Genomic DNA, 56,702 nt, shown 5'->3' with positions numbered 1-56,702 from the left:
CGGCAGGATCCTGCCGGGCGCTCGACATCACACACCAGCGGTAGCATCGAGATGTGAATAGGGCAGCTGCAGCAGGTATTTCAGATCCCAAGTGGGACCGCGTCATCGAACGATTCTGTGCGATCGGGCGAGCGTCGGTCGAGCGCGGGCTGGTGGTGGGCAGCGCCGGGAACCTCTCGGCGCGCGACCCCGAGACCGGCGAGATCATCGTGACCGCCACGGGCACCTTCTTCGACGCGCTCACCCGCGACACCTTCGCGCTGCTCTCGGCGAGCGGCGAGCATCTGGACGGCCCCAAGCCCTCGAGCGAGTGGCGCCTGCACCACGGCGTGTACGCGGTGCGCCCTGACGCGACCGTCGTGATGCACCTGCACCCCGAGTACTCGGTCATGCTCGACGAGCTCGGGCTCCCCATCCGCCAGCACATCCTCGACCACGTCGCCTACGTGCCGAAGATCGGGCGGATCCCGTTCTTCCCGAACGGATCCGAGGCGCTCGCCGAGGCCGCGTCCGAGGCGATGCGCGGCTGCGACGCCATCGTGCTCGGCAACCACGGCTGCTCGGTGCTCAGCACCGACCCCGACGACGCGTTCCGCAAGGCACAGAATCTCGAGCAGGCGGCGCGCATGACCTACCGCATGGCGCTCTTGGGCGATCGCACCACTGAGTTCCCGCAGGAGCTGCGCGCCACCGCGATGCACGCGTAGGGTTCAGCGGGCAGTCAGCAAGGCGGAATGCTCGGCGCTACAATTGATGCTGCCGGGCCACGGTAACCCCGGGCTCCAATTTTCGCCGCTGCGAGCGGCCTTCCGCCGAGAGGCGTTTCCGTGGCCTGGCCCTCTTCGTTCCCGCGCGTCTGGCGGGTCCTGTGCCGCAGCCGGCGGATTCTGACGTCGTGTCTGTGGCAGGTCCTGCCGTGGCGCAGCCCGGCCTTGTGAATCAAGTCGGAAATGGCAATCATGCTGCACCGCCTCGGGCGAGGGTCTCCGACACGTTTCGCGTTTCCGACATGATTTACGCGCCGCGCCAGGCCGCGCCGCGCCGCACCGCGCCGCGCGCCCCTCCCAACGCAAACGGCCAGCCGCCCGTAAGGACGCGCTGGCCGTTTGCTGCAGAACTGTCTAGCCGAAGCGGCCCGACACGTAGTCCTCGGTCGACTGCACTGAGGGCGTCGAGAAGATCTTCGTCGTATCGTCGTACTCGATGAGCTTGCCGGGCTTGCCGGTGCCTGCGATGTTGAAGAACGCAGTCCGGTCTGAGACGCGCGATGCCTGCTGCATGTTGTGCGTCACGATGACGATCGTGTATTCCTTCTTGAGATCGTCGATCAGGTCCTCGATCGCGAGGGTCGAGATCGGGTCGAGGGCCGAGCAGGGCTCGTCCATCAGCAGTACATCGGGGGAGACCGCGATGGCGCGGGCGATGCAGAGGCGCTGCTGCTGGCCGCCGGAGAGGCCCGAGCCGGGCTTGTCGAGCCGATCCTTGACCTCGTTCCAGAGGTTCGCGCCCGAGAGGGACTTCTCGACGAGGTCGTCGGCGTCGCTCTTCGAGATGCGCGAGTTGTTCAGGCGCACCCCTGCCAGCACATTCTCGCGAATCGACATGGTCGGGAACGGGTTTGGGCGCTGGAATACCATGCCGACCTGGCGGCGCACGAGCACGGGGTCGACCCCGGGACCGTACAGATCGTCGCCGTCGAGCAGCACCTCACCCTGCACGCGGGCTCCGGGGATGACCTCGTGCATGCGGTTCAGCGTGCGCAGGAAGGTCGACTTGCCGCAGCCCGAGGGGCCGATGAAGGCGGTGACCGAGCGCGGCTCGATCGCGAGAGAGACATCCTCGACAGCCAGGAACTTGCTGTAGTAGACGTTGAGATCTTTGACCTCGATGCGCTTCGACATGTGTGATCCTTTGCTTGAAGTGGTGGGCTAGCGCCCGGTCTTGGGGGCGAATACCTTCGCCACGAGGCGCGCAATCAGGTTGAGCGCCATCACGATGAGAATGAGCACGAGGGCCGCGGCCCAGGCGCGGTCGAGGAAGGCGAACGCCGGGTTTCCCTGGTTCGCATACTGCGTGTAGACGTAGACCGGCAGCGACTGCATGCGGTCGGCGAACAGGTTGTAGTTCATGCTCGCGGTGAAGCCGGCGGCGATCAAGAGCGGGGCAGTCTCGCCGATCACACGGGCGATGGCGAGCATGACGCCCGTCGTAATGCCGGCGATCGCGGTCGGCAGCACGACCTTGACGATCGTGAGCCACTTGGGCACGCCGAGCGCGTAGGCGGCCTCGCGCAGCTCGTTCGGGACGAGCCGCAGCATCTCCTCGCTCGAGCGCACGACGACCGGGGTCATCAGCACCGCGAGCGCGACGGCACCGGCGATGCCGAGCCGAGCACCCGGGCCGAGGAAGATCGCGAACGCGGCATAGGCGAAGAGGCCGGCGACGATGGATGGAATACCCGTCATGACGTCGACGAGGAAGGTGATGAGCTTGGCGAGCCGGCCGCGGCCGTACTCGACGAGGTAGATCGAGGTCATGAGGCCGACAGGCACCGAGATGACGGTTGCCGCGAGCGTGATCAGCAGCGTGCCGACCATGGCGTGCAGCGCGCCGCCGCCCTCGCCGGTGACATTGCGCATCGACGAGTTGAAGAACTCGGGGTCCATGCGGTTCACGCCGTTACTGACCACCGTGATGGCGACCGACACGAGCGGCACCATGGCAAGCACGAACGCTGAGGTTACAAGCCCGGTGACCAGGCGGTCGACCGCCTGACGGCGCCCCTCGACGAGGCCTGAGATGAGGGTGAGCGAGGCGAGGTACAGCAGCACGCCGACGACCGAGGCGCCCGGCACGCTGAGCGCCGATCCGTTCGCGGCGGCGAGCAGGCCGAACAGGGCGAACGAGACGGCGAGGGCGATGGCGAGTACGACCCAGGCGGTGCCGCGGGGCAGACGGTTGCTGGCGAGCAGCGAGCCGCCTGAGGTGCGCGAGGAGTTGTCGCGAGTGAGCGTATCGAATGAGGTCATCAGTTAGCTCCCGAGAACTCTTTGCGGCGGTTCACGATCGCGCGGGCGCCCGCGTTCACGAGGAAGGTGACAACGAACAAGATGAGGCCCGTCGCGATCAATACGTTCACGTTCTCGCCGTACGCCTCGGGGAAGGTGAGCGCGATGTTGGCGGCGATCGTCGAGGGGTTCTGCGAGGTGAGCAGGGCGAGTGACACGGTGCCGGTCGCGGAGAGCACCATGGCCACGGCCATCGTCTCGCCGAGCGCGCGGCCGAGGCCGAGCATGGCGGCCGACACGATGCCGGCGCGGCCGAACGGCAGGACGGCGAGGCGGATCATCTCCCAGCGGGTGGCGCCGAGCGCGAGCGCGGCCTCCTCGTGCAGCACGGGGGCCTGCAGGAAGATCTCGCGGCAGATAGCGGTCATGATGGGCAGGATCATGACGGCGAGCACGACGGACGCCGTGAGGATGGTGCGGCCGGTGCCCGAGACGGGGCCGGCGAAGAGCGGGAACCACCCCATGTTCTCTACGAGCCAGGAGTAGATGGGCTGCACGGCCGGTGCCAGCACGCCGATGCCCCACAGGCCAAAGACGACGGAGGGGACGGCGGCCAGCAGGTCGACAATGTAGCCGAGCGCCTGCGCGAGGCGGCGAGGCGCGTAGTGCGAGATGAAGAGGGCGATGCCGATGGCAAGCGGCAGCGAGATCGCGAGGGCGAGGACCGCGGCCCAGACAGTGCCGAAGACGAGCGGCCCGACGTAGGACCAGAAGTTGCTGGTGAGCACGGAGGCGGTTTCACCGGTGGCGAAGAAGGCCGGGACGCTCTGCACGATGAGGAAGAGCGCGACCGCGGCGAGCGTGACGAGGATCATGCTCCCCGCAAACACCGCCGAACGCGAGAAAACGCGATCGCCGAGGCGGCCAGTGGCCGATCGTTTCGCGGGCAAGACGGTCATCGAGTGGTGATCCTTCTCTCGGACGGTAGGGCGGTGGGCCAGGGGAAAGCGAGGTGCGGTGCAGGATCCGGGGGCGGGGCGCGAACGCCCCGCCCCCGAGTCGACTACTTGATCGCCGCGATGGCGGGCTCGACCTTGCTGCGCAGGTCGGCCGAGATCGGCGCGCTGCCGGCGGCATCAGCGGCGACCTTCTGGCCGTCCTCGCTCGTCACGTAGGTGAAGTACTCGCGCACCAGCTCGGCGTTGCCGGCCGTCGCGTACTCCTCGCACCCGATGAGGTAGCTCACGAGGACGATCGGGTAGACGCCTGCCTCGGTCGAGGTGCGGTCGATCGCGATCGCGAGGTCGTTCGCGGTGCGGCCCTCCTCGATCGGAGAAACGTCGACGATCGAGGCTGCTGCCTCGGGCGAGTACGCGATGAACTCGTCGCCGACCTTGATCTTCACGGTGCCGAGTTCACCGGCGCGCGATGCGTCGGCATAGCCGATGGTGCCCACGCCGTTCGTGACGGCGTCAACGACACCCGAGGTGCCCTGGGCAGCCTCGCCGCTCGCGAGCGGCCACTCCTCGACCGATCCGTCGGTCCACGCCTCGGGGGCCGCGGCCGACAGGTAGTCGGTGAAGTTGCCGGTCGTGCCCGACTTGTCCGAGCGGTGCACAGCGGTGATCGCCAGGTCGGGCAGCGTTGCGTCGGCGTTCTGCGCGGCGATCGCCGGGTCGTTCCAGTTGGTGATCTTGCCGGTGAAGATGTTGGCGACGGTGGCCGCGTCCAAGTTCAGCGAGTCCACGCCGTCGAGGTTGAAGATCACTGCGATGGGGGAGATGTAGGCGGGGATCTCGACGATGCCCGAGCCTGCGGCGCACCCCTGGAAGGGGCCGGCGGTGATCTCGTCGGTCTTGAACGCGCGATCCGAGCCGGCGAACGCGCTGGCGCCCTGCTGGAAGGTCTCGCGGCCGGCGCCCGAGCCGGACGGGTCGTAGTTGACGGTGACCTTCTCGTGCGCGGTCTGGAAGCCCGCGATCCATGCCTGCTGTGCGGCATCCTGCGACGATGCACCGGCGCCGACGAGCTCGCCGGAGAGGGTCGAGGCCGCGGCCGACGAGTCGGGGGTGGCCGACTCGTTCGCGGCGCACGAGGAGAGCGCCAGGGCGGCCAGGCCGCCGATTGCAACAGCCTTAAGAACGGGAGAAATCTTCACGGAAGAGGTGTCCATTTCGATTGCGTGTGGGGAGAGGCGGAACTGCCTCGGTTGAAACGCTAAGCATCCGACATGACGAGTGTCTCGCCTGGAGGTAAACGGAGGGTGAACGAACGGCGCCGAAATGGTGCAGTGGACCGCGACCGCGCGGATCCTGCGCACAGATAGCATGGGGAAATGCGCATTCGGAAGACCCTCGCGGCCCTCGCCGCCGTCACCCTGTTGTTCGGGCTGTCGGCCTGCCAGGCCGAGCCCGATCCGGCTCCGAAGCCCCAGCCGACAGCGGCCCCCACCCCGCCACCCGCCCCCGAGCCGGAGCCGCAGCCGGGCGCAGGCCCCGCCTGCCCGACGGATCACTGCACGACGCTGACGATCACAGGTGACATGCTGTTCCACCCGGGCCTCTGGCGCCCGTTTGCGATCCCGACGACGGCTGAGGGGCGAAACTACGACCTGTTCCCGCTGCTCGAGGGGCAGAAGCCGTACCTCGACCGCAGCGACGTGTCAGTCTGCCAGCAGGAGACCCCGCTCGGTGCCCTCGGTGGCGTCTTCACGGGCTACCCGATCTTCAATACTCCCCCCGAGCTCGCGGTTGCCGCCGCCCAGCTCGGCTACGACGTGTGCACGACCGCCAGCAACCACACGATCGACATGGGAACGGAAGGCCTGAACCGCACACTCGACACGCTCGATGCGAACGGCATCAAGCACACCGGCTCCTATCGTTCCGAAGCCGAGGCCAACGAGATCCTGATCGTTGAGGCGAACGGCGCGAAGATCGCGTTCATCACCTCCACCTTCTCGCTCAACGGCTTCGAGCCCGAGGCGGCCTGGCAGGTCGACTACCCGCTCGCGCCCGAGCGCTCGATCGAGAAGGCGCAGCGCGCACGCGATCTCGGCGCCGACCTCGTGATCGGTGTGCAGCACGCGGGTACCGAGTACTCGACCGTTCCCGACGTACAGCAGACCGGTAACGCGCACGCGCTCATGGACAGCGGCCTGTTCGACTTCGTCTACAACCACCACACCCACTCGATCCAGCCAATCGAGCCCTACAACGGCAAGTTCATCGCGTACGGCACCGGCAACGGCATCAGCGAGTCCGCGCCCTACGAGAACCGGGTGAACAATGAGTTCCTGCTGCTGCGCATCCAGTTCGCGAAGCAGGCGGACGGCACCTGGACGACGAACGACCTCGCGTGGGCGCCGGCGACCAACCTGCAAAACGGCGGGTACAAGTGGTGCTCAGTCGCGAGTGACGCCCCGCAGGGGGTCTGCCAGTCGCCCGACTTCGACGCGGATGTGCGCGAGCGCACGCGCGCGACGGTGAATGCGATGGGCGCGGAAGGCGCGGGCGTGCACGAGTTGCTGCTCTCGCAGGATCCGCCCCTCCCCGCGGTTGCCCCGGCCGAGTCGGCGGGGTAGCTCTGCCGCGCCTCGCGCTGCCACCCACTTCTCTGACGAAACGGTCGGGCTCACCCGATACGGTGAAGACGCACGCAGTGTCGCTTTCTGGCGCTCCTTCGGTGCCACCGGCAGTGCATGCGTCCTGAGGAGGAATCATGAAGGCTGTGCGTTTCACTGCGTGGAAGACGTTTCCCTCAATCGAAGAGGTTGAGCGGCCGACTCCCGGCCCCGGCGAGGTTCTTTTGAAGATCGCCGGCGCGGGTGCCTGTCACTCGGATGTCGCGATTTTTGAACAGTTCGACGAGAGCATGGGCACGCAGTTGGCCCCGAGCTACACGCTGGGCCACGAGAACGCCGGCTGGGTCGAAGAGCTGGGTGAGGGCGTCACCGGCATCACGCAGGGCGAGGCCTACCTCGTTTACGGTCCCATCGGGTGCGGTGCCTGCCCGGCCTGTTCGCGCGGTCAAGACACCTATTGCCACAATGCGGCGACGCAACCCTATCTCGCGACGGGGCTCGGTCGTGACGGCGGGATGGCCGAGTACATGACGGTGCCCGCGCGCAACCTCGTGCCACTGGGGGACGCTGATCCGGTCGATGCCGCGCCGCTCGCTGACGCGGGCCTGACGCCGTATCACGCGATCAAACTGTCCCTGCCGAAGCTGGCGGGTGGCGGGAAAACCGCCTTGGTGATCGGACTCGGCGGCCTCGGTCAGATCGCGGTGCAGATCTTGAAGGCGCTCACGGGTGCGACGGTCATCGCGACCGATGTGAAGCCTGAGGCGATGGCCGAGGCCGAGGCAAACGGCGCGGTGACGGTGCCGGGAGGCGCCGACCAGGCCGAGCGGATTCGCGCGCTCACCGGGGGCCAGGGCGTCGACGCGGTGTTCGACTTCGTCGGCATCACGGCCACCATCAAGGTGGCGCAGCAGGTCGTCCGCCGTCAGGGACGCATCACAGTCGTCGGCGTCGCAGGGGGCCCCACCACCTGGGACTTCTACTCGAACCCCTACGAGGCCGAGCTCACGAACACCTACTGGGGCACGATCGAAGAGCTCTACGAGGTCGCCGCGTTGTACCGCGCGGGGCAAATCACGCCCAGCGTGAAGCGCTATCCCATGGATCAGGCGCTCCAGGCGTACCACGACCTGCACGACGGCAAGCTGTCGGGCCGGGCAGTGGTGATGCCGAACGCCTAGGTGTACTGCGTCATGACGTTGGTGACACTCGGCTGATGGGTGTTGCTCCGATGCCGGTGTGGATGCGTTTAGTGTTGTAGAAGTCCAACCAGGGCGCAAGAGCGGCCGATCGTTCGTCATTGCTGGTGAAGACCTGCCTATAGGCCCACTCGGTTTGCAGGGTGCGGTTGAGGCGTTCAACTTTGCCGTTCGTCCAGGGGCAATGGGGCTTGATGAAACGTTGAACTGCGCCAAGCTCGGCGACGGCGTCCTTGAACGCGGCCGATTTCCGGTAGGCGAACGCGTTGTCCGAAAGGACCCGCTTGATCGCGGGGATACCGCATGCCGCGAAGAACGCTGCAGCTCGCAGCAATACGCCGGCAGCGGTGACGCCTTTCTCGTCGGAATGGATCTCGGCGTAAGCGAGGCGACTGTGGTCATCGATCACGGCGTGGACATAGTCGAACCCGACCCCCTGGTGGCCGGTGACGTGATTGCGGCGGGTTTGGGTCAGGTCGGCTCGCCAGCCACCACCGTCGGGGATGCGGCCGAGTTTCTTCACATCAACATGGACCATCTCGCCAGGCCGCTCATACTCGTAACGGTTCTCCGTGGCGCGAGAGGCCCGAATGAGTTCGCCGGTCATCGGATCACACCAGCTCAGCGGCGGGACGTGGTGGCGTGCTAACACGCGTGACACGGTTCGGGCAGGAACACCGGTGTCTGCAGCGATGCGCAACGGGCCTGCGCGAAGTCGAGAGCGGGACTCGAGCACGACCTGTTCACGATCCGGACTCGTCCGGGTCGGCGAACACCGTGGCCGAGACGAGCGATCCAGCAGTCCCGCAGGGCCCTCGTCTTTGTATCTGCGAACCCAGCGATGCGCGCATTGCCGGGAAATGCCGAGTTCTTTGGCGACATGAGCGACGGGACGATGGGAACCAATGACGCGTTCAATGAGCAACGCTCTGCCGCGAACAGTCAGTCGGGCATTAACGTAAGACAAGAGAACCTCCTGGCTATGCGGATGACTTCAACATCTCCACTAAGCCAGGAGGTTCTCCCTTTTCACAAGACCTAAAGTGTCACCAACGTCATGGCCGGGTACACCTAGGCCCAGACCGTGAGGGCCCCGACGGCGACACGAATGTCGAAGGGGCCCTCGCCCACGAGCTCGCCGTCGGCGTAGCCGATCTCGCCGGGCGACGCGAGCGTGACCGCGCTGCCGCGTTCGATCGTCACCTCCGGCAAGCCGGGGTGCTTACCCTGGGCGAGCAGGCCGAGCACTGACAGGAGGCGCCGCCGGGTGACCTGATCCACCGAGATGACGTCCAATTGGCCGTCCTCAGGGTCGGCGCCCGGGGTGACCGGGATGCCACCGCCAAGGGTCCGCGTATTCATAACGGTCGTGAGGAGCCCGGGGTAGCGCCGCTTCGCGCCGTCAATCTCAAGCTCGAATGTGCGTGACCCTCCGGCGAGCACCTCCGCGAGCAGCGCGAGTTGGTAGCGCAGCGGTCCGATCGGCATTCGAATCGCGTTGGCGCGGCGATTGATCCGGGCGTCGAATCCGAGTGAGAACCCGCACCCAACCCACCGCTCGACGCCGTTCGCGGGGGTCACGACGAGCGCGTCCACGTGGCGCGGCCGGGCCTCGGCGCGCAGCGCCCGCTTCAGCGCTTTCGCGGGTTTATGTCGCGGGACCCCGAACTCGCGCGCGAAGTCGTTGCCGCTGCCAGCGGGGATGATCGCGAACGGCTTCTCGCGTGCCTCAGGGATCTGCAAGAACATGCTCAGCAGCCCGTCGCCGCCGACGAGAAGAAAACCGCGGACATTGGGCGCGGCGCGACGGATCGCGAGCGCGCACTCCGCCTGGTCGCCGCCGGACAACACGGTGACCGGGAGGCCGCGTGAGGCGAGCAGCTCGGCGACGCGGCGCCCCGCACGTCGACCCCGGCCGAGGGCAGAGTGCGGGTTCACGACCACGCCGAGGGGAAGCTGTGGGGGCGTGGAATTAGTGCTCAACGGGGTAGACCTCGACCGAAAGAATGCCGGCGCCCGGGTGGCGCTTGGAGAAGTGGAAGACGGAGAATCCGCCCGGCGGGAGCTGGGTGGCCTCGCGCAGGTAGCCGCCGGGCAAGCTGCCGGTGGCCAGCACGAGCTCGCGCGCGACATCCGGAAGCACGGGCTGGTGCGTGCAGAGGAGCGTGTTCTTGCCGCGCCGGATCACCTTGCCGACGACCTGGCGGAGTTCGTCCTGTTCGCCGGCCTCCCACGCGTCCTGGCTGAGCCCTTCGTGCACGCGGACGCCCTTGCGCAGGTAGTGCGCAAGGGGCGCGACGGTGCGCATGCAGCGCTCGGCGCTCGACGAGAGAATGCGTGCTGGGCCAAACGCGGCGAGCGACGGGACGAGGTTCTCGGCCTGTTCCTCGCCCGCGTCGGCGAGCGGGCGCAGACGGTCCTCCGGGTGCGCCTCGCTGCGTGGCACCGCCTTTGCATGGCGCAGCAGGATCACCGCAAAGGTGTCGATCGCGTCTCGGGCCGCGAGCCGTTCGAACACTGAGAAGAGTTCGCGATCCGCCGCATAGCTGAGCTTCTTCGCAACCTTCTTGAGGGGCAGCCACTCGAGGGCGGCGATCTCCTTATTCGGGACGAAGGTGGACGCCTGGACCGACGCTTCCGTCGCCTCGGCGGCCCAGTACTGCACCGTCTTCTCGACCCCGCTCGGAAGGGTGTAGTGGATTGTGCCGAGGTTCGCTCCGAGCGCCACCGCAAGCCCGGTCTCTTCGAGCGTCTCGCGCACGGCCGCCTGCGGCATGCTCTCGCCGCGGTCGAGCTTGCCCTTGGGGAACGAGACGTCGCGCTGCTTCGTGCGGTGCACGAGCAGCACCATGATTTCTTCGCCGCCGTCGGGCAGTGTCACCCGCCGCCAGCACACTGTGCCCGCGGCGAGCAGCGCCCCACTCATCGGTTCCGCCGCGAGCGGGCCTCGGTGCGATCGGCCATCACAAGATCTTGCAGGTCGGGCAGAGTTTCGCCCTCGTCGCTGATGACGCGTCGCTGCCAGCTGGCGTCGGGCAGCATGCGCCAGGACGACACGTCGTTACTGAACGCGAACTCGAAGAAGCGGCCGATGCGCGCCAGGTGCTCGCGGTCCACGATGCGCACGAGCACCTCGATGCGACGGTCGAGGTTGCGGTGCATGAGGTCGGCGCTGCCGATGTAGGTGTCCTGTTCGCCGCCGTTCTCAAACGAGAAGATGCGCGAGTGCTCGAGATAGCGGCCGAGCACCGAGCGCACGCGGATGGTCTCGGACAGGCCGGGCACACCGGCCCGGATCGAGCAGATGCCGCGCACCCAGATGTCGATGGGCACGCCGGACTGGCTGGCTCGGTACAGCGCGTCAATGGTCTCTTCATCGACCATGGAGTTCGTCTTGATCTTGATGCCGGACGGGAGGCCCGCGCGGGCGGCAGCCGCCTCGCGCTCGATCCGCTCGAGCAGGCCCGAACGCAGCTGCAGGGGAGCGACGAGGAGGCGGTCGTAGGTCTTCTCGATCGCGTACCCCGAGAGCACGTTGAACAGCTTGGTGACGTCGCGACCGACCTCTTCGGACGAGGTGAACAGGCCGAAGTCCTCGTACACGCGGCTGGTCTTCGGGTTGTAGTTGCCGGTGCCGATGTGGCAGTAGTGCGCGAGGCGTCCTTGTTCTTCGCGAATGACGTGCACGAGCTTGCAGTGTGTCTTCAGCCCCACGAGCCCGTAGACGACGTGGACGCCGGCACGCTCGAGCTTGCGCGCCCAGGTGATATTCGCCTCTTCGTCGAAGCGGGCCTTGATCTCGACGAGCGCGAGCACCTGCTTGCCCGCCTCGGCCGCCTTGATCAGTGACGCCACGATGGGGCTGTCGCCCGAGGTGCGGTACAGGGTCTGCTTGATCGCGAGCACGTTGGGGTCGGTGGCGGCCTGCTCGAGGAAGGCCTGCACACTCGTCGCGAACGACTCGTACGGGTGGTGCACGAGCACCTCGCGACGCGCGATGGCGCCGAGAATGTCGGGGCGTTCGCTCGGTGTGCTCGGCCGGAACTTCGGGTGAGTGACCGGAATGTGCGGCGAGTACTTCAGGTCGGGACGATCGAGCCCGGACAGCGCGAACAGTCCGCTGAGATCGAGGGGTGAAGGCAGCGTGTAGACCTGGTACTCGTCGATGTCGAACTCTCGCACGAGCAATTCGAGCGTCGCCGGGTCCATGTCGTTCGAGATCTCGAGCCGGATGGGCGGGCCGAAGCGACGGCGCAGCAACTCCTTCTCGAGTGCCTGGATGAGGTTCTCGGTCTCATCCTCTTCGATCTCTACGTCCTCGTTGCGCGTGACGCGGAACACGTGGTGATCGAGCACCTCCATGCCCGGGAAGAGCCCGTCAAGCTGATTGGCGATGAGCGCCTCGAGCGGGATGAATCGCACGGCGTCGACGGACTCCCGGCGGTCGACCCGGACGTACCGGGGGATCATCTGCGGCACCTTGAGGCGCGCAAACTCGACCTTATCGTTGCCGGGGTTCAGCACGCGGATCGATAGGTTGAGCGAGAGCCCCGAGATGTACGGGAACGGGTGGGCGGGATCGACCGCGAGCGGCATCAGCACAGGGTAAATGTGCTGCTCGTAGTACTCCGTCAGGATCGCCTGGTCGGCCTCGTCGAGCTCGTCCCAGTCGGCGATCTTAATGCCTGCCTCGGCGAGTGCCGGGCGGACCTGCTCGCGGTAGCAGCGCGCGTGACGCTGCTGCAGCGCCTCGGCAGTGGAGATGATGTCGGCGAGCACGTCGGCGGGCAGGCGGCCGACGTTTGTCGGCACGGCGAGACCGGTGACGATGCGGCGCTTGAGGCCGGCGACGCGCACCATGAAGAACTCGTCAAGGTTTGACGCAAAGATGGCGAGAAAATTCGCCCGCTCCAGCAGCGGCACGGTCGGATCCTCCGCGAGCTCGAGCACGCGCTGGTTGAAGGCGAGCCAGCTGAGCTCGCGGTCGAGGTACCGGTCAGCCGGGAGCGGGGTCGTGGGTATGTCCGCCGGTGTTACCGAGTTCTGCTCCGTCATTCCCCCATTCTGGCACCCGAGGGGGCTAGGAGTGGGAGGAAAGGTCCCGCGACCACTGTTGGCTGCGTGAACTTTCGGTGTATCCGGCGTTTCGATACATCGCCAGGGCGGGCTCGTTCTCGCCCTCGACGTAGAGCGTGACCCGACTGGGGTGGTGCGCCGCCATGCGCGCGAGCGCAGCCCGGTTCAGCGCGCCGCCGAGCCCTATCCCGGCCACGTCGGGCCGCACGCCGATGGCGTAGAGCTCGGTCTCGACGAGCGGGGTGGTGCCCGGGCTGGGGGTGCTACTGCGGGTGGTCTTCACCCAGGCGGATCCTGCCAGCTCGCCTGTCGCGTCGTGCGCGAGCAGGAGATCGTCGGCGGCGAACCAGGGCTCGCCGGTGCGCGCCAGGAAGTCATCGATCGTGAGGGAGCCCTGTTCGGGATGGTCCGCGAACGCCAGCGCGTTGACCCGCACCCAGTCGGCGGCGTCGTTCGACTCGTCCTCGCTGTGCGGCCGGTATGTGCGCATGGAAAAGCCCTCGGGCAAGCCCGGATCGGCGTCGGGCTGGGGAAGCGCGGCGGGATCGAGGGCGAGCCGCAGCAGCGTGCGTGCGGGGGAGAAGCCGGCCCGCATCAGGATGAGGTCTGCCGCGGGGTTCTCGCCGTGTGACCAAGCGACTAGGCGCCCGGCGCCCGCAAGGTCGAGCAACGTGGCGAGGGCCGACGAGCCGATCCCGCGCCCGCGGTGCTCGGGCGCGACGACGAGGTCGATCTCACCGCCGCCGACGACGCCGAGCGCGACGGGAGTGTCGTCCTCGGCGAACAAGAGCGCGTGCCGGGTGCCGTGGGCCGCGGCCAGCCGCGCCTCGTCAGAGAGGGGCGACTGCCCGTCGTTTCTCGTCGCGGCGGCAATAATCCGCTCGGCCGCGACCTGATCCTCGGCGGCGCCTGCGCGCAGCGTGCGCTCACTCAGCATCATCGTTCTCCGATCCGGTAAACCCATAGCCGACGTTGCGGACGGTGCCGATCAGTGAATCGTGCTCGCCGAGCTTCGCGCGCAGCCGACGCACGTGCACGTCCACCGTGCGGGTTCCGCCGTAGTAGTCGGTGCCCCACACTTCGCTGAGCAACTGCTCTCGGGTAAACACTCGATCCGGGTGCGATGCGAGAAACCGCAGGAGCTCAAACTCCTTGTAGGTCAAGTCCAGGGTACGCCCGTGCAGGCGTGCTGTGAAGTTCGCCTCGTCGACGATGACGCCCCCCTGCTGCACCTCGGCGGGCGGCTCGGCCAGGGTCTCGCGTGAGGCCGCGAGCCGCAGCCGGGCCTCGATTTCTGCCGGGCCGGCCCCGGCCAGGATCAGCTCGGCGACGCCCCACTCGGGCGACAGGATCGCGAGCGCGGTTTCGGGCATGACGACGATGACCGGAGCCGCGACCGCGGCGCGCAGGGCGAAGCACACGCTGCGCGCGCGCACCAGGTCGCCGGTCGCGTCGACAATGATCGCGTCGACATCGACAAGATCGACCGCGCGCGAGGCGTCGAGCGGGAGCTGGCGCAGCGAGTGGGGAAGGAGCGCGAGGGCGGGCAGCGGAACGCTCGGGTCGCCGTCACTCAGGGCGAGGAGGCGCATGCGCTGCTCCTTCCGTTGCCGATCGGTTGTCGGCGCTCGTCGATTCTAGCGAGCACAGGCGCGCGATCCCACGTCATGACAGAATGGCGCTATGACGAACCCCGCGCCTGACCCGGCCGCTGGCGGCGGCGGCGCCGCCCCGAACGAGCCAGCCGTGCCCGTTTCGCCGGTCGACAAATGGCACTTTGGTCGCATGTTCTTCGCCTGGGGCTTCGCTGCGGTCTGCGGCATCCTGGTCTCGGTGCTTGCGCCTGAAGCCTCGCGCTTCGAGTGGCTCGCCCTCGCCGTTGGCGCGAGCGTGCTCGTCACGTTCGCCCTGCAACTGGGCACCGCGCAGCGCGAGGGCTTTATCACCCGCACCGCGTTTAGCGTTGCGGGGGCCACCGTCATCATCGCGTTGATTGACATCGTCGGACTGATCATCGCCCAGTCCCGCTGATAGGATGTGACCATGCTCGCACTTGAACTTTTCTTCATCGGACTGCTGGGACTCGCTTCGCTTTCCATCATGTGGATCGCCGGCGTCGTGGTGTACAAGCTTTTCGCGGGCCAGCGCTAAGCGTTCGCGCCCATTCGATTTCGCGCCCGCCACGCGGTCGCGCCGGGAGGACACCATGATCGAGATTCCCACCGACCTTCCCGCTGAGCTTGTGCCCCTGTCGTGGCTGCTCGGCGTCTGGGAGGGTGTCGGCGTCATTGACTACGAAGTCGACGGCGAGCACCTCTCGGCCGAGTTCGGCCACCGGGTGAGTTTCTCTCACGATGGCACCCCGGTACTGAACTACGGCTCGAGCGCGTGGCTGCTGGGTTCCGCCGGTACCGACGAGGCCGAGCAGGCCGTGCGCTCGCTCGCGAGCGAAGTCGGCTTCTGGGAACTCGCCCGCCCGCTGGGCGCCAGCGATCCCGGCCCCGGGCTCTTGCCCCCGACTGCACCTCCCCACACGGCGACGGCGGACGATGTCGAGGAACTGCGCAATGCTGAGGGCTCGTTTGACCTTCGCGTCTCGATCGCCCACTCGACCGGAATGGCGGAGCTCTACCTCGGCACGATCCGCGGCCCCCGCATCGACCTCGCCTCCGACGCGGTCGTCCGCGGCGCTGGCACCAAGGAGCTCACCGCGTCGACCCGCATGTACGGACTCGTCGACAATCACCTCCTGTGGGCGTGGGACATCGCCGCGCTCGGGCAAGAGCTGCGCAGTCACGCGTCCGCTCGACTCGCGCGCGTCTGATGCCCGGATTCGCGGATCTACCCGGCGCCGTCCTCACCGAGGCGGGAGCGCCGGCTCACTTCGGCTCTCCGCTCATTGAGCAGCGCGCGCTCGCTGAGGGCCGCGCGGCAGTAGAGCTGGGGCACCGCGGCGCCGTTCGCGTTTCGGGCCCCGACCGTCTGCGCTGGCTGGACTCGATGACCAGTCAGCGGTTGACCGACCTGGCCGCGGGAGACAGCGCTGAGACGCTGCTCCTCGACCCGAACGGTCGCATTCTGCACGCCATTCGTGTGGTGGACGACGGGGAGCGCGCCTGGCTGCTGGTGGACGAGGACGAGGCGCCCGCCCTCACCGACTTTCTCACTCGCATGCGGTTCGCGCTGCGCGTTGAGGTCGCCGACGTCTCCGCAGAGACGATCGCCTACGTCGCCTTCGCGAACACTCCGGCCGGATCCGAGGGCCCGGCGCTCGCCGCCCTCCGCGGCGTTCCCGGCCTGCTCGCCGAGTGGCGAGACCCCTGGGCCGAGGTGGCGCGCGGCGGTCACCAGTACGCGGTCCCTGAGGTGCATCCCGGCGCCGACTGGAGTGCTCACCATCTCCTCTTCGAGCGGGCCTCGGCCGGCGCGGTCGCGGACTTGGTGCGCGCCGGTGCCCTGCTCGCCGCTGGCCTGCTGTCCCTTGATGCGCTGGAGGTGCGGGCCTGGCGCCCGAGCCGTCACGGCGAGGTCGACGAGCGCGCGATCCCGCACGAGTTCGACTGGCTGCGCAGCGCAGTGCACCTGACCAAGGGCTGCTACCGAGGTCAAGAGACCGTGGCGAAGGTACACAATCTCGGTCACCCGCCGCGGCGCCTCGCCCTCCTGTTCCTGGATGGCTCGGAGGGGGCGCTCCCGCCGCACGGCTCGCTCGTGTTCCTCGCGGGGGCAGACGCCGACGCACGCCCCATCGGGCGCATCACCCGCGCCGCGAACCACTACGAGTGGGGCGGGGTGGCGCTCGCGCTCCTCAAACGGTCCACCCCGATCGACGCGGCGGTGGAGATCCGCCCCGAGGGCCTCGCCCCGATCGTCTGCTCCCAGGAGGAGATCGTGCCGGCCGACGCGGGCGCGACCCGCGAGATTCCTCGCCTGCGCTGCCTGTAGCTGACGAGCGGGCGTGCCATTTCGGCTACGCTGGAGGCATGAGCCACACCCTGATTCTGCTGCGCCACGGCCAGAGCGAATGGAACGAAAAGAACCTGTTCACCGGTTGGGTGGACGTGCGCCTCACGGAGCGCGGACGCAGCGAGGCCGGCCGCGCCGGCACGTTGCTCGCCGAGGCCGGGATCCTGCCTGACGTGCTGCACACCTCGGTGCTCAGTCGCGCGATCCAGACGTCGAACCTCGCCCTCGAGACCGCCGATCGCCTCTGGATCCCGGTGCGCCGCTCGTGGCGCCTGAACGAGCGTCACTACGGCGCGCTGCAGGGCATGGACAAGGCGCAGACCCTCGAGGAGTTCGGCGAGGAGCAGTTCATGCTCTGGCGTCGTTCGTTCGACACGCCCCCGCCCGTGCTCGACGACTCGAGCGAGTGGTCGCAGGCGGGTGACCCGCGCTACGTCGGCATCGACGGGGAGCAGCCGCGCACCGAGTGCCTGAAGGACGTTATCGACCGCCTCATCCCGTACTGGGAGGGCGAGATTCAGCCCGACCTCGCGGCCGGCCACACGGTACTCGTCACGGCGCACGGCAACTCGCTGCGCGCGCTCGTCAAGCACCTTGAGGGCATCTCCGACGAGGACATCGCGGGCCTGAACATCCCGACGGGAATCCCGCTCGTGTACGAACTCGACGACAACTTCGTGCCGACCGGACCGGGGCGCTACCTCGACCCCGAGGCTGCTGCCGCGGGCGCCGCGGCCGTTGCCTCGCAGGGCAAGGCCTAGCCCAGAGCTGCAACGAGAAAGCGGCCGGCACCCTCGGGTGCCGGCCGCTTTCTCGTGGGCGGTTGACTACGACCAGTCGCCGCTCAGGAAGTAGTTCACCTTCTTGGTGACGCTCACCGCGTGATCGCCAAAGCGCTCGTGGTAGCGGCTGGCGAGCGTCGCATCCACGACGTTCGTGCGGTCGGCGCGGAGGTCGTCGCTGAGCACCTTCTCGAACACGCGGGCGTGCAACTCGTCGAGCTGATCGTCCAGGTCGCGGATCTCGCCGATGATGCGGGGATCCTGCTCGCGCAGCAGCTGGGTGAGCTTCGCGGCCATCGCCACATCGAGATCGCCCATCTTCGAGAAGATCTTCGTCAGTCCCTTCGGGATCGCGCTCTCGGGGAAGCGGTAGCGGGCGAGCTGCGCGATGTGCTGGGCGATGTCGCCCATGCGCTCGAGCGAGGCGCTCATGCGCAGCGCCCCCACGACGAGGCGCAGGTCTGAGGCGACCGGCTGCTGCCGGGCGAGGATCGTGATGGTGAGCTCGTCCAGGTCGGTCGCAAGGCGGTCGATCTCGTCGTCCGCGTCGATGACGGCCTCAGCGAGCGTAACGTCGGACTCGCGAAATGCGGTGGTCGCGCGCTGGATGGCGACCTCGACAAGCTCGGAAATCTCGACGAGGCGATCCTGTACCTCGCGCAGTTCCTGTTGAAATACTTCGCGCACGCGACGGTTCCCTTCTCGGCGGATGGTGCAACGGCGCATTCGCAGCCCTCGCACCCGCAATCTTTCCTGGCCAGAGTGAATTCGATCCGGCCCCCAGGTGAACGATAGCTGAACACTCGCCCGGGTTGCGAGATCCTGCCGGAACGGTACAGCCCGCGGCCTAGCATGGAGGCATGTCACCGTCCCTCCTCGTGTTGCTCTCGGTCGGGCTCGGCGTTGTCTTCGGCGTCCTCGCCGTTGGCACCGTGGTCATCGCCCGTTCGCTTGCTCGCCGCCGCGCGGCCGCGATGCACCCGGAGATCCCGCCGGTCGCCATCAAGATCCTCGAAGAACTCCGCGGGTTCGGCGTCATCCTGGACGCCTCGCTCTCGCCCGTCTTCGCGAACCGGCCGGCGCGCGAGCACGAGACGATCACCGGTGAGCAGCTCCTCACCCCCGAGTTTCTGGGGCGCGCCCGCGAGGTGCTGGCCACGGGCCTGCCCTATACCCGTGAGCCCGGCGACGGCGACGACGCGATCTGGCTGCGGGTGTTCCCCCTCGGCGACCGCTTCGTCGTGGTGCTCGCCGACGATCAGGGCGAAGAACAGCGCGTGAACGCCATGCGTCGCGACTTCATTACGAACATCAGCCACGAACTGAAGACCCCCATCAGCGCGATCGGTCTCCTCTCGGAGGCCGTGCAGGAGGCGGCGGACGACCCCGCGATGGTCCGCACCTTCTCGAAGAAGCTCATCAAGGAATCGCGTCGCCTCGCCGAGCTCGCCCGCGACGTGATCCGCCTGTCCGAGGCGCAGTCGACCTTGCTGCCCGAACAGCGCGAGCGGGTCGACCTGCGCGCGCTCGTGCGCCAGGAAGTGGACGCCCACCGCATCCTCGCGGGGGAGCGCCGGGTGGAGCTCGTCGTCATCGAGTCCGACGCCGCCGACGCCGCGCGCGCCGCCGTGATGCTGGGGCGCCCGAGCGCCCTCGGTGTGGCAGTGGCGAACCTGCTCTCCAACGCGATCGAGCATTCGCCGCCCGGCGGTCGAGTCGGGATCGGCATGGAGTTTGAGGGCCGCGCGCTGGTCGTGACGGTCACCGATCAGGGCAAGGGCATCGCCGCGGAGCACTTGCCGCGCGTCTTTGAGCGATTCTTCCGCGTCGACGACGGCCGCAGTCGCGACGAGGGCGGCACTGGCCTCGGCCTGAGCATCGTCCGGCACACGCTGCGGAGCCACGGCGGCGATGTCGACGCCTGGTCACAGCCCGGGGTGGGCTCGAGCTTTTCGCTCACCTTCCCGCTCGCCGAGGGGGGCGACGAGGGGCGAGGCAAGCGTTCTAAGAAGGCAAAGAAGTCGGGGCGCAAGCCCGGAAAGACTGCGAAGTCGGCACGACCCGCGCTCACCGCGCAGGGTGACGAGCCGACAGGGATCACGGGTGCGCGCCTCGGGGCCGCACCGAGCGAACTGGGGGAGAACTCATGACACAGCGAATCCTGCTCGTCGAGGACGAGGAGTCGATCTCGCAGCCACTCGCGTATCTGCTGGAGCGGGAGGGGTACTCCGTGCGCGTGGTCGGCGACGGCAACCTCGCCGTCCAGGCGTTTGGTGAGGAGACGTTCGACCTGGTGCTGCTCGATCTCATGTTGCCGGGGCTGCCAGGCACCGAGGTGTGCCGTTCGATTCGGGCACGCTCGCAGGTCCCCATCGTCATGCTGACGGCGAAGGACAGCGAGATCGACATCGTCGTCGGGCTTGAACTCGGCGCCGACGACTACATCACGAAGCCGTACTCGACCCGCGAGCTGCTCGCGCGGATCCGGGCCGCGCTCAGACGGCGGGGCATCGAGCCGGAGGCGCCGCTGGACCAAGCCGGCGTGCTTGAGGTGGCCGATATTCGGCTCGACACCGACCGGCACTCAGTGACGGTGCGCGGCGAGGAAGTGGCGATGCCGCTGCGGGAGTTCGAGCTGCTGGAGCTGCTCATGCAGAATGCTGGCCGCGTGCTCACCCGCGGCCAGCTGATCGACCGCGTCTGGGGTAGCAACTACTACGGCGACACGAAGACCCTCGACGTGCACATCAAGCGCATCCGCTCGCGCATCGAAGAGTCGCCGAGCTCGCCCACTTTGCTGAGCACGGTGCGCGGCGTCGGCTACCGCTTCAACTAGCCACACACGAACAGAGCCCCGCCGCCCAGAAGGGCGAGCGGGGCTCTGTCGCGCTACTGCCGAAAAGCGGAGGCTACTCGGCGGCCGGGGTGGTCGTGGCCGCCTCGACGTCGGTCTCGGGGACCTCTTCGCCGGTCAAATCGTCGGTCGCGGGCAGTGCGGCCTTCAGCTGGGCTGCGGTCAAGACGTAGTTTGCGTACTCCGCCAGGGTGCCGTCAAGAATGGGGACGTCGCGCTGGACCTCGGTCGAGTTGCCCGACTGCAGGTAGACGCTCGCCAGGGCGCCGGCGCGTGCGGCCGGATCCTGCACGATTGCAAGGTCAAGATCCGAGCTGGGATCGCCGAACTTGGTAGTGCCAGGCTCGATCTCGAAGGTGTGCACCGTCTGCTGGCTGTCGCTCGAGACGATCGTCATTGAGAGCTGCTGCACGCTGTCGCTCGAGTTCACAGCCGTGAAGACGGTGTTCAGGACGCCGTTCTCCTCGGAGACGACGAGGAGAAGGTTGCGCACCTCGACGGCGCCAGCATTCGCATCGATGCCATCGCTCGGGGCGTAGGGGGTCAGGGTGCCCTGGTGTGCGATCAGGCTGCAGCCAGTCGCGCCAAGGGCGATGACGGCCGCAAGCGCGACAGACGAGACGATCCGGGTGTTCAACGTGGGTCCTCCGAAGCTGGTGCTTTTCCAGGGTCAGTCACCCTGCGGATGACAGTCAGATTGATTCTATCTCCCGTGGCGAATGGTGTGCAGCTTAGGATACCCTAACTAAGGCGTGTCGAGTGTGGTATTCTAGGGGCTGGACTGTTAAAGGAGCTCACTCGATGCAATTTGAGGTTGGCGAGACTGTTGTCTACCCCCACCACGGCGCGGCGAAGATCATTGAGGTCAAGAAGCGCAAGCTCGGCGGTGAAGAGAAGCTCTTCCTGAAGCTGCAGGTGAACCAGGGCGATCTGACCATTGAGGTACCCGCGGAGAACTGCGACCTCGTCGGCGTTCGTGACGTCATCGACCAGGAAGGGCTCGAGCGCGTCTTCGAGGTGCTCCGCACCCCGTTCACGGAAGAGCCGACCAACTGGTCGCGCCGGTACAAGGCGAACCTTGAGAAGCTCGCCTCCGGCGACGTCATCAAGGTGTCGGAGGTCGTGCGCGACCTGTGGCGCCGCGATCAGGATCGCGGCCTCTCGGCTGGAGAGAAGCGCATGCTTGCGAAGGCGCGCCAGATTCTCGTGTCTGAGCTGGCACTTGCCGAGAAGACCGACGAGGAGCGCGCGGGCGCGGTACTCGACGAAGTACTGGCCTCCTAGTAGCTTCGCTTCCTCGGGCACCCGTGACACAACCGACGGCCACAGGTCCGCACCCGCTCGCCCGCTTGGGCGTGATCGTGGTCGCGGCCGGCCGAGGCGAACGACTCGGCGCGAGCGTCCCCAAAGCTTTTACGAGCATTGGCGGGCGCTCGCTGCTTGAGCATGCTCTCTGCACGGTGGCCTCGCTCCCCGGTGGCGGCCAACTCGTGCTGGTGGTTCCGCAGGATCGCGCCGCCGAAGTACTGGAACTCGTTGCCGCCAGCCCGGCCGAGGCGCACGGCTGGCATGTGGCGGTCGTGGCTGGGGGCCGTGAGCGTCACGAATCGGTGCGCTTCGGGATCGAGGCGCTCGTGCCGTCGATCGACACCGTGCTCGTGCACGACGCCGCTCGCCCCCTCACTTCTGGCGCGCTGTTCGTGCGCGTCGCCGCCGAGGTGCACCGCACCGGCGAGGCCGTCGTGCCCGGCAGCCCGGTCGCCGACACGCTCAAGCGGGTCACGGCTGACGGCATCGTCCAGGAGACCGTCTCGCGCGCCGATCTGGTCGCCGTGCAGACCCCGCAGGGCTTTCCGCGCGAACTGCTCGAGGCGGCGCATGCGGGTCTGGGGGCGCGCGGCTCGGGCCACGCGCTTCCCACCGACGACGCCGAGGTGGTACAACTCGCTGGCGCTCACGTCCGCGTCGTCCCCGGCGAGCTGCGTGCGCACAAGCTCACGACCGCCGCCGACGCCGCCCTCCTGGAGGCGCTGTGGCAGGCCTCGGTTGGGCGAGCGGACTCGACGAGCGCTGTCCGTGACGGGGAGGACCGATGACCCCCGAGATCCGCGTCGGCAGCGGCGTCGATGTGCACGCGTTTGACCCGGCGTCGCCGCTGCGCCTCGCCGGGCTCGATTGGCCCGGCGAACCCGGCCTCGCGGGCCACAGCGACGGTGACGCGGTCTGTCACGCGATCGTCGACGCCCTCCTCTCGGCGGCTGGCCTGGGTGACATCGGCTCGCGGTTTGGCACCGCTGACCCGCAGTACGCGGGGGCGCGCAGCGCCGTCTTCGTGACGGACACCCTCGCGCTCCTGGCCCAGCACGGCTGGCGCCCCATCAACGTGACCGTGCAGATCGTGGGGGAGCACCCGCGATTCTCCCCGCGCCGCGCCGAGGCGCAGGCGGCGATGACCGCGCTCGTGGGTGCTCCGGTCAGTATTGGGGCCACGACGACCGATGGTCTGGGCTTCACCGGACGCGGCGAGGGCCTCGCGGCGCTCGCCACGGCATTGATTGGGGCGGATCCTGGTGGCGCCCCCGCGGGGAAAATCGCAGGTAACGCCAGCGCGACCGCGTAGGCTTGCACCCGTGCAACAACGGATTTACGACTCCAGACGGCAAGAGGTCGTTGACTTTGACCCCCGGATTCCGGGCGAGGTCGGTCTCTACGTGTGTGGTCCCACCGTGCAGTCGGCGCCGCATATCGGCCACCTGCGCAGCGCGCTCGTGTACGACCAGATGCGCCGCTGGTTTGCCGCGACCGGGTTGCAGGTCACGCTGATTCGGAACGTGACCGACATCGACGACAAGATCCTCGATCGCGCGAAGGCATCGGCCGAGGCCGGCGAGCCCGAAGAATGGTGGGCGCTCGCCTACCGTGTTGAGCGCGAGTTCACCGCCGCCTACGACGCGATCGGTGTGACGGCGCCGACCTACGAGCCACGCGCCACCGCGAACATTGCGCAGATGGTCGAGCTGATCGAGCGGCTGATCGAGCGCGGTCATGCCTACCCCGCGGCCGACGGCAGCGCGAGCGTCTACTTCGACACCGGCAGCTGGCCGCAGTACGGCGAGTTGACTCGCCAGCGCGCCGACCAGATGGAAGCCGCAGCCGACAGCGAGCCGGTCGGCAAGCGCGACCCGCGCGACTTTGCGCTGTGGAAAGCGCACCGCGCACACGAGCCCGAAAGCGCGGCCTGGCCGTCGCCCTGGGGCCTCGGCCGCCCCGGCTGGCACATCGAGTGCTCGGCGATGGCCGCGCGCTACCTCGGCGGCGAGTTCGACATCCACGGCGGTGGGCTCGACCTGCGCTTCCCCCACCACGAGAACGAGCTGGCGCAGTCGACCGCGGCGGGCGATGCGTTCGCCCGGTACTGGGTGCACAACGGCCTCGTGAACACCGGCGGCCAGAAGATGTCGAAGTCGCTCGGCAACTCGCTCTTCGCCCACGACCTGCTGGCGCAAGCGCGGCCCGTCGTGCTGCGGTACTTCCTCGGCTCGGCGCACTATCGCTCGGTCCTCGACTATCAGCCCGATGCACTCGTCGAGGCGGCCGCGGCGTTTGAGCGCATCGAGGCGTTCCTCGAGCGTGCCGAGCGTGTGCTCGGTACCGTCGCCGCCCCTCGGGGCGGACGGGCGCGCCTGGCAGAGCTCCCCGCTGAGTTTGTCGCGGCGATGGTCGACGACTTCGCCACCCCGCTCGCCCTCGCGGCGCTGCACCAGACGATTCGCGCGGGGAACACCGCGCTCGACGCCGGCGACAAAGAATTGGCCGCTGAGCGCGCAGACGAGGTCGTCGCAATGCTCGACGTGCTCGGTATCGACCCGCGCGATCCGCTCTGGACGAAGTCGTCCGACGCGGGCTCCGACCGGGCGCTGGACGCGCTCGTCACTGAACTTATCGCTGAGCGACGGACGGCTCGCGCCGCCCGCGACTTTGCGACCGGCGACGCGATCCGCGACCGCCTCTTGGCGGCAGGGATCGCCTTGGAAGACACCCAAAATGGAACCCACTGGAGTCTCACATGAGTAGCAAGCACGGGCGCGGCGGCGCTGTCCGCAAGAAGAGTCGCGGCAAGGCCGTCGGTTCAGGAGGCCAGGGGCGTCAGGCGCTCGAGGGCCGCGGACCGACGCCGAAGGCGGAAGACCGCACCTACCACGTCAAGGGCAAGGCGAAGCTGGCGCGGGAGCGCTACGTCGCAGCCGGCGGCAAGGATCCGCGCAAGGGCGGACGCCCGAGCGGCGAGCGCAGCCAGCGCGGAGGCAGCGGCAAGCGCAGCGAAGACATTGAGTTGGTCACCGGCCGCAATGCGGTGCTTGAGGCACTGCGTACGCGCACCCCCTCGACCGCGCTCTACGTCGCGGCGAAGGTCGAAATGGACGAGCGCATGCGCGAGATCCTGGGCCTGGCCGTGGGCCGCAACATCCCGGTGCTCGAGATCATGCGCGCCGAGATGGACCGCATGGTGTCGCGCGACTCGGTGCACCAGGGCATCGTTCTTAAGGTTCCGCCGTACAAGTACGCGCACCCGGAGGAGCTGCTCGACCAGGTCCTCGATCGCAACCAGACCCCGCTGCTCGTCGCGCTCGATGGCATCACGGACCCCCGCAACCTCGGCGCGATCATTCGTTCCGTCGCCGCGTTTGGCGGCCAGGGCGTCATCGTGCCGCAGCGCCGCTCGGTCGGCCTCACGGCCTCTGCATGGAAGACGTCGGCCGGAGCCGCAGCTCGGGTGCCGGTGGCTATGGCCGCGAACCTCACGCAGACCATCAAGACGTTCAAGGACCGCGGCGTCTTCGTCGTGGGCATGGACGGCGACGGCGACGTCTCGCTGCCCGGCCTGGACCTGGCCGACCGCCCGCTGCTGATCGTGATCGGCAGCGAGGGCAAGGGCCTGTCCCGCCTCGTGACCGAGCACTGTGACGCCATTGTCTCGGTGCCCATCAATGCAGCGACCGAGTCGTTGAACGCCGGCATCGCGGCGAGCGTCGCGCTCTACGAAGTGTCGAAGCTCCGCGCCGAGCGCGCGCGCCCAGCGAAGTAGTCCTTGCGGCCCGGGGTTCGACCCGCGGCAACGCACGCACGACAGCACCGGATCCTCGCCTCGCGCAGGGATCCGGTGCTGTCGTGCGTTACAGCACGGTCAAGTGGGTCGCTCGCCAGCGCCCGCGCAGCCACTCGAGCCGCATCGCGACCGCGAAGCTGTGCCCCTCGCTCGTGATGACGATCGCCGCTTCGATCACGCCGGCCGCCGGCTGACTCAGCTGCACGGCGCCGGGCGCGGGGACCCGCCGGCGCCGGTCTCGGTAGCTCGCGTGTCGCTCCTGGCGCAGTTGGCGGCGGAGGGTGAGGGCGACGGCGACCTCGTGCGTAATCCACGCCGAGAACTGCTCAATCGGGCGGACGCCATCGAGCGCCTCCACCGCGCAGACCGCGAGATTGCGAATCAGGTGCACCGTGATCGTGCCCGGCAGCGGCGGGTCATCCGGCACTGCGACATGGCGCGGATGGATGATGGGCGTGCCCGTGCGGGGACGGCGTTCACGAATGGTTGCGGAAGTCTGGGGTGGGGCGGTCATTGGGTTCCTTTCGGAGAACGCGCCGGTCAGGTCCAATTAATTCGATCGCCCCGGAGACCGACCCGGCGCCATTGCTGGGTACTTGTCTGCACACAGTAATCGCACACGGTAGTGCAAGGTCAACGTGCGTTCGTGCCCGGAGTGCGCGGACGCTGCTCGGTGTCCAGGTGCCGCGCTAGGCTTGCCCCGTGTCCACGCTGCGTAATCTTGTGTCCCGCTATGCCGAACTCCCCGACATCGATGTCGACTGGCTCGAGCTGCTGACTGCCGACTGGCAGCTGCTTGCTGACCTTGCCCTCGGCGACGTGGTGTTGTGGGCGCCGACGATTGACGGCGACTACATCGCCGTCGCGCACAGCCGCCCCGCCGGCTCAGTCACGCTGTTCTACCGGGACGTGCTCGGCGACCTGCTGCGCGACGACTGGCGAGAGCTCGTCGAGGAAACCGTGCGCACCGGGGCCGCGGCCGTGTCGACCTCCCCTGCGTGGTACGAGGAGAACCCCATGAAGCTCACGGCGTATTCCGTGAGCCGAAAGGATCTCGAGACGGGCGAACAGGTCGGGCCGATCGCGGTCGCGACCGTCCACACGAGCCTGAACGACGGCCAGAGTGCCTCGCGCATTGGAGCGGCGTTTCGTGAGTGCGCCGATGACCTCTTCGCGATGATCCAGCTGGGGCTGTTCCCCACTACCGCGAGCTCCCGAGGCCGTGAGCGGGGTGCCCCGCGCGCCGCCGACGGCCTGGTGCGCGTTGACCCTTCGGGCGAGATTACGTTTGCGAGTCCCAACACCCAGACCACCTTCACGATGCTCGGCTACCGCGACGAGATGGAGGGCGAGAACTTCTCGGACGTCGTGCACGAGGTCGTGCGCGGTCAGTTCGACACGAACGAATCGCTGCCGCTCATCACGCAGGGCAAGGTTGCCAAGCGCTCGGACATTGAGGCGCTCGGCAGGGTCGTGACGCTCCGCTCGATCCCGGTCACGCTCGAGAATGCGCGCTCCGGCGGCATCGTGCTGACGCGCGACATCACCGACCTGCGCCAGCAGGAGCAGGAACTCATCACCAAGGACGCGACGATTCGCGAGATCCATCACCGGGTGAAGAACAACCTGCAGACCGTGGCGTCTCTGCTGCGCGTGCAGGCGCGTCGTGCCCGCAGCGAGGACGCTAAGGAGGCGCTCAGCCAGGCGATGCGCCGCGTCGCCGCGATCGCGGTCGTGCACGACACCCTCGCGACCGGGCTCTCACAGATCGTCAGCTTCGACGAGGTATTCGACCGAGTGGTCGGCCTTGCGGCCGAGGTCGCCAGCATTCACAACACGACCGTGCACCTGCGCCGGGAGGGTCGCTTCGGCGAGCTCCCCTCGGAGTATGCGACCCCGCTCGCGCTCGCGCTCACCGAAATCGTCACGAACGCTGTGGAGCACGGCCTCGCCGGGATGGAGGGCGAGGTCGCCATCGTCGCCGAGCGCAACGAGGAGCGCCTGCTCGTCCAGGTCACCGACACCGGCACCGGACTTCCCGGTGGCACCGTCGGCGACGGTCTCGGCACCCAGATCGTGCGCACCCTCATCCAGGGCGAGCTCGGCGGCTCGATTGAGTGGGGCCCGCACGAGGGCGGCGGTACCCGGGTCGCGATCAGCATTCCGCTGCACTGGATCGCGTCCCCGGTTACCCACCCGCTCGCGTAGCTAGCGGTCCCGGCGCGACTGATTCACGACGGCGGCGATGCCCGCCACGAGCAGGAGCACGCCGAGCCCGAGGACGATCGCGGTTACCCAGGCGGTGGCGTCGAGCGTGCCGGGGGCGAGCACCTGCTGCGCGACGAACGCGCAGGCAACGAGCACGAGTGCGCCCCACACGATGGGGCCGCTGCGCACCGGGCGCGGACCGCGGGGTTGTGCTTCGGCTGGCCTCGCAGGATCCGGACCGGGGGCCGGTGTTCGCCCGACGGGCTGTGCCTGGCCGTCGGCGTTCGCCTGGCCGCCGGAGTGCGGGGCGGCGGGGATGGGTTCGGTGTTCATCGTGCGTCCTCCAGAATCATCGTCGCGCTCAGCTCGCGCGCGGACGCGGTCGCCGCGGTGTCCGAGGTGATCGACTGAGCGGACACCCCGTCGATCGTCGTATTGCCCGCGAACATCCAGACGCGGACGGTGGTGACCGGCGTGGAGTCGCCCGGGCGGGCGGCGATGCCGGTCGTCTGCGCGAGCAGCGGGCTCGACAGACGTGTCTCGTTGCCCGCGCGGTCGATCGTGATCTGCTGCCCCGCCAGGGTGCGCGCCTCGACGCGCACCGGGATGGTGCGGTCCGGCAGCAGGATCTCGGCGGTGCCGGCGACTACCCAGACGTCAAGTATGCCCCCGGTCTCGTCGAGCCCGCGTAGGTCGACCGTGCTGTCGCCCGCGAGCAGACCCACGCCCGCGCGGGTGCCCGATTCGAGGGAGGTGACCCGGGTGTCGATGTCACCGAAGGGGACGAACTGCGTGTTCGCCGGAATAAACGCGACCCACAGCATGGCGACGACGCCGGCGAACGACCAGAATCCGATCCAGCCGCTGCGTCGGCCGCGCAACCCCGCGACGATCAGGGAGAGCCCGAGCACCGCGACGGCCGCGACGATTCCGGCAAGCAGCGGTGCCGCCCCGGCCGTGACCGCCAATGCCGCCGCCGCACCCGCGGCGAGCAACGCGACGCCGAGCGTCAGGATGGTGTGCGCCGGATCGAGTCGGGTGCGGCGGTGCTCAGCGATATCCCGAGCCGTCCAGTCGTTGACCTGCGCGGCGACGCCGGCCACACTGGCGCCCGCCTGGGCGCCCCAATGGGAAGGCTGTGCGCTGGCGGCACCCGCTGTGCCCGGTGCCTGGGCGGTTTCCTGCTTCTCGGTGGGCTGGCCCCAGGTGCTGGCCTTCTCACTGAAGCTGTTGCCCCACTGGGTGGCCTTGTCGCCCACCTGGTTTCCCCACTCCGTCGCGCGCTGGCCGAAGCGGTTGCCCCATTCGGCGGCGCGCTGCTCGGCCTCCTCGCGCGACAGGTGCGGATTTCTCCGGGCGATGATGAGCAGGGTGATCCAGACGACTGCGGCGGAGAGGACAAGCCACCACAGCACGGTGAAGAGCACGATCAGCCACTCCGGCATGCCGAGCACGCCCCAGACGCCCCAGCCGCCGATGCCGCCTGTGAACAGGCCGCCGACTCCGGTGAAGATCGGTGAGATGACGAACAGGCCGATGACGACGGCGAGCGTAATGCTCGTGCCATTGCTGTTGCCGCGAAACAGCTGCTCTGCTTCGATGCGTCCGCGTGCGTCGGGGAGCAAGAACCAGCCGATCGCGTAGAGCAGGATCCCGGGGCCGCCCACGATCGCGAGCGCGACAAAAATGCCGCGCACGATCAGCGGGTCGATGCCGGCGCGCTCCGCGATTCCGGCCGCTACGCCGCCGAACCACCGTTCGTTCGGGCGGCTGACGCCCAAGCCGCGTAGCCAGTTGAAGAAACCCTCGCCCGCGGGGCGGGGCTGATCTTGCTGGGGCGCCTGCTGCGCGGTTGGCTCGGCCGCGGGGTCGGTGCCCGTGCCCTCCGGCGTGGTCTCGTTCGTATCCATAGGTCGAGTGTCCCGCGGGAGCAGGGTGGCCGCCATCGGGGTTTGCCCTGACGCGCCCCTGATCATTGCCAAGGGAGACCCCGAGGCGGAGGCGCGAGTGCTTGGATAGGGGCGTGAGTTCAGTTATGCATCGCGAGCGCGAGGGCCGCATCATCGGTGGGGTCTGCGCCGGCTTCGCCGAGCACACGGGCCTGCCGGTGGCCGGCGTCCGCGTCGGCACAGTGCTGCTGACCCTGCTCGGCGGGCTGGGCCTCGTGCTGTACGTCTGGCTGTGGATTCTGGTGCCCGAGGCGCAGGGGGAGGGCGGGCCGAGCGTCTTGGCTCCGCTGCGCGACGCCCTTACCCGGCCCGCCCCCGCACCGCAGGCTCCCGCCCCGCACGCGCAGCGAGATCCCGCGTTCGGGGACTCCGCTCCGCGGGACCCTGCGCAGCCGAGGACATTCGCTGACGCGCCCGAGCCCGAGCGGGGCGCCGGCCCCCGTGCCTCGTCCCGCGGCGGGCGGCTGCCGATCGCCGAGATCCTGCTGGGTGGCTGCCTCACCGTCGCCGGCGTCGCCCTCGTGCTCGTGCAACTGGGGGTGCGCATTCCGCTCGAGGTGATCCTGCCCGGCATGGTGGTGCTCGCCGGCGTGGGACTGGCCTGGTGGCAGATCGCCGACGGCGGTGGGCCCGGGCGCAGCCCGTTCATTCGACTGCTGGGCGCGCTCGCGCTCGTCGCCGCCGGCGTACTCATGTTTTTCATCACCGCGCGAGAGCCCAACCTGTGGACGATCGTCGCGGCGGCCGTCGCCGTGCTCGCCGGTGTCGCGCTCGCGCTCGCGCCGTGGCTCGTGCGGCTGAACCGTGACCTGCTCGCCGAGCGCGCCGGGCGCGCCCGTGAGGCCGAGCGGGCCGAGATCGCGGCGCACCTGCACGACTCGGTGCTGCAGACCCTCGCGCTCATTCAGCAGCAGTCCGGGCCGGGGTCGGACGTGTCGCGGCTGGCACGCCGACAAGAGCAGGAGCTGCGCGACTGGCTGTTTCGCGGCGCAGACTCGAGCGATGGCGGCGAGAGCACCCAGCCGGCCGAGGCGGCGCTCCGGGCGCACGCCGTCGCGCTCGAGTCGGAGCACGCCGTGCGTTTCGAACTCGTCCCGGTGGGGGCCGCGGGCGCGCAGGTGCCCGACTCGCTGCTTGGCGCCGCGCGCGAGGCCATGCTGAACGCGGCCAGGCACGCCGGCGGCGACGTCACGGTGTACCTCGAAGTCACGCCCACCATCTACGCCATCGATGTCACCGATCGCGGGCCCGGTCTCGGAACGGTTCTTCCAGGCTTCGGCCCAGCCGGGCTCTCCGCCGAGACCGACGCCGCGGGCCTACCCGATGGGAGGATGGGGGTGCGCGCATCGATCCTCGGGCGGATGGCGCGGGCGGGTGGCACCGCCCGGATCCTGCCAGGCCCTGGCGGCACCGGCACGACCGTCAGGCTTGCGCTGCCGCGGGAGCGCGCGGCGGAAACTGGTCCGATCGACACCGACCATCAGGAGCAGCCATGAGTAACGAGCACACCCCTGGGGCTCCCGGCGCCGCGCGCATCCGCGTCGTGATCGTCGATGACCACCAGATCTTCCGGGCCGGCCTGCGGGCCGAGCTCGGCGACGCCCTCGAGGTGCTCGGCGAGGCGGCGACGGTCGATGAGGCCGTGGCCGTCATCCCGGAGCTGCGCCCGGACGTCGTGCTGCTCGACGTGCACCTGCCGGGTGGAGCGGGCGGCGGGGGTGCCGAGGTGGTGCAGCGGCTCGCCGCCAACCCCGCCGCGGCGGCCACGAAGTTTCTCGCCCTCAGCGTCTCTGACGCCGCGGACGACGTCGTCCGCGTGATTCGCTCGGGGGCCCGCGGGTACCTCACCAAGACGGCCTCGGGCCGGGAGGTGGCCGAGGCTGCCCGGCGGGTGCACGGGGGCGACGCGGTGTTTTCGCCGCGCCTCGCCGGGTTCGTGCTCGACGCCTTCGGTGCGGGCGGCGGCGAGATCGCGGACGCCGACGACGAGCTCGACCGGCTGACCGCGCGCGAGCAGGAAGTCATGCGCATGATCGCCCGTGGCTACGCCTACAAGGAGGTCGCGGCGGAGCTTTTCCTCTCGGTCAAGACGGTCGAGACGCACGTCTCGCGGGTGCTGCGCAAGCTGCAGCTCTCGAACCGGCACGAGCTCACCGCCTGGGCGCTGGCGCGGCGGCTGCTGTAGTCGGCCCTTCCGCCTTCCGCTTACCGCCACCCCGGCAGCCAGAGGTGGAGCTGCCAGTAGCCTCGGTCGATCGGCATCCCGGTCCAGAGCGGGAAGAAGAATGCGGTCGCCGCGAGCGCCGCCCCCACCAGGATCCCGGCGGCGATGCGGCGCCCGCGGAGATCCTCGGGGGAGCGGCCGACGCGGGGGGCGACCCAGGCGGCGAGCGCGAGGGCCAGCGCGAGCGCGGAGAACGGCGTGAGCACGACGGCGTAGAACTGGAACACCGCCGAGCGTGACACCGTGAGCACCCATGGGAGCCAGCCCGAGAGATACCCCACGAGCGCGAACGACGCGGCCGCCAGCAGGGGGCTCGCGGTCAGCGCCTGCCAGCGCGGCCACGGCCCCGAGCCCTCGCGTGGCCGGAGCGCCCGAATCGCGGCGCGCACCACCAGCACCGCGAGCGCGATGAGGGCCGCGACGCCCGCCCAGGTGACGATGGGGTTCGGAATGGGGGAGATGACCGAGATAAGGCCACCCGGCAGCTCCTCGGAGTACATCGCGGTGGGGCGCAGGCCGAGCGGCCACGTCCACGGGTCCGAGCGGTAGGGGTGCGGTGCAGACAGAGTTTCATGCCACGCGATGGTCTCGACGTGGAATTGCCAGAGGGCGACGAACCAGTTGCTGCCGTCCTGCCGGGCCCAGCCGCCCGGGGTCAGGATCCAGCCCAACCAGGTGGCGAGGTATGCCGCGGCGGCGGCGGGGAGCGCGATGGCCCCCGTGACGAGGGTCTGGAGCGTGGCGCCGAGGACGGGGCGCGGCGCGCGGCCGACCGGGTGCAGCCGCGCGCGCACCAGCGCGTCGCGGACGACCGTCAGGAGCAGGAACGCGGCCAGCGCGAACATCCCGGACCATTTCACGCCGGCCGCCAAGCCAAACACCACCCCGGCCGCGAGTAGCCACGGACGTCGCCACTGCACCCAGCGCCCGCCGCGGCGCCAGGCGGCGGAAAGCGACTGGTGGTCGTGCACCATGCAGAGCACGCCCGCCGTGACGAGCAGCGTGAGGAAGCCGTCGAGCAGCGACACCCGACTGAGCACGACGTGCACACCGTCGATCGCGAGGAAGAGGCCGGCGAGCGTCGCGGTGGCAAGGCTTCCCGTCAGCAGCTGGGCGATCCGCATCGTCAGCGCGACGGTGATGATGCCCGCGACCGCGGCCGCGATGCGCCACCCCCAGCCTGAGTCGATCCCGGCCCCGAGCGGGTCGCCGCCCCCGAGCGCGAGCATACCGAGCCCGATCAGCCACTTCCCGAGCGGCGGATGCACGGCGAGCCCCGGGGCGTCCATGAACGAACGGCTGCGCTCGCCGCCGAACGCCGGGTCATCGTCGGGCCAGGTCGTGGGGTATCCGTGCGTAAGCTGGCTCACGGCGTCGCGCACGTAGTACAGCTCGTCGAAGACGAGGGTGCCGGGTCGGCCCAGGTCGATCAGGCGGAGTGCCGCCGCAAGCGCCAGCACCGCGACGGGCCAGACCCAGCCCGGCACGCGGCGAAGGGTTCGGGTGAGCGCAGGCACACACCCACCCTAGGCGCGGGTCTACGATGGAGGGGTGCTAACCCGCCTCAGTAACTACTTCCTGAAGACCCTCCGCGAGGATCCCTCCGATGCCGAAGTCGCGAGCCACCGCCTGCTCGTGCGCGCCGGCTATATTCGCCGTCAGGCACCGGGCGTGTTCGCCTGGCTGCCGCTGGGCCTTCGGGTCAAGGCAAAGCTCGAGCAGATCGTGCGCGAAGAGATGGCCAACGCAGGCGCCCACGAGGTCCACTTCCCGGCGCTGCTGCCGCGTGAGCCGTACGAGGCGACCGGCCGTTGGGAAGAGTACGGCGACGCCCTCTTCCGCCTGAAGGATCGGCACGGCGCCGACTACCTGCTTGCGCCCACGCACGAGGAAGCGTTCACGCTGCTCGTGAACGACATCGTCAACTCCTACAAGGACCTGCCGCTGTCGTTGTACCAGATTCAGGACAAGTACCGCGACGAGGCGCGCCCCCGCGCGGGCCTGCTGCGCGGTCGCGAGTTCACCATGAAGGACGCGTACTCGTTCGATGTCACCGATGCCGGACTCGACGCGAGCTACCAGGCGCAGCGCGACGCCTACGAGCGCATCTTCACCCGGCTCGGCCTCGACTACGTCATCGTCTCGGCAGACGCGGGCGCCATGGGTGGCTCGCGCAGCGAAGAGTTCCTGCTGCCGATCGCTATCGGCGAGGACACCTTCGTGCGTTCCGCGGGCGGCTACGCCGCCAACGTCGAGGCGTACACGACGCCCGTGCCCGAGGCGCGCTCGATCGAGGGCCTGCCGGCGCCGGCCATCCTCGACACCCCGAACACCCCGACGATCGACACCCTGGTCGCCGAGATCAACGCCAGCCTGCCCCACCCTGAGGGGCGCGCCTGGACCGCCGCGGACACGCTGAAGAACGTCGTCATGACGGTCACCGCGATCGACGGCACCAAGGAGATCGTGGTCATCGGCCTGCCCGGCGACCGCGAGGTCGACGGTAAGCGTCTCGAGGTCGCCTTCCCCGGCTGCGAGGTCGCGGCGACCTCGGCCGAAGAATTCGCGAAGCACCCGCTGCTCGTCAAGGGCTACATCGGCCCGGGCGCAGAGGGCGCACCCGTGCTCGGCGAGACGGGCACCACCGGCCTGCGTTACCTGCTCGACCCCCGCGTCGTCCCGGGCACCGCCTGGGTGACCGGCGCGAACATCGACGGCAAGCACGTCGCCGGCCTCGTCGCCGGGCGCGACTTCGTCGGCGACGGCACCATCGACGTGGGCGACGTGCGCGAGGGAGACCCGGCGCCCGACGGCTCGGGCCCGATCGAGACCGCGCGCGGCATGGAGATCGGCCACGTCTTCCAGCTCGGACGCAAGTACGCCGAGGCGCTCGGCCTGAAGGTGCTCGACGAGAACGGCAAGCTCGTCACCGTCACGATGGGTTCGTACGGCATCGGCATCACCCGCATCATGGCGATCCTCGCGGAGCTGCACCACGACGACCGCGGCCTCATCTGGCCGCGCGCAGTGGCGCCGTTTGACGTACACCTGGTAGCCACCGGCAAGGATCCGGCGATCATCGAGATCGCCGAGTCGCTGGCAGCTTCGCTCACCGCCGCCGGCGTCGACGTCCTGTTCGATGACCGCCCGAAGGTCTCGCCGGGCGTGAAGTTCGGCGACGCCGAGCTGCTCGGGGTGCCCCGCGTGGTGGTCGTTGGGCGCGACGCGAGCGAGGGCTTTGCCGAGGTCTGGGACCGTGCCGCTGGCACCAAGGACAAGGTCGCCCTCGGCGATGTCGAGGCCTGGCTGGCTTCGTAGCCACTGACGCGCGAGCTGCGGCCCTGATCCTGTCCGGATCGGGGCCGCAGCCGTAATGTGGGCGCCACTCCGCTCCCGCCGACGTTCCCGGAGCGATTCGAGTTCTCGGAGGCGGTTTCCGGCAATATTCACTCCGGGATCTCAGATCGCTCCGACAACTCGGGGCGCGACGGGGGAGAAGCTCCGTGACGCGACTGGACAGCCTCTCTGGGTGCAGAGGTGGGCCGCCCCCGCGCGCGTTTGCCGCACAAGTGCCAGACTCGGGGCATGAGTACTCCGATCGTGCACCCCGGAAATGACGAGGCCATCGCGCAGCTGGTCGCGGACGCAGGAATCGTCGCCAATCACGAGGTGATCGAGCGCATGGTGGCGACGAGCCTCGGGTTCGGCGGGGACGGTGCGAGCAAACTCGACCTCAAAATCTCCTCGGCGGCGCTCGACGAGATGCGCGAGGCGTTTCGGCTCTTCGAGGCGCACACCGGCGTCCCGAAGGTCACCGTGTTCGGTTCGGCGCGCACCGCCCACGATGATCCGCTGTACCAGCAGGCGCACGACGTCACCGCGCGTCTGTCCGAGCGCGGGTGGATGGCGGTCACGGGGGCCGGCCCCGGCATCATGGAAGCTGCCGCCTCGGGCGCGGGCCCCGACCGGGCGCTCGGAGTGTCGATCAGGTTGCCGTTTGAAGAGCTGCCGAGCGACTCGGTGACGGGCTCGAGTCATCACGTCACCATGAAGTACTTCTTTACGCGCAAGCTCATGCTCGTGAAGGAATCGAGCGGGTTCGTTTGCCTGCCAGGAGGCTTTGGCACGCTCGACGAGATGTTCGAGCTGCTGACCCTGCAACAGACGGGCAAGGCCGAGCCGGTGCCGATTGTGCTGCTCGACCGGCCGGGCGGCAGCTTCTGGACGCGGCTACAAGAGTTCGTTGAGGCGGAGCTCGAGGGCGGCCGATACATCTCGCCGGGCGATTTCGACCGCGTACTCGTCACCGACTCGGTGGACGCGGCCGTCGCTGAGATCACCGGATTCTGGCGGAACTACCACTCGCTGCGCTGGGTGGGGGATCGCCTGGTGATCCGACTGCGCCGCACACCGAGTGACGCCGACCTGGCGGGGCTCAACGAGCGATTCGCGGGGATGCTTGCGAGCGGCGCGATCGAGCGTGCGGAACCGATGCGGACGGAACGGGCCGATGGCGACGCGCTCGAACAACCGCGTATTCGGCTCACCCCTGCCCGCAGACGCGTCGGAGACCTGTTTCGGCTCATTCGCGCGATCAACGAGCTGTCGACGGCGCCGGATCTCGGCACCCAGGAGACGCAGACGCCGGGGTAGGCGCGCAAACCTCGGGTGCGCGCCCCGAACCACCCGGATAAGTGCGGTACCCTGGACTGTTGACCGCGTCGGCGGTCCACCCAACATCTGAATAAGGAGGCCATTGTGCACATCGACCTCGCCACTCTGCGTGGACTGGAACGCGAGCAAGAGATCCCCTTCGAGGAACTCGCCGAGATCATCGAACAGGCCATCCACTCGGCATACCTGAAGCACGCGGTCGAGCGCGGCTTCACCACGCCTCCCGAAGACGTGCGCGTCGAGCTCAACCGCAAGACGGGTGACATCGACATCATGCTCACCGAGCGTGACGAAGACGACGCAATCATTGGCGAGTCGCCGGTCAAGACGGACGACTTCGGTCGGATCGCCGCGAGCGCCGCCAAGATGGTCATCAACCAGCGCCTGCGCGAGCTCGCCGATGACGCCGTGCTCGGCGAGTTCAAGGGCAAGGAAGGCGACATTCTTTCGGGCGTCGTGCAGCAGGGCCCGAACCCCCGCATGGTGAACGTCGACCTGGGCGTCGTCGAGGGCATCATTCCTCCCGAGGAGCAGGTGCCCGGCGAGTCATACGCGCACGGCACCCGCATTCGCGTGTACGTCACGAGCGTCGCCAAGGGCCCCAAGGGCCCGCAGGTCGTGCTGTCGCGCACGCACCCCGGGCTCGTTCGTCGCCTGTTCGCCCTCGAGGTCCCCGAGATCGCTTCGGGCGTCGTCGAGATCGTCTCGCTCGCCCGCGAGGCAGGCCACCGCAGCAAGGTCGCCGTGCGCTCGCACGACGCCAGCATCAACGCAAAGGGCACCTGCATCGGCGAGATGGGTCGCCGCGTGCGCGCCGTCATGGCCGAGCTCGGCGAAGAGAAGATCGACATCATCGACTACTCGCCCGACCTTCCGAAGTTCGTCGCAAACGCGCTCTCGCCGGCAAAGGTGACCGAGGCGTTTGTCATCGATCAGTCGCTCAAGCAGGTGCGCGCACTCGTGCCCGACTTCCAGCTTTCGCTGGCGATCGGCAAGGAAGGTCAGAACGCGCGACTCGCGGCAAAGCTGACCGGCGCAAAGATTGATATTCAGCCCGATTCGGTCATGGATTCCTAACCAGGCTGCGTTCTCCCCGCACCGGATCCGCGTGGCAGCCCCTCGCGGATCCGGTGTCTGAATCAATCAGGAAAGGTGCTGGTAGTATGGATCCGGTCCGCAGCTGCGTCGGATGTCATGCGCGAGCAAATCGTGCGGAGCTTCTGCGCGTAGTGCAGCGTGATGGTCAGGTTTTGCCTGATGATCGTGCGGTGCTCCCGGGTCGTGGTGCTTGGGTGCACCCGACCGTGCAGTGTGTGGAACAAGCAGTGAAGCGCGGAGCCTTTTCGCGTGCACTGCGATCTTCGGGGAAACTCGATACCAGTCCCCTACAGAACAGGCTGAAATCACTCATGGACAACTAATGAGCGGCTCATAATGAGGCCCGTCCAATAATTACCCGTTCTCGCCCTGTCTGGCGTGAACGTTAGACAGGAGAAATGTGGCAAACCCACGTGTTCACGAAATCGCCGCCGAGCTCGGCGTCGACAGCAAGGTCGCTCTGGCCAAGCTGAAAGAAATGGGCGAGTTCGTCAAGGCGTCCTCGTCCAGCATTGCGCCGCCCGTTGCGCGCAAGCTGAAGGCAGCACTTGAGGCTGAGGGCCTCGTGCATGCCAAGACCGACGACGCGCCGGCGAAGCCCGCGGCGGCGGCGAAGCCCGCCACGACGGCAAAGCCCGGTATGAAGCCCGGCCCCAAGCCGGCTCCGAAGCCGGCACCCGAGCCCGAGGCTGCACCCGCACCCGAGGTCAAGGCTCCCGAGGCACCGGCTCCCGCAGCGAAGGCTCCCGCCGCCGACAAGGCCGCAAAGCCTGCGGCCGCGAAGCCCGAGGCCAAGGCTGAGGCTGGCGACGCGAAGGCGGCCGAGGCGAAGCCTGCTGGCGACGCGAAGGCAGCTGCCGGCAAGCCCGGCGCCCCGCGCCCCGGCAACAACCCCTTCGCCACGAGCCAGGGCATGGGCATTCCCCGCCCGCCGCGTCCGGGCAACAACCCGTTCGCAGCGAACCAGGGCATGGGCCGCAAGCCCACGCCGGGGAACATCCCGCGCCCCGCGCGTCCCGCAGCTGGCGCAGCCGGCACGGGTCGTCCCGGTGGCCCCGGCCGTCCGGCTGGCGCTGGTCGTCCCGGCGGTGCCGGTGGTGGCGCAGGCCGTCCCGGTGGCACCGGTCCCGGAGCAGGTGCAGGCGCACCCCGTCCCGGTGGCTTCGGCCCGCCCCGTCCCGGCGGTGGCCGCGGTGGACGCGGTGCTGGCACGGCAGGCGCATTCGGCCGTGGCGGCTCCAAGAGCAAGGCTCGGAAGTCGAAGCGCGCGAAGCGCCAAGAGTTCGAGATGCGGGAAGCTCCGTCGCTCGGCGGCGTGAGCGTACCCCGTGGCGACGGCACGACGCAGGTTCGCCTGCGCCGCGGCGCATCGCTCGCGGACTTCGCTGAGAAGATTGGTACGAGCGCATCGAACCTGATCACGGTGCTGTTCCATCTCGGTGAGATGGCAACCGCGACCGAGTCGCTCGACCAGGCAACGTTCGAGATCCTCGGTGACGAGCTGGGCTTCAAGATCCAGATCGTCTCGCCCGAGGACGAAGACCGCGAGCTGCTCGAGGGCTTCGACATCGACCTGGAGGCCGAGCTCGAGGAAGAGGGCGACGACGTCCTGCAGCCTCGTCCCCCGGTCGTCACCGTTATGGGTCACGTCGATCACGGTAAGACCCGACTGCTCGACGCGATCCGCAAGGCGAACGTCGGCGGCGGCGAGGCCGGCGGCATCACCCAGCACATCGGTGCCTACCAGGTGTGGGCTGAGCACGAGGGCAAGCCTCGCGCGATCACCTTCATTGATACTCCGGGCCACGAGGCGTTCACCGCCATGCGTGCCCGTGGTGCGCAGGTCACCGACATCGCGATCCTCGTGGTCGCGGCAGACGACGGCATCATGCCCCAGACGATTGAGGCGTTGAACCACGCACAGTCGGCTGGCGTGCCCGTTGTCGTCGCGGTCAACAAGATCGACAAGGAGGGTGCAAACCCGGCGAAGGTGCGTCAGCAGCTCACCGAGTTCAACCTGCTTGCAGAGGAGTATGGCGGAGACGTCATGTTCGTCGACGTGTCGGCCAAGAACAACGTCGGTATCGACGAGCTGCTCGACGCCGTGTTGCTCACGGCAGACGCTGGTCTCGACATGCGCGCGAACCCGGACAAGGCTGCTCGCGGTGTTGCCATTGAGGCTCGTCTCGACAAGGGCCGCGGTGCGGTTGCAACCGTGCTCATCCAGTCGGGCACGCTCCGTGTCGGAGACGCAATCGTTGCCGGAACGGCCTACGGCCGCGTCCGCGCGATGGTCGACGAGAACGGCGAGCCCGTCGCGGAAGCGACGCCTTCGCGTCCCGTCCTCGTGCAGGGCCTGTCCTCGGTGCCCCGCGCCGGCGACACCTTCCTCGTGACCTCTGAGGATCGCACCGCCCGTCAGATCGCTGAGAAGCGCGAAGCGGCCGAGCGTAACGCTCAGCTCGCGAAGGCCCGCAAGCGCATCAGCCTTGAGGACTTCACGAAGGCCCTCGAGGACGGCAAGGTTGAGTCGCTCAACCTCATCATCAAGGGTGACGTGTCGGGTGCTGTTGAGGCACTTGAAGAGTCGCTCATGAAGATCGAGGTCGACGATTCGGTCCAGCTGCGCATCCTGCACCGCGGTGTCGGCGCGATCACCGAGTCCGATGTGGACCTGGCGACGATCGACAACGCGATCGTCATCGGCTTCAACGTCCGCCCGGACGTCAAGGCCCGCGAGAAGGCAGCCCGCGAGGGTATCGATGTCCGCTTCTACAACGTGATCTACAACGCACTCGATGACATTGAGGCAGCCCTTACCGGCATGCTCAAGCCCGAGTACGAAGAGGTCCGTTCGGGCGTCGCCGAGATCCGCGAGGTGTTCTCTTCCTCGAAGTTCGGCAACGTCGCGGGTGTCATCGTCCGCAGCGGCGTCATCACTCGCAACGCGAAGGCTCGCGTTATTCGCGACGGCGTCGTGATTGCGGATGGCCTGGCCATCGAGTCGCTGCGTCGCTTTAAGGACGACGTGACCGAGGTCAAGACTGACTTCGAGTGTGGCATCGGCCTCGGCAAGTTCAACGATATTCGTATCGGTGACGAGATCGAGACCACCGAAATGGTCGAGAAGCCGCGCGGCTAACGCACGGCATTGTCCTCCGCGGGGTCGGGGCGTTCGCGCCCCGACCCCGCGGCTACGAGTAGGGTACAAATATGGCAAACCCACGGGTAGGCAAGGTTGCTGAGCGAATCCAGCAGATTATTGCGACGCGGCTCGAAAAGGGCCTGCGGGATCCTCGGCTTGGTTTCGTGACGATTACCGACGTGCGCGTCACCGGAGATCTGCAGCACGCGAGCGTGTTCTACACGGTCTACGGAGACGACAAGGAGCGCGCGGACACGGGCGCAGCGTTGAAGGCCGCGACCGGAATGCTCCGCCGCGAGGTCGGCAAGGGACTCAAGATTCGGCTCACACCGACGCTCGAGTTCATCGCTGACGCGCTGCCGGAAAGCGCCAACCAGATGGCGGCTCTCTTGGAGGAAGCGCGCAAGCGCGACGCCGAGACCCAGGCGCTTGCGGTCGGTGCCCAGTACGCGGGCGACGCGAACCCGTACGTCACCTCTGACGATGACGACGACGATGACGACGACGATGACTTCGACGATCTCGACGAGGCCGGCGAGGAAGACGACGACCTCGACGAAGACGACGACCTCGACGAAGACGACGACCTCGACGAAGACGACGATCTTGACGACGACGACGACGACGCCCGCTCTTAACCAAGCGGGGTAACGATGACGGGTGGGACGGCACACGCCGTCCCACCCGTTCGTCGTTTCCGCGCGACCGCGCGGCCTACGGGAGTGTGAGCCCGTCGGGGCCGTCCACAAGTAACCCATCGGCGACGAGCGACTCGAGGGCGCGCAGCGGTTGAGCCGGATCCGCCGGCCGCTCGACCGCCGCCAGCGCCCGTGCCCGCGGGACCGCCGCGTGCGCCTGGCGGGCGACCGCCATGATGGCGCCCCGGGCCTGCCGGTCGCTCCCCGCGAAGGCTGCCTGCTTCGGGCGCTTCACCGGCGCGTTGTCGGGGTAGCCGGCGCCGCGCCACTCGCACCACTGCGCGATCGGGCACTCGTCGCACCGAGGCTGCCGCGCAGTGCAGACCACGGCGCCCAGCTCCATAGCGGCCGCGTTCACCGTTGCGGCCTCGGCGAGCCCTTCCGGCAGGATCGCCGCCATGTCGTCGAGGTCAGTTGCCTTGGGCATTCCGGCCGCAGCAATGCCGTGCACCGCGCGCGCCAGCACCCGCCGAGTGTTCGTGTCGACGACCGGGTGCCGCTCGCCGTAGGCGAAGACGGCGACGGCTCGGGCGGTGTACGGGCCGATGCCGGTCAGCGCCTCGAGCGCTGCGATGTCTCGCGGCACGATGTCCCCGTGACGTTCGGCGATCTCGCTTGCGGCCCGGTGCAGCCAAAGCGCGCGGCGTGGGTAGCCCAGCCGGTCCCAGGCGCGCACGGCGTCGCCTGCGGGATCTGCGGCGAGCGCGGACGGGGTCGGCCAGCGTTCGATCCACGAGAGGTAGCGGGGGATGACCCGCTCGACCTGGGTCTGTTGCAGCATGAACTCCGACACGAGCGACGCCCAGGGCGTGGTTTCGGGTCGACGCCAGGGCAGATCCCGTGCAGTCTCGCCGAACCAGTTGATCAGGGCCTCGGCGACCTCGGCGCGGCGGCTGATGGGTGCGGGCTCTGGCATCGGTCCAGTCTAGGCTTGATGGGTCGCACATCGCGCGGCCTGGAGGGAGGGCGAGTGTTACCGAACGGGATCCTGTTCGTCGATAAGGCGGAGGGCTGGACGAGTCATGACGTGGTCGCGAGATCACGCCGCGCGTTGGGGACGAAGAAGGTCGGCCACGCCGGGACGCTCGACCCCATGGCGACCGGCCTGCTCACGCTCGGGGCCGGCCCGGCGACCCGCCTCCTCACCTACATGGTCGGGCTCGATAAAACGTACGTTACGACGATTCGCCTCGGTGCGACCACCGTCACTGACGACCGCGAGGGCGATGTGCTCGAGCTCGCCGACCCTGAAGTGCTGGCGCGTGTCGACGCCGCCGCAATCATGCAGGCGGTAGCGCCCTTGACCGGCGCGATCATGCAGTCCCCGAGTGCGGTCAGCGCGATCAAGGTGGATGGGAAACGCGCCTACGACCTGGTGCGCGCCGGCGAGGAAGTCGAACTCAAGCAACGGCCCGTCACGGTGCACGAGTTCTCCCTCGGTCAGCCGCGCCCGGCAACGCTTCCGAGCGGCGAGCCCGCCATCGATATCGACGCGACCGTCCGTTGCTCCTCAGGTACCTACATTCGCGCCCTCGCCCGGGATCTCGGCAAGGCGCTCGGCGTTGGGGGCCACCTCGTTGCGCTTCGCCGCACCGCGGTCGGCCCGTTCTCGGTGGAGGACGCGATTTCGATGGAGCAGCTGGTCTCTGGCGAGTCGCCTGCGCTGCACAGCCCGGCCGCGATCGCCGCGACCCTGTTTCCCACCATCAACCTCACCGAGCAGCAGACCACTGACCTGAGTCAGGGCAAATCGTTGGCGGTGCCCGACGCGGATGACGCCCCGGTTGTCGGCGCGATGGCGCCCGACGGTCGCCTCGTGGGCCTCGTGAAGATCCGGCGCGGGGCAACGCGAGTCGTCGTCAACTTCCCGACGGGCGGCGCCCAGTGATCGCGGGATTCGCGTTCGCGATCGTCGGGGTGGCGGCGATTGCGGCCCTCGTCGGCATCGTGTTGTTCGCGCGCAAGAGCTCGCCGAATGACATCTCGCTGGGCGCGACGCTCTTGGTGGCGCTCTTGTTGTTCGTCCAAGTGGTCTGGTCGATTGTTGCCCCGCTGGCAGGCAACCCGTCGGTGGGAGACCCGCTCGAGTTTTGGCTCTACCTCATCGTCGCGTTCGCGCTGCCGATTGGTGCGGTCGTCTGGGCGCTGATTGACCGCACCCCCTGGGCCAACCTGGTGCTCGCCGTGGTGAATGTCGCGGTCGCGGTGATGACGCTGCGTATGCTCTCGATTTGGGCGGGGTAGCGCGGCGGTAGACTGACCTGCGTGTCTGACCCGACTTTTTCTGCAGCCGCCGGCGCCGAGGCGCCGCACCTGAGCGCGCCCGTGAGCGACGTGGCGCAGGGCTCTGCCGCGCCGAGCACGCGCATCACGGGGCTCGGGCGTGTGTTGGTGGCGGTCTACCTGATCCTGGCGCTCGCGGCGACGTTCCGCTCGCTCTTTCAAATCGTGCGCAAGTTCGACGAGGCACCGGTCGCGTACCTGCTGTCCGCCCTCGCGGGCGTCGTCTACATTGTTGCGACGATCGCGCTGACGCGGCGCGGTGCTGCCTGGCGACGCGTCGCCTGGGCCGCGCTGAGCTTTGAGCTCGCCGGGGTGCTCGTCGTTGGCGCGCTGAGTTTTCTTGCCCCGCAGTGGTTCGCCCACCCGTCCGTCTGGTCGTGGTTCGGCGCGGGCTACCTGTTTATCCCGCTCGTGTTGCCCGTGCTCGGGCTCATCTGGCTGTCGCGCACGTCCCCGGCAGAGGCGTCGTGACGCTCCGTATTTTCCGCTCGCTTGACGAGCTCGACGCCGCTGACTTCCCGCGCGGCACGGCGGTAGCCATCGGTAAGTTCGACGGCGTGCACCTCGGGCACCGCAGCGTGTTCGCGCGACTTCGCACGGCCGCCAGCGAGCGCGGTCTCGAATCGCTCGTCTTTACGTTTTCGCACAACCCGCTGAGCCTGTTGCGCCCCGAGCTGTGCCCGGTACCGGTCATGAGCCCCACGCAGCGCATTGAGGAGATCGGCCGGGCCGGCATCGACGTCGTAGCGATGGTGGACTTCACGCCCCAGTTCGCCCAGACCTCAGCGGAGGAGTACGCAGAGCGCGTGCTCGCCGGAACCCTTGCCGCGAAGCACGTCATTGTGGGCGCCGATTTCCACTTTGGCAATCGCGGGGCTGGCGATACGGTGCAGCTGGAAGCGTTCGGTCGCCGATTCGGGTTCACCGTGGAGATCATCGACGAGGTGGGCACCCCAGCTGGCGAGCGCGTCTCATCGACCAGGATCCGCGAAGCCATCGTTGCGGGGGATGTCGCCGGCGCCGGAGCCATGCTCGGTCGCGAGGTCGCGGTTCGAGGCGAGGTCGTGCACGGCGACGCCCGTGGCCGCGAGCTCGGTTTCCCCACCGCGAATCTCGGCGGCGAGATCGAGGGGCTCGTGCCCGCCGATGGGGTATACGCGGGCTATGTGACTATCGATGGCGAAACCTATGTTGCTGCGATCTCGGTCGGCAACAACCCGACGTTTACCCCGGAGGGGCAGTCCAGGGTCGAAGCATTCTTGCTGGATTTCTCGGGCGACCTCTACGGCAAGTCCATGGAAGTGCGATTCGCGCACCGCATTCGCGGGATGGTCGCGTTCGAGGGGATCGACGCCCTGATTGCGGTGATGAACGAAGATGTGCGTCTGACGCGCGAGCTGATGGGCGCGCCCCTTTCGGGCCGGAGCTAGCTGATCGCGCCGCGAGGCGGCTCATTGAAGGTGCAAAGCGACCAGCCCGAGTCGTCGCGTTGGAGCACAGTGAGCGTCGCGTTGTCGAGTGGGGCAATCTGGTGGCCGAGGAGGTGTCCGAGGAGCAAGCGTAGGCAGGCGCCGTGGCTCACCACGATCGCCGCGGACCCGGGCGCCTCCGCGTGTAAGGACTCGAGCACTGCGGCGGCCCGAAGCGCGACAGCCGCTCGCGGCTCCGATCCCGGGTACTCGCCGCCCGCGCGGGCCGCGACGAGTTCGGCCCCCGCGAGGCCCTCAGCGACCCCAAAATTGCGCTCAAGGAGTCCCGCGTGCTCGACCGGAGTTTCCAACTGTAGGCGCGCGGCAATGATGCGGGCAGTGTCGCGCGCTCGAGCAAGCGGGGAGGTGAGGACGGCGCCCCACTCCACGGCGTCCCACTCCACCGTGCCCTGCGCCGTCGGGGCGCCGGGCCCGGCCCAGGGAGCCGCGATATGCTCGGCCACCGCTTGCGCTTGTGCGATTCCTGCCGCGTTCAGCGGCACTTCGGTGCGGCCCTGGACCCGTCCAGCGAGGTTCCAGTCGGTCTGGCCGTGCCGGATCAGGGCGAAAGTGCTCGGGTGCATGGGTTCACGCTAGCAACACACGCTTGTCATCCTGTTAGGATCATCTCGAGGCCCAGCCCACACGCTTTCTTCGTGCCACCCGTGCGTTCGCGTTATTCGCAATGAACTCACGCCGTCTGGCTCGGGACGCGCCTCACCGCTCGCAGGGCCCTCTCGGGCCCGCGATCCCGCCAACCAGGAGATCCATGGCATCGTCGACCGCCGCGCGCTCGAACTCGGGCAAGCGCCGCCACACCCACAACGAGGGCATCATCCCGCTGCTTGCGCGCGCCGTGCGCGAGGTAGAGGCTTCTGCCCAACGTGGCAAGGCCACCCCCGCAAACCGCACCAAGTTTCACGTCATCGCGCTGCTCATGCGTGAGGAACGCGCTCGGGCAAAGACGGCGGAGGACCTGACCGACGCGGAGCGCGCCGAGACGCTGAAGCGCCTCGACGGCGTCGCGTCAATCCTGGCGAAGACGGCCGCGCGCGACACCTCGCTCATCACCCTGCTCGAGCCCGCAGCGCCCATTACCGAGGCGACCCGCGCGCTGAAGCGGAAGATGCTGACGTCGGCTGGCGTCGAGCTGCCCGTGGAAGAGACGGCCCCCGAGGTGGTGGCCCCGATCGTGCCTCCCGAGCTGGCGGAGCGTCAGGTCGAGCCCGCCGGCATCGAGGCCCGCCGCCGCTCAAACCCGTTTCTTGAGCCGCACCCGGCGCCCGCGGTACTGCCGACCCCGGTCGTGCGCCTCGCGAACTGGGAGCTGCTTGGGCCGCTCCTCAAGTCCTTCGAGCAGGGTGGGGCAAAGGCGTGCATGACGCTGCCCGAGCCGATGCTGCCCGATCGCCTTGCCCCGCGCGGCCAGGAGCTCATGCCGCACCAGGCACGATTCCTTGAGTCGGTGCGCGCCGGTCACCGGAGCTACTTGCTCGCCGACGAGCCGGGCCTTGGGAAGACCGCGCAGTCGGTCATCGCCGCCTCGGTCGCGAACGCATACCCCCTGCTCGTGGTCGTCCCGAACGTCGTGAAGATGAACTGGGCCCGCGAAGTACAGCGCTGGACGCCGCAGCGTCGCGCCACGGTCATTCACGGCGACGGCCAGGACATCGATGCGTTCGCAGACGTCTTCATCGTGAACTACGAGATCCTCGACCGTCACCTGAGCTGGATCTCCCGCTTCGGGTTCCGCGGCATGGTCGTCGACGAGGCGCACATGATCAAGAACGTGCAGTCGCAGCGCTCGCGTAACGTGCTTGCGATCGCCGACCGCATCCGCGCGAACACCCCCGGTGGGAACCCACTGCTCATGGCCCTGACCGGCACGCCGCTGATCAACGACATCGACGATTTCCGCGCCATCTGGCGCTTCCTGGGGTGGACGGACGCCGACAAGCCCGGCCCTCAGCTGCTCGCAGCGCTCGAGTCGAACGGCTACACGCCGGCCGACCCCGGCTTCTACCCGGCAGCGCGCGAGAGCGTGATCGAGCTCGGCATTGTCCGTCGCCGCAAGATCGATGTGGCCGCCGACCTCCCCGCAAAGCGCGTGGTCGACCTGCCGGTCGAGCTTGACGACGACATGGGCCGCGGCATCCGCGAGGCCGAGCGCGAGCTCTCCCGCAAGCTGCTTGAGCGCTTTGACCGGGCGAAGGGCGGCAAGCTCGGCCGTGAGCTCACCGACGAATCGATCATCCGCATGATCTCGGCGCAGGAGCTCGAAGAGTCAAACGCGCAGTCGGGCACCAACGTCTTTACGATGGTGCGCCGGATCGGCCAGGCGAAGGCCGGGCTGGCGGCGGACTACACCGCCCAGCTGGCGCACTCGGTCGGCAAGGTGGTCTTCTTCGCGAAGCACATCGACGTCATGGATCGCGCCGAGGCCCTGTTCGCCGAGCGCGGCCTCAAGACCGTCGCGATCCGGGGCGACCAGAGTGCAACGTTCCGGCAGACACAGATTGACGCGTTCAACCAGGATCCCAGCGTCTCGATCGCGGTGTGCTCGCTCACCGCCGCAGGTGTCGGGGTGAATCTGCAGGCCGCGTCGGACGTCGTCCTTGCCGAGCTCAGCTGGACCGACGCCGAGCAGACGCAGGCGATCGACCGCGTGCACCGCATCGGACAGGAAGAACCGGTCACCGCGTGGCGCATTGTCGCGGCGCAGACCATCGACGCGAAGATCGCCGAGCTGATCGACCGCAAGGCCGGGCTCGCCGGTCGGGCGCTCGACGGCGCGGAGGCCCGCCCCGACGACGCCGATTCGGTGCAGCTCGAGGCGATCATGCACGTGCTCCGGACCGCGATTCGCGCGCGAGCGTAGTTCCGACTCCGAACACAGAGGCGGCTGTTCCCGACACGGGACGGCCGCCTCTTCGCGTCTCGCCTCGCGAGCCTCGCCCGCGATAGTCTGGGCAGTCCGTGGACGCGGCACAGGAGGAAACGCAATGAAGCTTGGTGTGATCTGTTCAGGTGGCGACAGCCCCGGCATGAACGCCGCCATTCGCGGCGCGGTGCTGCGCGGCGTCGACGGGCTCGGGTTCGAGATGATCGGCTTCCTGGACGGCTGGCGCGGCTTCCACGAGGGGGACTGGGTCACGCTCGACCGCCTCGCGGTACGGGGCCTTTCTCCCATGGGTGGGGTCATGCTCGGCACGAGCCGGGTGCCGCCGTTCGAGAGCAGAGGCGGTACGGAGGCGGAGTACGACGCCCTGCGCGACCAGATGGAAGAGTACGGCCTCGACGGCCTGATCCTGATCGGCGGCAACGGCACGCAGACCGTCGCCCGGCTGCTCGACAGCGCCGGGATCAGGGTGATCGGAATGCCCAAGACGATCGACAACGACATCAGCGGCACGGATTACACGTTCGGCTTCGACACCGCCGTTTCGATCGCGACCGAGGCAATCGACCGGCTGCGCACGACGGGGGAGTCGCACCGCCGCTGCATGCTGCTGGAGGTGATGGGCCGCGATGCCGGCTGGATCGCGCTCCACTCGGCGATGGCTGGCGGCGCGCAGGTCACCCTGATTCCGGAGTTCCCCGAGTCCATCGAGGACATTTGCGCGTGGATCACCCACGTGGGGGAGCGGGGGCGCTCGTCGCTCGTGGTGGTGGCCGAGGGGTTCACGCTCGCGGGCGAAACGTCCGTCACCCGCCAGGGGCTCGACGGCTTTGGGCGCCCGCGCCTCGGCGGCATCTCAGAGGTGCTCGCGCCGCTCATCGAGGAGCGCACCGGCATCGAGACCCGAGCGACCGTGCTCGGCCACGTGCAGCGCGGTGGGGTGCCGACCGCGTTCGACCGCGTGCTCGCGACCCGGGTCGGCTTCGCCTCGGCTGAGGCCGTCTCCAGTGAGGACTGGGGCACCATGGTGGCGCTCGATGGCGACCGCATGCGCCTCATCCCGCTCGCCGAGGCGGTGGGCGAACTCAAAACAGTTCCCGCGGATCGATACACCGAGGTCCGGCGCCTGTTCGGCTAGGTGAGGCGGTTAGGCGAGCGCCGCCTGCACGTCCTTGAGTGACGGGTTCGTTGCCGAGGTGCCGTCCGGGTAGAGCACCGTGGGGACAACCTGGTTACCGTTGTTGATCGACTCGACGAGCTCTGCCGTTCCCGGCACCTCTTCGATGTTGATCTCGGTGTAGCCGATCCCCTCGCGATCCAGCTGCGTCTTCAGTCGTCGGCAGTAGCCGCACCACGTGGTGGAGAACATGGTGATGCTGCCGGCTTCGGGGATATACGAGGTGCTCAAGAGGGCCTCCGTCGGGGCTGGGTGTTTGCTGAACGTGATCGCGCGGTTTTCGGCGTTCTTCGCCGACTACAACGCCTTGAACCCGAGTCTATTCCGCGCGGCGCGCCGCCGTCTGAGCGCTGACTTGACCTGCGCCGAGTGAGATGAAACGATTTGCCTGGATCATTTCGGTTGCAACCCCATCCGGGTGAACACACGGTGACGTTTTCGTAAACGAATTCGTGACTTCGATCCGGACCCCCAGGCACCTCAAACGAAAGACGCCGGTGGAACTCACTCTTATCGTGATACTGGTCATTGGACTAGCTCTCTTCTTCGACTTCACGAACGGCTTCCACGACACGGCGAACGCTATGGCGACGCCGATCGCAACGGGCGCGTTGAAGGCGAAGACGGCTGTTCTCCTGGCTGCGATCCTGAATCTTGTCGGCGCGTTCCTCTCCACCGAAGTGGCGAAGACGATCTCGAGCGGCATCATCCGCGAGGGCGAGGGAGGCGTGCTCATCTCACCAGAGATGATCTTCGCCGGCCTCATCGGCGCGATCATCTGGAACCTGTTGACCTGGTTGTACGGCCTGCCCTCGAGCTCGTCGCACGCCCTCTTCGGCGGCCTGATCGGCGCCGCGATCGTCGGCGCAGGTTTCGCCGCGATCGATGGGGGCGTCTTCCTATCCAAGGTCATCATCCCGGCGCTCGCGGCCCCGCTCACCGCGGGCCTCGTCGCGTTCATCGCCACGAAGGTCGCGTACCGCATCACGAAGCGCAACGACGGTCGCAAGGACGGCCGCGGCCGCTTCCGCTACGCCCAGATTGCGTCCTCGTCGCTCATTGCGCTGGCGCACGGCACGAACGACGCGCAGAAGACGATGGGCATCATTACCCTGACGCTCGTCGCCGCCGGCCTCCAGGAGGCGGGCACCGGCCCGCACCTGTGGGTCGTCATCTCGTGTGCCCTCGCCATCGCAATCGGCACCTACTCGGGCGGCTGGCGCATCATCCGCACGCTCGGGGCAGGGCTCACCCAGGTCAAGCCCGCCCAGGGTTTCGCCGCGGAAACCTCCACGGCCGCCACGATCCTGGCCTCCAGCCACCTCGGTTTCGCGCTCTCCACCACCCAGGTGGCCTCGGGCTCGGTCATCGGCTCGGGCCTCGGCCGCAAGGGCTCCAGCGTGCGCTGGCGCACCGTCGGCAAGATCGGCCTCGGCTGGCTCTTCACGCTGCCCTCCGCCGCTGCGGTCGGCGCGGTGGCCGCGTTGATCGCCCACCTCGGCACGGTCGGCATTGTCATCGACTCGGTCCTCGGCCTCGCCGCGATCCTGTTCATCTTCTGGCGTTCAGCGCGAAACAAGGTCGACCACACCAACGCCATCTCGGACGTGGCGGAGTCGGGCTACGCGGTCCGCATTCGCAAGCGCAAGATTCGCCGCGTGCCGACTGAGACCGGGACGATTCCGCCCCTCACCTCGCTGGCGCAGACCGCGGTGCGCGAGGACAAGGCCGCCAAGGAAGCCGCGGGAGTTGCCGCTGATGAAGCGCGCGCCGCTGAGCAAGAGCAGGAGAAGCGCTGATGATCGACTGGATGGCATTTGTCGCAGTGTTTGTCGCCGCGCTGGTATCCGCGCTCGTCGTGGTCTCGTTGTACTCGTTCGGGATTCGCTTCCTTGCGGTTCCGACCCCGCCAGCGCCCCAGCCGGATGGCACCTTCGCCCCGAGCGGACCGTCGCGCGACGACGAGGACGACGACGTCGACGACCATGACCGGCCCCGCTGGGCAACGATCGCTGCCTACACGTGCTTCGCACTCTCGGCGGCCTGCGTACTCGGTGGAATCTATCTGATCGTTCCTGCCCTACACGGCTAGCATGGGTGGCATGACGCCCCAGGCCCATGCCACCACCGGAATTCCCGAACTCGTACACTCGCTGCGCGAGAGCTTCGCGAGCGGCCTGACTCGGCCGCTCGCGTGGCGTCGCGCCCAGCTCGACGGAATGCGTCGCATGCTGCTCGAGTGCGGCGACGAGTTTGAGCGCGCGCTGAGGGAAGACCTGGGCAAGTCAGGCACAGAGGCGCAGCTCACCGAGATCGGGTTTCTGCTCAGCGAGATCTCGCACACGCTGCAGCATCTCGCGGCTTGGACCCGCCCGCGCCGGGTGGCCGTCCCGCTGGCGATCCAGCCCGCGAGCGCCCGCGTGCGCCCCGAGCCGCTCGGCCTTGCGCTGATCATCGCGCCGTGGAACTACCCGCTTATGCTCGGCCTCTCGCCCCTCATCGGTGCGCTGGCGGCCGGTAACGCCGCGATCCTGAAGCCGAGCGAGCTGGCCCCCGCGACCGCCGAGGTCATCGCGCGACGGCTGCCCGAGTACGTTGACCGGCGCGCGGTATCGGTCGTCACGGGCGATGCCGCGGCCGCGACCGCACTGCTCGCGGAGCGGTTCGACCACATCTTCTACACCGGCAACGGCCGGGTGGGTCGGATCGTGGCGCGGGCGGCCGCCGAGCACCTCACCCCAATCACGCTCGAGCTGGGCGGAAAGTCGCCGGTGTACGTCGATGCTTCGGTCCCGCTCGCCGAAGCGGCGAAGCGAATCGCCTGGGCGAAGTACATGAACGCCGGCCAGACCTGCGTCGCGCCCGACTACGTGCTCGGCACCGCGGCAGTGTTGCGCGCGCTCGGCCCGTTGCTCGTGGAAGCGATTCACGAGCTCTATGGCAACGCGGCTGAGAGAAACCCCGACTATGGCCGTATCGTGACCGACAGCCACTTCACGCGGCTCACGGGGTATCTGTCGGACGGCACCGTGTTGGCGGGCGGCCGCAGCGATGCGGCGACGCGCTTCATCGAGCCGACCGTGCTGGGCGGCGTGGCTCGCGACTCGTCCGTCATGACGGACGAGATTTTCGGCCCGATCTTGCCCCTGGTCGAGGTCAGTGGCCTCAGCGACGCGATCGACTTCGTCGTGGGCCGCGACAAGCCGCTCGGGGCGTACGTGTTCAGCGACGAGCCCGAGGTGCGCAGGCGCTGGGAGCTCGAGACGAGCTCGGGCGCGCTCTGCTTCGGCGCTCCCGTGCTGCACCTCACCGTGCCCGAGCTCCCCTTCGGCGGCGTCGGCGAGAGCGGTATGGGCGCCTACCACGGCGAGCGTTCGTTCCGCGTCTTCAGTCACGAGAAGGCGGTGCTGTCTAAGCCCCTGCGCCCGGACACACTCGCGCCGACCATCATGCCGCCCTTCACCTCGGCGAAGGACACGATTGTGCGGCGCGTGCTCGGCAAGCTGCGCTGATCGGGCGGGCGGGCGCCCGGCAGGATCCTGCCGGTTACGACTCGAAGTGTGCGGGGAGCGGAAGGTTGCCGACGCCGCTGACGCTCACCCGGTCGAGGCCCTGCCAGGACGCGGCACGCGCCAGCAGGCCCTGCGCGACCTCGGCGGTGTGCGCCGGCGCACCGTCCTCCTGCCACGCCGCCTGGACCAGTAGCGCGCGGCCCGCCCGGTCGGCCTTGAGATCGATGCGGCCGACCAAGCGACCCCCGACCATCAGGGGAGGCAGTAGTAGCCATATCGGCGCTGTTCTTTCGGGGTGTAGATCTCGATGCGGTAGTGAAAATCGAAGAGGCGCTCGGTGCGCGGGCGGAACCAGCAGACCGGGTCGAACGGGGTGAGCAGCGCGTCGGGCGCGAGCCGGGCGGGCACTCGCGCGTCCCGGTGCATCCACGCCGGAAGCGGCGTGCCCCCAGGAGTCGTCCAGCCCGCTACCGCGACGGGGACGAGCGTCCCCGCATCCTCGAGCGCGCGTGCCGCGACGCGAGCCTCGGCGACCTTGAGACGGTGGTAGTCGGCCAGGTCGGCGAGGGTCGCGACCCCCAGCGAGCGGGCGGCGCGCTCGACGAGTGTGCGCTGCGCGTCGGCCCGGCTTGGCGGCTGGGCGAGGGCCGACTCCGGCAACGCGCGCTCGGCGAGGGCGTAGCGGCGTTCGAACCGCTCTCGGCCCGCGGACACCACCTCGCCCCAGGCGAACAGGCGCTCCACCGCGAGCTTCGTGTCGCTCCAGTCCCACCAGGGGCCACGTGACTCGCGCGGGCCCTCCTCGAGCTCGCGCACGAACTGGGGCCCGCCGTCCGCCAGGGCGGAGCGCACGCGGGCGAGCGTCGCCCCGTGTGCCTCGAGAAAGCCCTCCCGCAGGTGCCGGGCCCGATAGTCGTCCATGCGCCAGGCAAAGAGCGGGCGATCGTTGACCGCGATGAACGCGGCCTCGTGCGCCCAGTACTCGGTGAAGTCACCGCTTTTCCAGAGGAGCGTATCGAGCGCCTCGGCCGAATATTCGCCGTGGCGCGAGAATACCGGCAGGTAGTGGCTGCGGGCGAAGACGTTGACCGAGTCGATCTGCAGCACGTGCAGTCGCTCGAGCGCCGGGTCGAACGGGCGCCTCGCGCGCAGCCTCGGCGTGCCCGCAAAGCCCTGCGCGGCGAGCGCGATCCTGCGGGCCTCGGACGGGGTCAGGGAGTCGCGCATCACGGTACGGTAGCACGCGCCTCGCTAGGATGAAGCTCGTGAATGATTCACCGTCAGTGGAACCCAGCGCCGAGACGCCTGCCCAGCAGGATCCGGGGGCAAATGCTGCCAGCGCGCTGCCGCTCGGGGTGCGCATCGCCGCCGCCTGGTCCTGGCGCCTGATCTTGATCGCCGCGGCCGCGGCCGTGTTCATCTGGCTCATCGTCCAGGTGCGGTTCATCGTCATTCCGGTGCTGGTCGCGATCCTGCTCACCGCCCTGCTCGCGCCGATCGTGCATCGCTTCGTGAAGTGGGGGCTGCCGCGATGGATGGGCGTGCTGACGGCCCTCGTGGCGTTGCTCAGCGCGGTCTCGATGCTCGTCTTCCTCATCGTCACCCAGTTCCGCAGCGGCTTCTCGGACCTCGCGAAGCGATCCGCCGGCGCCATCAACGACCTCGCGCACTGGCTGGAGAGCGGCGTGCTGGGCCTGAGCGCCGAGCAGGTGCAGGACTACATCGACAAGCTCGTCACCTCGATTCAGGCCGACTCCGGTGTGATCTGGAGCGGGGCGCTATCGGTCGGCACGACGGTCACCCAGGTGATCGCGGGGATGCTCCTCACCCTCTTCAGCCTCATCTTCCTACTCATCGACGGCAAGCGCATCTGGTACTGGGTGCTGGGCTTCCTCCCCGCGGGCGCACACGCCGCGATCGATGGCGCAGGCCGCTCCGGCTGGGTCTCGGTCGGGCAGTACGTCCGTGTGCAGATCTTCGTCGCGTTCGTCGACGCGGTCGGCATCGGCATCGGCGCTGCAGTGTTGCAGGTCCCGCTCGCGATCCCGCTCGCCGTGCTCGTCTTCCTCGGCTCGTTCATCCCGTTCCTGGGAGCGATCGTGACGGGGGCTCTGGCCGCCTTCGTCGCGCTCGTCTACAACGGCCCGGTCAACGCGCTCATCATGCTGGGCGTCGTCGTATTGGTGAACCAGGTTGAAGGGCACATCCTGCAGCCGCTCGTCATGGGCAACGCGGTGCGCGTGCACCCGCTCGGCGTCGTGCTCGCGGTGTCCACCGGCGCGCTGGTCGGCGGCATCCCCGGCGCGCTCTTCGCCGTGCCGCTTGTCGCCTCGGCGAACTCGATCGTCAATTATCTGGTGTCGGGGAAGTGGAAGGGCGAGCCGGATCCGGTCGCCGCGTTCCACGCCGATTACAAACGCGAGCACGATGTGCGGGCGAGAGCCCGCCGCATCAAACGCTTGATCTCCAAGGAGGAAACAGAATGACCGAAGCGTTCCGCACGCCGACACTGGCCGACTTTGAGCGGGCGCGCGCGATTGTGGAGCGGGTCACGCAGCCGACTCCGCTCGAGTCGTCGCGCTACCTGGCCGAGGTGCTCGGGGTACCCAAGGTGTACCTCAAGTGCGAGAACCTGCAGCGCACGGGGGCGTACAAGCTCCGCGGCGCGTACAACCGCCTGACCCAGCTGAGCGAGGCAGAGCGGGCCGCAGGTGTCGTCGCCGCGTCCGCCGGGAACCACGCCCAGGGCGTTGCCTTCGCGGCGCGTGAGCTCGGAATCAAAGCCACCATCTTCATGCCGCGCGGTGTCGCGCTGCCCAAGCTGCAGGCGACCCGGAACTACGGCGCCGAGGTCGTGCTCGAGGGAGACGACTTTGATGCGTGCAGCGCCGCGGCGCAGGCATTTGTGCAGGCGACGAACGGAACCTTCATCGCGCCGTTCGACGACGATGCGGTCATCGAGGGTCAGGGCACGGTTGCACTAGAGATGCTCGACGTCGCCCCGGACATCGAGACGCTCGTCGTCCCGATCGGCGGCGGCGGGCTGATCTCGGGCGTCGCGGTCGCCGCGAAGCTGCGCGCCCGCGCCGAAGGACGCCCGATGCGCGTCATCGGGGTGCAGGCGGAAAACGCCGCCCCGTACCCGCCCTCGATCGAGGCCGGGCACCCGGTCACGATCAAGACCCGCTCGACGATCGCCGATGGTATTGCCGTTGCGCGACCCGGAGAGCGCAACTTCGCACTGATCCGCGAGTTCGTGGACGAGATCGTCACCGTGAGCGACGAGGACATCGCTCGCGCGATCCTCGTCCTGCTCGAGCGCGCGAAGATGGTCGTCGAGCCGGCCGGCGCGGCAGGGGTCGCCGCAATGATCACGGGGAAGATCAAGGCGACGGGCGTCACCGCGACGATTCTGTCGGGCGGCAACATCGACCCGCTGCTCCTGCAGCGCGTGATCGGCCACGGCCTCGCCGCCTCCGATCGCTACATGAAGCTGCGCATCTCGCTGCCCGACCGCCCGGGCCAGCTCGCGCGCACCGCCGAGATCGTGTCGGCCGCGAACGCGAACGTGGTCGAGGTGCTGCACACCCGGCACGGCACGGGGCTGCCCATCAGCGATGTCGAGCTCGAGCTGCACGTCGAGACGCGCGGCACCGAGCACGGTGAGGAGCTGCTGCGCATCCTGCGCGCCGAGGGCTACGAGGTCCGGATCGGCGAGCGCTACTAGCCTTGCGCTGAGACAGATACGGCGCGGCTCCCACTCGGGAGTCGCGCCGCATCTCGTTCGCCGG

At 68.5% G+C, this 56,702-nt stretch carries 53 protein-coding genes and 1 pseudogene; 33 read left to right on the top strand and 21 right to left on the bottom strand.

Annotated features, from left to right (window positions below; all coding sequences use genetic code 11):
* Window positions 1-53: 53 nt before the first annotated feature.
* On the top strand, window positions 54-707 hold the full coding sequence (locus JW030_RS11015; RefSeq protein ID WP_241095435.1) for a class II aldolase/adducin family protein: 654 nt from the start codon (window positions 54-56) through the stop codon (window positions 705-707).
* 414 nt (window positions 708-1,121) lie between these two features.
* Here the strand turns inward: JW030_RS11015 and pstB are convergent, their stop codons facing one another.
* The 4 genes from pstB to pstS all read right to left on the bottom strand — a co-directional run bounded on the left by pstB (window position 1,122) and on the right by pstS (window position 5,166).
* Window positions 1,122-1,901, bottom strand: a complete 780-nt coding sequence (gene pstB, locus JW030_RS11010; protein ID WP_188046773.1) for a phosphate ABC transporter ATP-binding protein PstB — start codon at window positions 1,899-1,901, stop codon at window positions 1,122-1,124.
* Window positions 1,902-1,928: 27 nt separating this feature from the next.
* Entirely contained in the window at window positions 1,929-3,029 is a 1,101-nt protein-coding gene (gene pstA, locus JW030_RS11005; protein WP_188046772.1) for a phosphate ABC transporter permease PstA, read from the bottom strand.
* A complete protein-coding gene (gene pstC, locus JW030_RS11000; protein WP_188046771.1) occupies window positions 3,029-3,967 on the bottom strand; it encodes a phosphate ABC transporter permease subunit PstC in 939 nt (312 codons plus the stop codon). Before pstC ends, pstA begins: the two co-directional genes overlap by 1 nt.
* Before the next feature lie 104 nt (window positions 3,968-4,071).
* The gene (gene pstS / locus JW030_RS10995) at window positions 4,072-5,166 is read right to left on the bottom strand and encodes a phosphate ABC transporter substrate-binding protein PstS (protein WP_188046779.1); all 1,095 of its coding nucleotides are present in this window, start codon (window positions 5,164-5,166) and stop codon (window positions 4,072-4,074) included.
* A 177-nt stretch (window positions 5,167-5,343) separates the two neighbouring features.
* Here pstS and JW030_RS10990 point away from each other — a divergent pair, with 177 nt between their 5' ends.
* Both JW030_RS10990 and JW030_RS10985 read left to right on the top strand, forming a co-directional pair.
* Window positions 5,344-6,591, top strand: coding sequence for a CapA family protein (locus JW030_RS10990; protein WP_188046770.1), 1,248 nt, complete (start codon window positions 5,344-5,346; stop codon window positions 6,589-6,591).
* A gap of 137 nt (window positions 6,592-6,728) precedes the next feature.
* Window positions 6,729-7,772: an NAD(P)-dependent alcohol dehydrogenase gene (locus JW030_RS10985; protein ID WP_188046769.1), complete on the top strand. Its 1,044-nt coding sequence runs from the start codon at window positions 6,729-6,731 to the stop codon at window positions 7,770-7,772.
* A 10-nt stretch (window positions 7,773-7,782) separates the two neighbouring features.
* On the opposite strand, the gene JW030_RS10980 is transcribed toward JW030_RS10985, so the two are convergent.
* The 6 genes from JW030_RS10980 to JW030_RS10955 form a co-directional block, all read right to left on the bottom strand.
* Entirely contained in the window at window positions 7,783-8,757 is a 975-nt protein-coding gene (locus JW030_RS10980; RefSeq protein WP_188046810.1) for an IS481 family transposase, read from the bottom strand.
* 104 nt (window positions 8,758-8,861) lie between these two features.
* Window positions 8,862-9,773, bottom strand: a complete 912-nt coding sequence (locus JW030_RS10975) for a diacylglycerol kinase family protein (RefSeq protein WP_188046207.1) — start codon at window positions 9,771-9,773, stop codon at window positions 8,862-8,864.
* Window positions 9,763-10,716, bottom strand: coding sequence for an NUDIX domain-containing protein (locus JW030_RS10970; RefSeq protein WP_188046209.1), 954 nt, complete (start codon window positions 10,714-10,716; stop codon window positions 9,763-9,765). Before JW030_RS10970 ends, JW030_RS10975 begins: the two co-directional genes overlap by 11 nt.
* Entirely contained in the window at window positions 10,713-12,845 is a 2,133-nt protein-coding gene (locus JW030_RS10965; protein WP_188046210.1) for an RNA degradosome polyphosphate kinase, read from the bottom strand. The genes JW030_RS10970 and JW030_RS10965 overlap by 4 nt, the downstream gene beginning before the upstream one ends.
* Before the next feature lie 25 nt (window positions 12,846-12,870).
* Window positions 12,871-13,806 (bottom strand): mycothiol synthase, encoded by a 936-nt coding sequence (mshD, locus tag JW030_RS10960; RefSeq protein WP_241095434.1) that lies wholly within the window; start codon window positions 13,804-13,806, stop codon window positions 12,871-12,873.
* Window positions 13,793-14,458: a response regulator transcription factor gene (locus tag JW030_RS10955; RefSeq protein WP_188046212.1), complete on the bottom strand. Its 666-nt coding sequence runs from the start codon at window positions 14,456-14,458 to the stop codon at window positions 13,793-13,795. Before JW030_RS10955 ends, mshD begins: the two co-directional genes overlap by 14 nt.
* 91 nt (window positions 14,459-14,549) lie before the next feature.
* Here JW030_RS10955 and JW030_RS10950 point away from each other — a divergent pair, with 91 nt between their 5' ends.
* From JW030_RS10950 to JW030_RS10935, 4 genes are all read left to right on the top strand, one after another.
* Window positions 14,550-14,897, top strand: a complete 348-nt coding sequence (locus JW030_RS10950) for a hypothetical protein (protein ID WP_241095433.1) — start codon at window positions 14,550-14,552, stop codon at window positions 14,895-14,897.
* 175 nt (window positions 14,898-15,072) lie between these two features.
* Entirely contained in the window at window positions 15,073-15,690 is a 618-nt protein-coding gene (locus JW030_RS10945; protein WP_188046214.1) for an FABP family protein, read from the top strand.
* Complete coding sequence (locus tag JW030_RS10940; protein WP_188046216.1) at window positions 15,690-16,811, top strand: folate-binding protein YgfZ; 1,122 nt, start codon at window positions 15,690-15,692, stop codon at window positions 16,809-16,811. Before JW030_RS10945 ends, JW030_RS10940 begins: the two co-directional genes overlap by 1 nt.
* 38 nt (window positions 16,812-16,849) lie before the next feature.
* The gene (locus JW030_RS10935) at window positions 16,850-17,593 is read left to right on the top strand and encodes a phosphoglyceromutase (protein ID WP_188046218.1); all 744 of its coding nucleotides are present in this window, start codon (window positions 16,850-16,852) and stop codon (window positions 17,591-17,593) included.
* 66 nt (window positions 17,594-17,659) lie between these two features.
* Here JW030_RS10935 and phoU read toward each other — a convergent pair whose 3' ends face one another.
* The gene (gene phoU / locus JW030_RS10930) at window positions 17,660-18,301 is read right to left on the bottom strand and encodes a phosphate signaling complex protein PhoU (protein WP_188046220.1); all 642 of its coding nucleotides are present in this window, start codon (window positions 18,299-18,301) and stop codon (window positions 17,660-17,662) included.
* A 173-nt stretch (window positions 18,302-18,474) separates the two neighbouring features.
* On the opposite strand from phoU, the gene JW030_RS10925 reads away from it, so the two are divergent.
* Together JW030_RS10925 and JW030_RS10920 are read left to right on the top strand one after the other, a co-directional pair.
* Window positions 18,475-19,764: a cell wall metabolism sensor histidine kinase WalK gene (locus JW030_RS10925; RefSeq protein ID WP_188046222.1), complete on the top strand. Its 1,290-nt coding sequence runs from the start codon at window positions 18,475-18,477 to the stop codon at window positions 19,762-19,764.
* Window positions 19,761-20,450, top strand: coding sequence for a response regulator transcription factor (locus JW030_RS10920; RefSeq protein WP_188046224.1), 690 nt, complete (start codon window positions 19,761-19,763; stop codon window positions 20,448-20,450). Before JW030_RS10925 ends, JW030_RS10920 begins: the two co-directional genes overlap by 4 nt.
* Before the next feature lie 73 nt (window positions 20,451-20,523).
* On the opposite strand, the gene JW030_RS10915 is transcribed toward JW030_RS10920, so the two are convergent.
* Window positions 20,524-21,105 (bottom strand): DNA modification methylase, encoded by a 582-nt coding sequence (locus JW030_RS10915; RefSeq protein ID WP_188046225.1) that lies wholly within the window; start codon window positions 21,103-21,105, stop codon window positions 20,524-20,526.
* Window positions 21,106-21,269: 164 nt separating this feature from the next.
* Here JW030_RS10915 and JW030_RS10910 point away from each other — a divergent pair, with 164 nt between their 5' ends.
* The 4 genes and pseudogenes from JW030_RS10910 to rlmB all read left to right on the top strand — a co-directional run bounded on the left by JW030_RS10910 (window position 21,270) and on the right by rlmB (window position 25,554).
* On the top strand, window positions 21,270-21,752 hold the full coding sequence (locus JW030_RS10910) for a CarD family transcriptional regulator (RefSeq protein WP_188046226.1): 483 nt from the start codon (window positions 21,270-21,272) through the stop codon (window positions 21,750-21,752).
* 23 nt (window positions 21,753-21,775) lie between these two features.
* A pseudogene (gene ispD / locus JW030_RS13675) lies at window positions 21,776-23,088 on the top strand (2-C-methyl-D-erythritol 4-phosphate cytidylyltransferase).
* Window positions 23,089-23,098: 10 nt separating this feature from the next.
* Complete coding sequence (cysS, locus tag JW030_RS10900) at window positions 23,099-24,538, top strand: cysteine--tRNA ligase (RefSeq protein WP_188046227.1); 1,440 nt, start codon at window positions 23,099-23,101, stop codon at window positions 24,536-24,538.
* Window positions 24,535-25,554, top strand: a complete 1,020-nt coding sequence (gene rlmB, locus JW030_RS10895; RefSeq protein ID WP_188046228.1) for a 23S rRNA (guanosine(2251)-2'-O)-methyltransferase RlmB — start codon at window positions 24,535-24,537, stop codon at window positions 25,552-25,554. Before cysS ends, rlmB begins: the two co-directional genes overlap by 4 nt.
* Before the next feature lie 88 nt (window positions 25,555-25,642).
* On the opposite strand, the gene JW030_RS10890 is transcribed toward rlmB, so the two are convergent.
* Window positions 25,643-26,089 (bottom strand): Rv3235 family protein, encoded by a 447-nt coding sequence (locus tag JW030_RS10890; protein WP_188046229.1) that lies wholly within the window; start codon window positions 26,087-26,089, stop codon window positions 25,643-25,645.
* A 188-nt stretch (window positions 26,090-26,277) separates the two neighbouring features.
* On the opposite strand from JW030_RS10890, the gene JW030_RS10885 reads away from it, so the two are divergent.
* Entirely contained in the window at window positions 26,278-27,783 is a 1,506-nt protein-coding gene (locus JW030_RS10885; protein WP_188046230.1) for a sensor histidine kinase, read from the top strand.
* On the opposite strand, the gene JW030_RS10880 is transcribed toward JW030_RS10885, so the two are convergent.
* Window positions 27,784-28,116, bottom strand: a complete 333-nt coding sequence (locus tag JW030_RS10880; protein ID WP_188046231.1) for a hypothetical protein — start codon at window positions 28,114-28,116, stop codon at window positions 27,784-27,786.
* Window positions 28,113-29,693, bottom strand: coding sequence for a PspC domain-containing protein (locus JW030_RS10875; protein WP_188046232.1), 1,581 nt, complete (start codon window positions 29,691-29,693; stop codon window positions 28,113-28,115). The genes JW030_RS10880 and JW030_RS10875 overlap by 4 nt, the downstream gene beginning before the upstream one ends.
* A 113-nt stretch (window positions 29,694-29,806) precedes the next feature.
* Between JW030_RS10875 and JW030_RS10870 the strand changes: the two genes are divergently transcribed.
* Both JW030_RS10870 and JW030_RS10865 read left to right on the top strand, forming a co-directional pair.
* Window positions 29,807-31,228 (top strand): ATP-binding protein, encoded by a 1,422-nt coding sequence (locus JW030_RS10870; RefSeq protein WP_241095430.1) that lies wholly within the window; start codon window positions 29,807-29,809, stop codon window positions 31,226-31,228.
* Entirely contained in the window at window positions 31,225-31,917 is a 693-nt protein-coding gene (locus JW030_RS10865) for a response regulator transcription factor (RefSeq protein ID WP_188046233.1), read from the top strand. The genes JW030_RS10870 and JW030_RS10865 overlap by 4 nt, the downstream gene beginning before the upstream one ends.
* 20 nt (window positions 31,918-31,937) lie before the next feature.
* Here JW030_RS10865 and JW030_RS10860 read toward each other — a convergent pair whose 3' ends face one another.
* Window positions 31,938-33,473 (bottom strand): phospholipid carrier-dependent glycosyltransferase, encoded by a 1,536-nt coding sequence (locus JW030_RS10860; protein ID WP_241095429.1) that lies wholly within the window; start codon window positions 33,471-33,473, stop codon window positions 31,938-31,940.
* 34 nt (window positions 33,474-33,507) lie between these two features.
* Here JW030_RS10860 and JW030_RS10855 point away from each other — a divergent pair, with 34 nt between their 5' ends.
* The 6 genes from JW030_RS10855 (at window position 33,508) to rbfA (ending at window position 41,511) form a co-directional block, all read left to right on the top strand.
* Window positions 33,508-35,274: a proline--tRNA ligase gene (locus JW030_RS10855; protein ID WP_188046234.1), complete on the top strand. Its 1,767-nt coding sequence runs from the start codon at window positions 33,508-33,510 to the stop codon at window positions 35,272-35,274.
* 267 nt (window positions 35,275-35,541) lie between these two features.
* Entirely contained in the window at window positions 35,542-36,609 is a 1,068-nt protein-coding gene (locus JW030_RS10850) for a TIGR00730 family Rossman fold protein (RefSeq protein WP_188046235.1), read from the top strand.
* Window positions 36,610-36,714: 105 nt separating this feature from the next.
* Window positions 36,715-37,707, top strand: coding sequence for a transcription termination factor NusA (gene nusA, locus JW030_RS10845; protein WP_188046236.1), 993 nt, complete (start codon window positions 36,715-36,717; stop codon window positions 37,705-37,707).
* An 86-nt stretch (window positions 37,708-37,793) separates the two neighbouring features.
* Window positions 37,794-38,051 carry a YlxR family protein gene (locus JW030_RS10840; protein WP_188046237.1) on the top strand — a complete coding sequence of 86 codons (258 nt, stop codon included), beginning with the start codon at window positions 37,794-37,796 and terminating at the stop codon, window positions 38,049-38,051.
* Window positions 38,052-38,128: 77 nt separating this feature from the next.
* Entirely contained in the window at window positions 38,129-40,870 is a 2,742-nt protein-coding gene (infB, locus tag JW030_RS10835; protein WP_188046238.1) for a translation initiation factor IF-2, read from the top strand.
* A gap of 71 nt (window positions 40,871-40,941) precedes the next feature.
* On the top strand, window positions 40,942-41,511 hold the full coding sequence (gene rbfA / locus JW030_RS10830; protein ID WP_188046239.1) for a 30S ribosome-binding factor RbfA: 570 nt from the start codon (window positions 40,942-40,944) through the stop codon (window positions 41,509-41,511).
* A gap of 76 nt (window positions 41,512-41,587) precedes the next feature.
* Here rbfA and JW030_RS10825 read toward each other — a convergent pair whose 3' ends face one another.
* Window positions 41,588-42,487 carry an A/G-specific adenine glycosylase gene (locus JW030_RS10825; protein WP_188046240.1) on the bottom strand — a complete coding sequence of 300 codons (900 nt, stop codon included), beginning with the start codon at window positions 42,485-42,487 and terminating at the stop codon, window positions 41,588-41,590.
* 54 nt (window positions 42,488-42,541) lie between these two features.
* Between JW030_RS10825 and truB the strand changes: the two genes are divergently transcribed.
* From truB to JW030_RS10805, 4 genes are all read left to right on the top strand, one after another.
* Window positions 42,542-43,459: a tRNA pseudouridine(55) synthase TruB gene (gene truB / locus JW030_RS10820; RefSeq protein ID WP_241095428.1), complete on the top strand. Its 918-nt coding sequence runs from the start codon at window positions 42,542-42,544 to the stop codon at window positions 43,457-43,459.
* Complete coding sequence (locus JW030_RS10815; RefSeq protein ID WP_188046242.1) at window positions 43,456-43,815, top strand: hypothetical protein; 360 nt, start codon at window positions 43,456-43,458, stop codon at window positions 43,813-43,815. The genes truB and JW030_RS10815 overlap by 4 nt, the downstream gene beginning before the upstream one ends.
* A 69-nt stretch (window positions 43,816-43,884) precedes the next feature.
* Window positions 43,885-44,325, top strand: a complete 441-nt coding sequence (locus tag JW030_RS10810) for a hypothetical protein (protein ID WP_223159980.1) — start codon at window positions 43,885-43,887, stop codon at window positions 44,323-44,325.
* Window positions 44,322-45,284: a bifunctional riboflavin kinase/FAD synthetase gene (locus JW030_RS10805; RefSeq protein WP_188046243.1), complete on the top strand. Its 963-nt coding sequence runs from the start codon at window positions 44,322-44,324 to the stop codon at window positions 45,282-45,284. The genes JW030_RS10810 and JW030_RS10805 overlap by 4 nt, the downstream gene beginning before the upstream one ends.
* On the opposite strand, the gene JW030_RS10800 is transcribed toward JW030_RS10805, so the two are convergent.
* Window positions 45,281-45,907, bottom strand: a complete 627-nt coding sequence (locus tag JW030_RS10800) for a histidine phosphatase family protein (RefSeq protein WP_188046244.1) — start codon at window positions 45,905-45,907, stop codon at window positions 45,281-45,283. The two genes, JW030_RS10805 and JW030_RS10800, sit on opposite strands and share 4 nt — an antisense overlap.
* Window positions 45,908-46,092: 185 nt before the next feature.
* On the opposite strand from JW030_RS10800, the gene JW030_RS10795 reads away from it, so the two are divergent.
* Window positions 46,093-48,201: a DEAD/DEAH box helicase gene (locus JW030_RS10795; protein WP_188046245.1), complete on the top strand. Its 2,109-nt coding sequence runs from the start codon at window positions 46,093-46,095 to the stop codon at window positions 48,199-48,201.
* Between the two features lie 124 nt (window positions 48,202-48,325).
* Window positions 48,326-49,360: a 6-phosphofructokinase gene (locus JW030_RS10790; RefSeq protein ID WP_188046246.1), complete on the top strand. Its 1,035-nt coding sequence runs from the start codon at window positions 48,326-48,328 to the stop codon at window positions 49,358-49,360.
* 9 nt (window positions 49,361-49,369) lie between these two features.
* Here JW030_RS10790 and JW030_RS10785 read toward each other — a convergent pair whose 3' ends face one another.
* A complete protein-coding gene (locus tag JW030_RS10785; RefSeq protein ID WP_188046322.1) occupies window positions 49,370-49,591 on the bottom strand; it encodes a mycoredoxin in 222 nt (73 codons plus the stop codon).
* A 305-nt stretch (window positions 49,592-49,896) separates the two neighbouring features.
* On the opposite strand from JW030_RS10785, the gene JW030_RS10780 reads away from it, so the two are divergent.
* The 3 genes from JW030_RS10780 to JW030_RS10770 are packed head-to-tail and all read left to right on the top strand — an operon-like array spanning window position 49,897 to window position 52,911.
* Window positions 49,897-51,198 (top strand): inorganic phosphate transporter, encoded by a 1,302-nt coding sequence (locus tag JW030_RS10780; RefSeq protein ID WP_188046247.1) that lies wholly within the window; start codon window positions 49,897-49,899, stop codon window positions 51,196-51,198.
* The gene (locus tag JW030_RS10775; protein ID WP_188046248.1) at window positions 51,198-51,491 is read left to right on the top strand and encodes a hypothetical protein; all 294 of its coding nucleotides are present in this window, start codon (window positions 51,198-51,200) and stop codon (window positions 51,489-51,491) included. Before JW030_RS10780 ends, JW030_RS10775 begins: the two co-directional genes overlap by 1 nt.
* 10 nt (window positions 51,492-51,501) lie before the next feature.
* The gene (locus JW030_RS10770) at window positions 51,502-52,911 is read left to right on the top strand and encodes an aldehyde dehydrogenase family protein (RefSeq protein ID WP_188046249.1); all 1,410 of its coding nucleotides are present in this window, start codon (window positions 51,502-51,504) and stop codon (window positions 52,909-52,911) included.
* A gap of 34 nt (window positions 52,912-52,945) precedes the next feature.
* Here the strand turns inward: JW030_RS10770 and JW030_RS13550 are convergent, their stop codons facing one another.
* Both JW030_RS13550 and JW030_RS10765 read right to left on the bottom strand, forming a co-directional pair.
* Window positions 52,946-53,164, bottom strand: a complete 219-nt coding sequence (locus JW030_RS13550) for a hypothetical protein (RefSeq protein WP_241095427.1) — start codon at window positions 53,162-53,164, stop codon at window positions 52,946-52,948.
* The gene (locus JW030_RS10765) at window positions 53,164-54,138 is read right to left on the bottom strand and encodes a winged helix-turn-helix domain-containing protein (RefSeq protein WP_241095426.1); all 975 of its coding nucleotides are present in this window, start codon (window positions 54,136-54,138) and stop codon (window positions 53,164-53,166) included. The genes JW030_RS13550 and JW030_RS10765 overlap by 1 nt, the downstream gene beginning before the upstream one ends.
* A 38-nt stretch (window positions 54,139-54,176) precedes the next feature.
* On the opposite strand from JW030_RS10765, the gene JW030_RS10760 reads away from it, so the two are divergent.
* Together JW030_RS10760 and ilvA are read left to right on the top strand one after the other, a co-directional pair.
* Window positions 54,177-55,397 carry an AI-2E family transporter gene (locus JW030_RS10760; RefSeq protein ID WP_241095425.1) on the top strand — a complete coding sequence of 407 codons (1,221 nt, stop codon included), beginning with the start codon at window positions 54,177-54,179 and terminating at the stop codon, window positions 55,395-55,397.
* Entirely contained in the window at window positions 55,394-56,638 is a 1,245-nt protein-coding gene (gene ilvA, locus JW030_RS10755; RefSeq protein ID WP_188046251.1) for a threonine ammonia-lyase, read from the top strand. Before JW030_RS10760 ends, ilvA begins: the two co-directional genes overlap by 4 nt.
* The last annotated feature ends 64 nt before the right edge of the window (window positions 56,639-56,702 follow it).

The sequence above is a fragment of the Leucobacter sp. CX169 genome (assembly GCF_017161405.1).
GTDB lineage: Bacteria > Actinomycetota > Actinomycetes > Actinomycetales > Microbacteriaceae > Cx-87.
Note: the sequence above shows the minus strand (reverse complement) of the source record. Positions and strands in the feature narration are given on the sequence as shown.

Coding starts and splice junctions, on each gene's coding strand:
- pstB (WP_188046773.1), bottom strand. CDS start 1,901: ATGTCGAAGCGCATCGAGGTCAAAGATCTCAACGTCTACTACAGCAAG.
- pstA (WP_188046772.1), bottom strand. CDS start 3,029: ATGACCTCATTCGATACGCTCACTCGCGACAACTCCTCGCGCACCTCA.
- pstC (WP_188046771.1), bottom strand. CDS start 3,967: ATGACCGTCTTGCCCGCGAAACGATCGGCCACTGGCCGCCTCGGCGAT.
- JW030_RS10990 (WP_188046770.1), top strand. CDS start 5,344: ATGCGCATTCGGAAGACCCTCGCGGCCCTCGCCGCCGTCACCCTGTTG.
- JW030_RS10985 (WP_188046769.1), top strand. CDS start 6,729: ATGAAGGCTGTGCGTTTCACTGCGTGGAAGACGTTTCCCTCAATCGAA.
- JW030_RS10970 (WP_188046209.1), bottom strand. CDS start 10,716: ATGAGTGGGGCGCTGCTCGCCGCGGGCACAGTGTGCTGGCGGCGGGTG.
- JW030_RS10965 (WP_188046210.1), bottom strand. CDS start 12,845: ATGACGGAGCAGAACTCGGTAACACCGGCGGACATACCCACGACCCCG.
- mshD (WP_241095434.1), bottom strand. CDS start 13,806: ATGATGCTGAGTGAGCGCACGCTGCGCGCAGGCGCCGCCGAGGATCAG.
- JW030_RS10955 (WP_188046212.1), bottom strand. CDS start 14,458: ATGCGCCTCCTCGCCCTGAGTGACGGCGACCCGAGCGTTCCGCTGCCC.
- JW030_RS10950 (WP_241095433.1), top strand. CDS start 14,550: ATGACGAACCCCGCGCCTGACCCGGCCGCTGGCGGCGGCGGCGCCGCC.
- JW030_RS10945 (WP_188046214.1), top strand. CDS start 15,073: ATGATCGAGATTCCCACCGACCTTCCCGCTGAGCTTGTGCCCCTGTCG.
- JW030_RS10940 (WP_188046216.1), top strand. CDS start 15,690: ATGCCCGGATTCGCGGATCTACCCGGCGCCGTCCTCACCGAGGCGGGA.
- JW030_RS10935 (WP_188046218.1), top strand. CDS start 16,850: ATGAGCCACACCCTGATTCTGCTGCGCCACGGCCAGAGCGAATGGAAC.
- JW030_RS10925 (WP_188046222.1), top strand. CDS start 18,475: ATGTCACCGTCCCTCCTCGTGTTGCTCTCGGTCGGGCTCGGCGTTGTC.
- JW030_RS10920 (WP_188046224.1), top strand. CDS start 19,761: ATGACACAGCGAATCCTGCTCGTCGAGGACGAGGAGTCGATCTCGCAG.
- JW030_RS10910 (WP_188046226.1), top strand. CDS start 21,270: ATGCAATTTGAGGTTGGCGAGACTGTTGTCTACCCCCACCACGGCGCG.
- rlmB (WP_188046228.1), top strand. CDS start 24,535: ATGAGTAGCAAGCACGGGCGCGGCGGCGCTGTCCGCAAGAAGAGTCGC.
- JW030_RS10890 (WP_188046229.1), bottom strand. CDS start 26,089: ATGACCGCCCCACCCCAGACTTCCGCAACCATTCGTGAACGCCGTCCC.
- JW030_RS10880 (WP_188046231.1), bottom strand. CDS start 28,116: ATGAACACCGAACCCATCCCCGCCGCCCCGCACTCCGGCGGCCAGGCG.
- JW030_RS10875 (WP_188046232.1), bottom strand. CDS start 29,693: ATGGATACGAACGAGACCACGCCGGAGGGCACGGGCACCGACCCCGCG.
- JW030_RS10865 (WP_188046233.1), top strand. CDS start 31,225: ATGAGTAACGAGCACACCCCTGGGGCTCCCGGCGCCGCGCGCATCCGC.
- JW030_RS10850 (WP_188046235.1), top strand. CDS start 35,542: ATGAGTACTCCGATCGTGCACCCCGGAAATGACGAGGCCATCGCGCAG.
- JW030_RS10840 (WP_188046237.1), top strand. CDS start 37,794: ATGGATCCGGTCCGCAGCTGCGTCGGATGTCATGCGCGAGCAAATCGT.
- rbfA (WP_188046239.1), top strand. CDS start 40,942: ATGGCAAACCCACGGGTAGGCAAGGTTGCTGAGCGAATCCAGCAGATT.
- JW030_RS10825 (WP_188046240.1), bottom strand. CDS start 42,487: ATGCCAGAGCCCGCACCCATCAGCCGCCGCGCCGAGGTCGCCGAGGCC.
- JW030_RS10800 (WP_188046244.1), bottom strand. CDS start 45,907: ATGCACCCGAGCACTTTCGCCCTGATCCGGCACGGCCAGACCGACTGG.
- JW030_RS10795 (WP_188046245.1), top strand. CDS start 46,093: ATGGCATCGTCGACCGCCGCGCGCTCGAACTCGGGCAAGCGCCGCCAC.
- JW030_RS10790 (WP_188046246.1), top strand. CDS start 48,326: ATGAAGCTTGGTGTGATCTGTTCAGGTGGCGACAGCCCCGGCATGAAC.
- JW030_RS10785 (WP_188046322.1), bottom strand. CDS start 49,591: ATGTTCTCCACCACGTGGTGCGGCTACTGCCGACGACTGAAGACGCAG.
- JW030_RS10775 (WP_188046248.1), top strand. CDS start 51,198: ATGATCGACTGGATGGCATTTGTCGCAGTGTTTGTCGCCGCGCTGGTA.
- JW030_RS10770 (WP_188046249.1), top strand. CDS start 51,502: ATGACGCCCCAGGCCCATGCCACCACCGGAATTCCCGAACTCGTACAC.
- JW030_RS13550 (WP_241095427.1), bottom strand. CDS start 53,164: ATGGTCGGGGGTCGCTTGGTCGGCCGCATCGATCTCAAGGCCGACCGG.
- JW030_RS10765 (WP_241095426.1), bottom strand. CDS start 54,138: ATGCGCGACTCCCTGACCCCGTCCGAGGCCCGCAGGATCGCGCTCGCC.
- ilvA (WP_188046251.1), top strand. CDS start 55,394: ATGACCGAAGCGTTCCGCACGCCGACACTGGCCGACTTTGAGCGGGCG.